Genomic DNA, 44,738 nt, shown 5'->3' with positions numbered 1-44,738 from the left:
TCCTCGCTGCTGGAGCGTCTATATGAGCAGGGCAGGGACGAGGAAGCGAAGCAGGCAGTGCTGGACACTACGGCGCGTGCAAGGCTGTACCAGGAGCTGCGCATCCCGAATTTCAGCACCAACCCTTAACTATGGCTAAGACTCGAACGGCGACTGCAGCCGCATGATGGATGGAAGTACAGGCCATTAAGTGCTCTACGGAGAGGATTTACCTCCTACAAGGAGGCTTGTTATCATTGCGGAGCCACCTGATTTGATGTCTGCCCAGGGCGGCCGCAGGGTGGGGGGAACTCCAGGGCACCATTCCTCACAGCTCTGTAGCGGGGAGGTTTCTTCCAAAAACTTTGCCAGAGACATGGGCTACGTGGCGGATTTCCGGCGCAGGCCGGTCAGGCGATGCTGGCACAGTCCAACCAGGCGAACCAGGGCGTTCTGTCCCTGCTGGGCTAATCTCTGGCTGTCGCTTCCATACAGAAGAGAAAGACATAAGGATAACGAAAGGCATGACGCAGGAGGAATCCTGTGCCATGCCTTTTCCATTGGAGAGGAGAATCTGCCCCTGGAGGGCTCTGAAACGCTGGAACCAGTAAAATGTTGCAGGACAGGAATCATCGAATGGTATTCTAAGAAATGGGTAAAATAAAAAATGCAACATTCTTGGAAAGAATGTTGCATTTTTGCTGCTCACATATATTATCGGTGGGAATCCGAAATACTTTAGGGGTCTTCGGAAGAATTTATCCAATTTTTTCTATGAAGTTTTTTCTATAAACGTATCCTGGAGAACACCTTGTCCTTGTCGTCCTGGTCGATGCACAGATATCTTTTGGTCACCTGATAAGAGGAATGGTTATAGATTGCCATGAGCAGCGCAGGGGGCGTCCCCTGTTTCCAGGCATGATACCCGAAAGTCTTCCGCAGGGAGTGGCAGCTTGGTGTCCACCCCGGCAAAAGCCGCGTCCTTTTTTATGATACGAAATGCCTGGAAACGGCTTAAGTGCTGCTCTGCCTGTATCTGGCTGCTAAACAGCCAGGAAGAAGCTTCCTTTTCTTTCGGATTCAGATACATTTCCAGTATATCCCGGATTTCCCGGTTGATATAGATTTGATTGGTCTTTCCGGTTTTCTGCTCCCTTACGGTCAGATGGGTTTTCCAGGCACCTTTTTCATAGCGATAGATATCCCCATAGGTCAGCCCCAGGATATCTGAGATACGGAGAGCCGAATTCAGGCCAATGACAATCAGCATGTGATTTCTGGGATTCGGTTTTTGCAGCAGATAGTATTCTTTGAAGCGTTTTAACTGGGCTGTGTCTTTAATATTTTTCTGCAACATTCTTTCCAAGAAAGTTGCATTTTGCAGAAGCTGATTCAGGCATATCGGCGGCACAAATGTAAAGAGACGGGAGGCGGAGGGATGCTGAGACTGACGGTCAGTCCGGAAGAGTATCTGATGATCAACGACAATATAAAGATAATCTTTCTGGGCGGTTCGAAGAACAACATGCGGATTATGGTAGATGCCCCCAGGGACGTGCATATCGTCCGCAGCGCCGCATTGGAGAACAGCATTCCCAGTCCGGAGGAGAGGGCGAAGCTGCCGAAGTACCATGCGGTGCCGGACGCGCCGGAGAAGTACCGGAGCCGGAAGGCGAAGCGGTAACCGTAGCAGAAAATGGAGGGCGATGACCGAAGCCGGAAAGCGAGGGGATAATCGCGGCCGGAAGGCGAAGCGATAACCATAGCAGAAAATGCAGGGCAATGGCTGGAACCGGAAAGCGAAGCGATAACCCCGGCAGACAATCGAGGTAATAACCGAAACGGAAGCAAAGGCTCAGGGCCCGGGCCGGAGGCTGCCGATTCGGTTACTATAAAAAATCATTGCGATGCCGCAAGGCGGGCGGTGGTTCTATGCTCCTCAGGAAGCGAAGCGGAATGGGGAGGGATGCCCCTTAAAATGGAGCCGGGACGGCGGACATGGGGCAGGCGGACAAAAACATGCAACTGACGCAAAAGGATTTGCGCGGTAATACAAGGAGGTAAATTATGGTAGTACAACACAACTTAACAGCAATGAATTCCAACAGAATGCTGGGCATCACCACAGGCGCCCAGGCGAAAGCCACAGAGAAGCTGTCTTCCGGCTACAAGATCAACCGTGCGGCAGACGATGCGGCAGGGCTTGCCATCTCCGAGAAGATGAGGAAGCAGATCCGCGGCCTGACCCAGGCTTCCGCCAACGCCCAGGACGGCATCAGCGCAGTGCAGACTGCAGAGGGCGCTTTGACCGAAGTGCATGACATGCTGCAGAGAATGAACGAGCTGGCAGTAAAGGCCGCTAACGGCACCATGTCCGAGAGCGACAGGGACGCTATCCAGAGCGAGGTTGACCAGTTGGTAACGGAAATTGACCGTGTGTCCATCACCACGAAATTCAACGAGACCTATCTGCTGAAAGGAACATCCAGCAGCGGACAGACCGGAAGTCTGACATTTACAGTCGCGAGCACAGCGGTAGGCGGTCTGAGTGGTGTAAACAACTTTAATTCTACCACAGGAACGGCTTCCGCTAATGTTACGGCAGCAACTGCCGGGACGCCTGCCGGTCTGGCTACAGGCAAACAGGTTCGGGTAGGTAATACGACATATTATTTGGTGGAGACAGCATCCGCCGGCAAGAGTCCTGCGGAAGTGGCCGAGGAGAACAAGAGCGGCACCACGAAAGCCTTTACCAGCATGGACTCTCTGATGGCGGCAATCAAGCGCGACAACAGTGAGAATATCAAGTCGGTATCCTCTGTGAACAATGGCGGTACAATCAGCCTTAAGATTGAGACTTTCGCAAACATGAACAGCGCCATCGACTTCAGTCTCCATGTAGGTGCTGACTCCTCCGATGACAACAAAATCAACCTGAATATCTCCCAGATGAGCGCAAGGGGATTGGGTGTCAACGGTCTGACCATCACTGGCGACAATGACGACAACGCAACTGCGGCCATTGATGTTGTAGCAGACGCTCTGTCTAAGGTATCCGCACAGCGTGCAACCCTTGGTGCAGTCCAGAACCGTCTGGAGCATACCATCGCCAACCTGGACAACGTAGTGGAGAACACCACCGCTGCAGAGTCCGCTGTCCGCGATACGGATATGGCTACTCAGATGGTGACCTACTCCAACAACCAGATTCTGGCACAGGCCGGCCAGGCAATGTTGGCACAGTCCAACCAGGCGAACCAGGGCGTTCTGTCTCTGCTTGGCTAATAGCCTGATTAAACACAGGTGGAGTAAGTACAAATCAAGACTTTCTAAAAGGTCAAAAGGCACAGGATGTCCTCCTGTGCCTTTTCAATATTTGCTAATTTATGTGGCTGAATTTTGTCATAAAAATAGAAAAAATGCAACATTCTGTGAAAGAATGTTGCATTTTTGCCGTTCACATATAATATCGGAGGGAATCCGAAATACTTTAGGGTTCCCGCAAGAATTTCTTTTATCTTTTTTCTATAATCTTATTTTGGAGAACACCTCGTCCTTATCGTCCTGGTCAATGCACAGATATCTCTTGGTCACCTGATAGGAAGAATGGTTGTAGATGCTCATGAGGAGCGCGGGGGGAGTCCCCTGCTTCCAGGCATGGTATCCGAAAGTCTTCCTTAGGGAGTGACAGCTGATATGGGTGTCCGTTCCCGCGAAAGCCGCAGCCTTTTTTATGATGCGGAAAGCCTGGAAACGGCTTAAAGGCTTTTCCCCCTGTATCTGGCTGCCGAACAGCCAGGAGGAAGCATCTTTTTCTTCTGGGTTCAGGTACATTTCCAGGGTCTCCCGAATCTCCCGGTTGATATAAATCTGGTTGGTTTTTTTGGTTTTCTGCTCCACTACAGTCAGATGGGTCTTCCAGGCACCTTTTTCGTAGCAGTAGACATCCCCATAGGCCAGTCCCAGGATATCTGAGATACGGAGAGCCGAGTTCAGGCCAATGACAATCAGCATATGGTTTCTGGGATTCGGTTTTTGCAGCAGGTAGTACTCTTTGAAGCGTTTTAGTTGGACAGTGTCTTTGATGGGTTGTGTTGTGCTCATGGTTATTCTCCTCATTTGTATTTTGCAACATTCTTTCACAAAGAGTTGCACTTTAGGAATACCATAGTTCATGCTAATCAGGAAAGCTGCAAATGCGGGCAGACAGGAGGTAGCTATATGCTGAGGCTTACAGTGAGCCCGGAAGAGTATCTGATGATTAACGACAATATAAAGATTATCTTCCTGGGCGGCTCCAAGAACAACATGCGGATTATGGTGGATGCCCCCAAGGACGTGCACATCGTCCGCAGCGCCGCTTTGGAGAACAGCGTCCCCAGCCCGGAGGAGAGGGCGAAGATGCCGAAGTATTACGCAGTGCCGGAAGCTCCGGAGAGATACCGCAGTCGGAAAGCAAAGTAATAACTGTGGTGGGAAAGCAAGGCAATGGCTGTAGCAGATAATCAAGGCGATGACTGAGACAGGAAAGCAAGGAGATAACCGCAGCAGACAGTCAAGGGAATGGCTAGAGCAGGAAAGCAAGGCAATAGCTGCAGCAGACAATCAAGGTAATAACCGAAGCGGAAGCAAAGGCTCAGGGCCCGGGTGCGGCGCTCCCGATTCGGTTACTATAAAGGATCATTGCGATGTCGTAAGGCTGGCAGTGGTTCCATGCTCCTCAGGAAGCAAAGCGGAATGGGGAGAAGCGCCCCAAAGGAATAGCCCAAAAGGTGGATATGGGGCAGGAGAAAGAAAAGAAATGAGCAACTGACGCAAAAGGATTTGCGCGGTAATACAAGGAGGTAAATTATGGTAGTACAACACAACTTAACAGCAATGAATTCCAACAGAATGCTTGGCATCACCACAGGAGCACAGGCTAAGGCAACAGAGAAGCTGTCTTCCGGCTACAAGATCAACCGTGCGGCAGACGACGCGGCAGGGCTTGCCATTTCCGAGAAGATGAGGAAGCAGATCCGCGGCCTGACCCAGGCTTCCGCCAACGCCCAGGACGGCATCAGCGCAGTGCAGACTGCAGAAGGTGCTTTGACCGAAGTGCATGACATGCTGCAGAGAATGAATGAGCTGGCAGTAAAGGCCGCCAACGGCACCATGTCCGAGAGCGACAGGGATGCTATCCAGAGCGAGGTTGACCAGCTGGTAACCGAGATTGACCGTGTCGCTACGACCACTAAGTTCAACGAGACCTATTTGCTGAAAGGTTCTAATGGCGGAGTGGCTGGTACATTGAAGTATACTACTGCAAATAATGCAAGTATCGCCAATGTATCTTTTAATGCTACTACAGGAACGGCAAATATCACTGTAACAAAGGTGACAACGGCAACAGCAGTAGGTGACGGTAATACAAGTTATACCGGAAAGTCTGTTAGTGCGGGTGGTACAACTTATATTTTGGTTGAAACGACATCAAAAAGTAGTACTGCTGATAAACTGAGTGTAAAGGAAGCAGCAGAAAAGCTTACACAAGGTACTACTAAAGGTTTCACTAGCATGGATGCATTAATGTCTGCTATTAAGCGTGATAATAGCGAGCATATCAAGACTGTTACGTCATACATTGATAGCAACAAAAATGTAGCCTTGAAAGCAGAAGCTTTCGCCGACCTGAACGATGCCATCGATTTCAGTCTCCACGTAGGAGCTGATTCCACCGATGACAACAAGATTAACCTCAACATCTCCTCCATGGGAGCCAGGGGACTTGGCGTCAACGGCCTGACCATCACCGGCGACAATGCTGACAATGCCACCGCTGCCATTGATGTAGTAGCCGACGCATTGGAGAGGGTATCCGCACAGCGCGCTACCCTGGGTGCCGTCCAGAACCGTCTGGAGCACACCATCGCCAACCTGGACAACGTAGTGGAGAACACAACCGCCGCAGAGTCCGCTGTCCGCGATACGGATATGGCCACTCAGATGGTGACCTACTCCAACAACCAGATTCTGGCACAGGCTGGCCAGGCAATGCTGGCACAGTCCAACCAGGCGAACCAGGGCGTTCTGTCTCTGTTAGGCTAATTTCAGGCTGTAGGTTAAGTGAAAAACGAAATTCCGTACGGAATAGATTTTACGGTGCAAAACCGAAATTCCCTATGGAAAAACTACACGGTGCAGGATATTCCTGCACCGTGTTTTTATTCCTTGTGTTTTTCCCATATTGCCATTATAATGGATATGATGGGGTGAAGTAACGGTTCGGCGACATGTCTGAACTGTTACAGGAGAAAGGGGCCAGCGCAAGTGGGAAACTATCTGAATGCCAGAACAGCATATGACGCCTACCGCAGGGAATGCGGCAGTCCCTATTTTGTGGACAAATCCCTTCTGCTGGACGAGCTGATCCAGAGGATGGAGACCACCGCCAATTATATCTGCATCACCAGGCCCCGGCGGTTCGGCAAGTCTGTGGCGGCGAATATGATCGCCTGTTTTTTCTCAAGAGAATGCAGGGCAGAGGATATCTTCGACAGACTGCGCATCGCCCAGACGGATTCTTACCGGAGCAATGTGGGAAAGCATGACGTTATCTTCATCTCTTTCAATGAGCTGCCAAGAAAATGCAGAAACTATGAGGAATACATTGACAGGATTTCAGACAGGCTGCTTGAGGATTTGCGGAATGCATATCCGAAAGCGGGCATCCATGAAAAAGATGCGGTGTGGGACGCGCTTCTTTCCGTGTACCAGGCATATGATTCCAAGCGCTTTATCTTTGTCCTGGACGAGTGGGATTTTATCTTCCACAGGAATTTCGTCACAGACAGGGACAAGGCGGACTACATTGATTTCCTGAGCAACCTGCTGAAAGGGAAAGCCTATGTCTCCCTGGCCTATATGACCGGGATTCTGCCCATTGCGAAGTATTCCAGCGGCTCGGAGCTGAACATGTTCCTGGAGTATTCCATGACGGCCAGGGAAAAGTTCGGTGAATATTTCGGGTTCACGGAGGAGGAGACGGATGACCTGTATCAGAGGTACCTTGTGCTTGAAGCCAGCCCAAAGGTGAGCCGGGAGGGGCTGCGGTTCTGGTATGACGGTTATCAGACCGCGTCCGGTAAAAGGCTGTACAATCCGCGCTCAGTGGTAGGGGCATTGAGCGATAACCAATTGGGAAGCTATTGGACCAGCAGCGGGCCCTATGACGAGATTTTTTATTATATTGGGGCAAACGTGGATGCTGTGAGGGACAGCCTGGCATTTATGGTATCCGGCACTCCGGTACCGGCAAAGGTGCAGGAATATGCGGCCACGTCCATGAGGCTGTCCACAAGGGACGAGATTTTTTCCGCCATGGTGGTTTATGGCTTCCTTAGTTATGAAAATGGCTGCGTACGGATTCCCAATAAGGAGCTGATGGAAAAATTTGACGATATGCTGCTGAAAGAGCCGTCTTTGGGGTATGTGAATCGGCTGGCTGAGATATCCTCTCAGATGCTGCGGGCGACGCTGGGGGCCGACACCGATAAAATGTCGGAGATTCTGGAATTTGCCCATAATACGGAGACTCCGCTTCTGGCATATAATCATGAAGCGGAATTGACGGCAATCGTGAACCTGGTATATCTTGCGGCAAGGGATTCCTACCGGATAGAGCGGGAGGACAAGGCCGGAACGGGATATGTGGACTTCATCTTTTATCCGGAGACGGACAGTAGGGCGGACGGCATTGTTTTGGAGCTGAAAGCAGGGCATACCCCGGAAGAGGCGCTGCGGCAGATTCGGGACAGGAAATATGCGCTGAAATTCGAGGGGAAAATAGGGGAAAAGCGTCAATATGCCGGCCGCATCCTGGGGGTGGGCATTGCCTATGACAGGGATACAAAGGTGCATTCCTGTAAGGTGGATGTATTGCGGGACGCGTTGAAGACGGATAGGTAGCTTATATAATTAGGAAGATTATATAACATAGAAAGGAATGGAAAAACATGGGCAAGCAGATTCTTTTGACCATATCGATTTTGGTCTCCAACCGTCCGGACACGGTGAGGAAGTGTCTGGATTCCATAAAGCCTTTATTGGAGGAAGTCCCCTCGGAGCTGATTCTGGTGGATACGGGCTGCGGGGAGCAGGTCAGGGGCATCATTGAGGAGTACACAGACAATATCATTGATTTCGAGTGGTGCAGGGACTTTGCCAAGGCGCGGAACGCCGGGCTGAAGAAGGCGAAGGGGAAGTGGTTCCTGTTCCTGGACGACGACGAGTGGTTTGAGGATACGGGAGAGATCATCGAGTTCTTCCGCTCGGGGGAATACAGAAACTATGGGTTCGCGGTCTACACCCAGCGCAATTACCTGGATCTGGAGGGAAGCGTATTCAGCGACCTGCTGGTGGGGCGCATGACGAAGCTGGAGCCGGATGTGAAGTTCATCTACAGCATCCACGAGTGTTTCAACAGGGTCAAGGGCAAGACGAAGAAATTCCAGGCCTATGTGCATCATTACGGCTACGCCTATCGGACGCCCAAGGATGCCCGCGCCCATTCCCTGCGGAATATCAGCCTGCTTCTGGAGGAGCACAAGGCGGATCCGGGCAACATGAAGCATACCCTGCAGCTGGCCCAGGAGTACAATGCCATTGAGGAGTACAGCAAGTCCCTGGAGATGTCCCTGGATGGCATCGGGCTGTTCCGGCAGGGGAAGATAGATAATGAGTATTTTCTCGCTTCCCTTTTTGCCAATGAGATTAATTGCTATATGGAGCTGTACCGCTATGATGAGGCCATCGAGAAAGGGGAGCGGTACCTGCGGGAAGAGAAAGCGGACAAGATGGTGAAAGCCATGATTGCCGGAGACCTGGCGGTGGCGTACATGGAGCGGGGCGAGCTGGAGAAAGCTCTGAAGAACGCGGAATATTACTGGAAGATTTACCAGGATTACCTTGTGGATGACGAATCTTTCCTGGGCTTCGAGACCACGATTACCAATAAATGCTTTGAGCAGCGCAACCGCAGCATCGTCCTGGGGAACGGGATGCGGGCGGCCATCGAATCGGGGAAGGCGGAGGTGGCGGACAGGTGGTTCCGGAGCTTTGACTGGAAGGAGCCGCAGCTTTTCGTGAACAATGAGATGCTGAAGTCCCTGATAGAGCGGATGCCGCAGGCAGAGGGGGAAGAGCGGGAGATTTATAGAAAGATGTGCGATGTGCTCCTGGAACGGGAGGAGCTGGAGGGCTTTCTGGTGCAGACCATATCGGACTGCTGCAAGAAGCCGGAGGATTTTACGGAGCGGATCAGGACGCTTTCCGTCTATGGGGATTTGAAGTCGAAGCATTGGTTCTTCAGGCTGGCGGAGATCGTGACGGCGGCTTTCCTGCCGGAGGCGGGAAACGGGAAAGAGCCGGCGGAGGAGGTGCCCGCGGCTCCAAGGCTTTCCGGGGAGGTTGCGGATCTGGCAGCCTGTGTGTGGGAGCGGCCGGAGCAGGGCATCTATGCGGTGAAGACGTACTCCATGCTGGAAGCTGTGGAGCGGCTGGGGGGAGATAACCGTGAGATTTTGGAGGCAGTGCCTTTTTACCGCTGGAAGAAGGGGATGGAGAAGTATTTCGAGAAGTTCTCCTGGGAGGAAGCGGACTGGTGGAATGAACGGTTTACGGCTATCCTGGAGGAGGGGAGCGCGCGTTTGCGGGTGTGGAAGGGGCTCTACAGTCTGGCCGGCGCCGTCAGGGAAGGGGGACGCTGGGAGAAGGAAGGGCTGGGGAGAGCCATGGAGTCCGGGCAGGTTTCTCCGGGAGCCGGGGGTCTGCCGGGAGCGGGGAAAGGGCTTCCCGGGGACGGAGACGGGGCAGAGGAGTCAAAGGCAGGAGAAAAAGCGATCCGTTTTATCATGGAAAAGCTGGGTGAGTATGCCGCCTGTCAGAAGGCGCTGTGCGAGAGCATCTATCAGGGGGAGGTGATTGCCCGGAATCCTGACATGCTGCCGGAAGAATATCAGGGGGCGTATCTGATCTCTGATTTCCTGAGGTTGGCGGAAGCGGGAGAGTACGGCGGGGCAGTGACTGCGATCAGGCAGGTGAGGAAGCTGCTGCCGGGGCTGGACAAGGTGGTAAAGCCCTGTCTGCAGTGGATAGACGGGGAGCTGAAGCGGCAGGAGCAGGAGTCCCGCCAGGCGGCTGGGGAGTTCCAGGTTCTGGCCAGGCAGATCAAGGCCAGGCTCAGGGCATTCATGGACGCCGGGCAGCATGAAGCGGCGCTGGCCGTGGCCAGGCAGATGGAGCCTTTGCTGCCGGGAGATGAGGAGATCCGGCGGATTATCGAGAAGCTGGGCTGAGGCGGATAGCCGGATGGCATGGGAAGACAGGGGCGGCATAAGTGATTGGGAGGAAGACATGATACAGCATAGCGAAAGGCGGTATACATCGGAGGATTACTGGAAGCTGCCGGAGGGGAAGCGGGCGGAATTGATAGACGGGAAATTTTACGATATGGCGCCGCCCGGTTTTGTGCATCAGAAGCTGGTGGCCAAGCTTACCAGGGTAATCGGTAATCATGTGGAGGCAAAGGGCGGCGGCTGTGAGGTCATGCCAGCGCCCTTTGCCGTGAACCTGAACGCGGACGATGAGAAGTGGGTGGAGCCTGATATCAGCGTGATCTGCGATAGAGAGAAGCTTTCGGAGCGGGGCTGCGAAGGGGCGCCGGATTTTGTCATAGAGGTGGTCTCGCCCTCCAGCAGGAAGATGGACTACGCAAAGAAGACCGTCCTGTATTTGGATGCGGGCGTTCGGGAATATTGGATCGTGGATTCTCTAAAGGGGCGGACTACGGTATATCGGTTTGAAGAGGATGTAGCGCCGATTATATTCCCTTTTGGGGAGGATATCACGGTGGGGATATACGGAGATTTGGAAATCAATATGGGGAAGCTGCTGGAGTGAGGGGGCGATTGTCTGCGGTATACGTAAGCCGGGCGGAATGACTGTTGTTCGGCACGACGGCAGGGAAAGAGCAGAAGAAAGAAATAACATAAGAAAGAAATAACATAAGAAAGATATAACAGAAGAAAGAAACAGGAGAGATTGCATGAGACGGGAGCAGAAAAAGCAGATTCAGGATTTTGCGGAATTGCTGGGCCAGGCACATGAGGAGATAAGAAAGGAAATCCAGAACAGGAATCCGGCAGCAGCCATGGATTTACTGGCTCAGTGCCAGGAGGGGGCAATCCAGCTGGGCGGCCTCATCGAAGCTGCGGAAAGGGAAGATGCTCCCACAATTTCGCTGCTGGAATCCTACTGCGAGCTTGCATACGAGATATATGGGGAACTGGGGCGGTGGAGCGGCCTGCCTGGGGACGCAGATGGGGCGGAAGAGCGAGAGTTGGACGGGAAAAAGGCGGGCAGGACTGCCACGGCGGGGGGAACGATGAATGGCGCAAAAGCTTATAAGAAGCTCCGCAATGCCCTGCTGCGGATAGAGGGCAGCATCCGCAATGATATCAAGGTGCGGCTGGAAATTGCCTTTTTCCCTTACAAGGCTTCTATGTGGGATTCTCTGGAGAGCGTCTGGCGGGCGGCAGCGGCGGATCCGGACTGTGACGCCTATGTGGTGCCCATTCCTTATTATGACCGTAATAGGGATGGTAGCCTGGGGACATACCATTATGAGGGGAATGCGTTTCCGCCGGACGTTCCTGTTGTTTATTATGAGAATTATCGCCTGGAAGAGCGGAAGCCGGATATTGTGTACATCCATAATCCTTATGATGAGGGCAATTATGTCACCACGGTGGATCCCAGGTTCTATTCCGGGGAATTAAAAAAATATGCGGATAAATTAGTATATATACCTTATTATACAACAACGGGCGGGATGGCGGAGTCCCAGGCCAGATGTTTTGCATACTATAACGCTGACTATATCGTGATACAAGCGGAAAAATACCGTAAGTTTTTTGCGCCGGAACTGCCGGATGATAAATTCCTGGCCTTTGGATCTCCGAAATTCGACCGGGTAATCCGGATGTGCGCCCAGCCAGGGCCCTTGCCGGAGGCCTGGGGGGATAGGATGGAAGGGCGGACGGTGTACTTTTATAATACGAGCATCAACGGCCTGCTGGCGGATACGCCCAGGTTTTTGAAGAAAATGGCCTATGTATTCCGCTGCTTTCAGGGCAGGGAGGATGCCTGCCTGCTCTGGCGTCCCCATCCGCTGCTGGAATCCACCTTGGACTCTCTGAGGCCGGAGCTGCGGCCGGTCTATGACAAGATGAAGCGTTTTTTCATTGAGAACGGCATCGGAATCTATGACGATACGCCGGATATCACGGAGACGATTTCCCACTGCGATGTTTATCTGGGGGATTCGGCCACATCCGTTACATCCCTCTTCGGCATGGCCGGAAAGCCGCTGTTCGTCTTCAACAACTATATTGACAGCGCGCCGGGGGAGGGCGACTGGCGGGGCGAGATTGTCAGGGGTTTTCAGATTGACGGTCAGGACAGATGGCTCATTACCCAGGGGAATAAGCTGTACCATTCGCCGAGGAATGATTATCAGTACCGGTATTATTGTGATTTGTCGGAGTATTCTTCAGGCAATTATTACAGCAGGGTCTTGGAAGTTGGGGGGAAAGTGTATGTGTGCCCCGCAAACGCCCAGGAGATTCTTGTGGTGGGCGACAGGAGGATTCAGAGACGGATCCGGCTGGAACGCTGTCTGGAGCAGTACGGTGCCTTTTCTATGGCATGGAATATCGGCAGGTATCTGTTCCTGGTTCCCATGCAGTATCCGGCTGTGGTCAGATATGATACGGAGCGGGACAGGGTGGAGTATATCAGAGGGTATAACGATGTCTTTGTTGATTGCGCCAATGGCGTGTGGCGGGTGGGCGGAAGCTGTGTGTGGAAAGACTTTCTGATGCTTGCGTCTCCCACGGATAACCGTATCCTGGCCATAGACAGTAAGACCGGAAAGGCAGGGGTGATGACTACGGGGGTGGAGGATTCGGGGGGATGCGAGGGGCTGTTTCCCGATGGGGAAGACTTGTGGCTGCTTCCTTATTTCGGGCGAAAAGTGACCAGATGGAACCCTCAAAGCGGAGAAGCCAGGGTATATGACAGCTTTCCGGAGGGATTCCGATGCAGGGAGCTTCCCAAAGGCTGCGAGAGCACGGAGCAGCCTTTCAGCGGTATTGCATTTGGAGAAAGGTTCGTCTATCTCTCGCCTTGTTGGGGGAATATGATTGTGCGCCTGGACAGGGAAACCGGGGAGATGCGGGAATGGAAGCCGGGGTTTCCCATGCCGGAGAAAGAGAAGAACGGGTACTTTATTTTTGGGGGACGAGGGGTCTTTTTGCAGAAAGCCGATAAGACTTTCTGTTCTGCGGGGCAGGCTGCTGCGGAAAAGGATTCCATGGATACCGATATGGAAGCAGCGGGGAGATGGACATATCGGTATTTCTCCATGCTAGACCGAAAATTCTATAACGTCAATCCGGACACAGAGGAATATCAAGAGATAGAGGTTGTCTTCGATGAAAAGGAATTGCAGGAGCATACGGCTGGTTTTTCGGAAGAGTCGGACTGGATGCAGTATGCCTGTGACGAGAGCGCGTATAATTCGCTGGAGGATTTGCTGGACGGAAATATCAGCGGAAGTTCGTTCGACAGGGAAAGGCAGCTTTGGGCCTATGAAAAGATTGCGGCGAACAATGACGGCACATGCGGCGAGAAAGTGCACGCATTCGTGTGCAAGAGCCTGGGGCTGTAAAAGGGGAAAACAATTTTTGGCAAAGGAATGGAGTTTTCCGGGAATGGCTGTCCGGATGCCTGCCGGATTGGGGGAATAGACTATGAAATGGGAGCATTATTATGATAAAGGTGATTACGTACGGGACATTTGACCTCTTCCACGAGGGGCACTACCGCCTGCTGCAGAGAGCCAAGGCCCTGGGGGATTATCTGATTGTGGGCGTGACCACGGAAGCCTACGACAAGACCAGGGGAAAGCTGAACGTGATAGATTCCCTGGTGACCCGTATCGAAAATATAAAAAAGACAGGCTTCGCGGATGAAATCATCATCGAGGAGACGGAGGGGCAGAAGTTCAACGATATCAAGAGGCTGGGCATTGACATCTTCACTGTGGGATCCGACTGGACGGGCTGCTTTGACTACCTGAATGATTACTGCAAGGTAGTCTATTTGGAGCGCACCAAGAACATTTCCAGCACCATGCTGCGGGAACAGAACAGCCATATCCAGAGAATCGGCATCATAGGGACGGGCAGGATTGCGGGCAGGTTCATGCCAGAGGCGAAGCTTGTCAGCGGCATCAGCACCCAGGGGGTATATAATCCCCATTGGGACAGCGCGGTGAGATTTGCCGACAGATGGGAAATCGATGCCTATGCGGATATGGAGGAATTCTTCGCGGCTGTGGACGTGGTGTACATTGCTTCGCCCCATGAGACCCACTATGGATATATCAAAGTGGCTCTGGAGCATGGAAAGCATGTGCTCTGCGAGAAGCCCATGGTGCTGGAGCGGGCCCAGGCGGAGGAGCTGTTCCGGTGTGCGAAGGAGCGGGGGCTGATCCTCTTCGAGGGAATCAAGACGGCGTACTGCCCGGGGTTCCAGAAGCTGCTGGGGATCGCCTGCAGCGGCAGCATAGGCAGCATCCGGAATGTGGAGGCATGCTTCACGAAGCTGGAGGCTGCCGATACCAGGGAACTGACGGACAGAAAGTATGGGGGGAGCTTCACGGAGCTGGGGAGCTATTGCATGCTGCCGATCCTGAAGCTGTTCGGGAAGGAGTTCCAGGAGATACGGTTCGACTCCCTCAATGGGGAGAACGGGCTGGATCTGTTCACGAAAGTCTCTTTGAAGTATCCCAATGGAATCGCTACGGCCACCTGCGGCCTGGGGGTCAAGTCGGAGGGGCGGCTGCTGATTGCGGGCACGAAAGGGTACATCGTGGCGGAGGCGCCCTGGTGGAAGACGGCCTATTTCGAAGTGCATCACGAGAATCCGGGGGACATACAGAAGTATTCGGAAATCTTCCTGGGGGACGGGCTGCGGTATGAAATCAGCGATTTCCTGTCCATGATTACCGGCACCGAGAAGAATAATTTTAAGCTGACGAGAGGGGAATCCGTGGCGCTGGCGGGGATGATGGAGAGGTTCCTGGGCCAGGCCGGGCGGTAGAATGGGATAGGGAACATAGAATGAATAGAACATATTAAAGACGCAGAAGAGGAGTCAGTTCATGAAAATATGGGCGCACAGGGGATGCAGCCAGATGTACCCCGAAAATACAATACTGGCATTTGAAAAAGCGGCTGCAATTGAGGGCCTGGCGGGAATCGAACTGGATATCCAGCTTTCCAGAGACGGGCATATGGTGGTATGCCATGACGAAAGGGTAGACCGGACGACGGATGGCATCGGGGAAGTCCGCGGCTTCACGCTGGCGGAGCTGAAAGGCCTGAGGATAGAGGCGGGAGGCGGTAGGACAGAGCGGATTCCCACCATAGAGGAGGTTCTGGATTTGCTGGAGCCGAAGTTCGCCGGAGGCTTCAAGCTGAACATAGAGCTGAAGAACAGCAATTTCCCCTATGAGGGGATGGAAGAGCGCATAGTGGAACTGGTACAGGAAAGAGGGCTGCAGGGAAATGTGATATACTCTTCTTTCAGCGCGTTGTCTCTGGAGAAGCTTCGCAGGATTGACCCCAGGGCCGAAATCGGGATGCTGGATACCAAGGTTTCGGACTGCCTTTTCAAGCTGAAAGGCGGCTGCGGCGCCAATGCGCTCCATCCGTTCTGGCGGGGGATAGACCTGCCTGCGGAGCAGCTGCGGGGCTATGCGGTGAGGGCATGGCTTTCCGGGCATCTGTATCCGGAGAGGCCTACGGGCGGCAGGCTGGATCTGGCGGCGCTGGAGGGGAGGGGGATTACGGATTTGTTCTTGAATGAGCCGGAGGTGTACTGTTAAAGAAAAGGAAGATACCGTCAGGAATACTCTTAAGCGGATTGAGGAAAGGCAATAGCTGGTCGTGGAGTGATTCGTGATTGCAATAAAGAGACGAGCATGTTATAATTTTGAAATAAGAAAGGGGGGATATCCCATGGACAGCGATAAGAAAAATGAGTATACGGAAATGCTTCTGAATGCTTACAATAAAGGATTGCTCAGAATAATTTGGAGCACATCAGGTTTCTCGCTGGGAATTGAAACAGAAAAGAGGGATTTTATCCCTGAATTGAGCGAAAAGGCATTTGTTGATTATGTGTTTTCTGTTATTAAAATTGTGATTGATCTTGCGGAAGGCAGAAATGTAGACGATATATCGGAAGAGGATTTGGAAGTCGCCAGGGCAATTTATGAGCAGGAGGACGACTTGAAAAATCATCTTTATATAAAGAAGCACAGCAAAATTCATTGCTTTAAATTGTTGGAAAGCCAAATTATCAGTTACAGGAATGATGAAAATCCTAAAGAAACAGAGGCTGTTTCAGCCATATTGAAGTTATCCACGGAGAATGGGGATGATGAGTCGTCAAATGCTTTTGAGGTTTCAGGAAGGGACTTGGAATATATCATAAAATATTTAACAGAACTTAAAGAAAAAATGGATTCAATCTGATGGAGGAAAGATGGCAGAGCTATTAATGAAGAATTTTGATACTGTTTTTCCGGAGCTGTACAGGTATACATATAAAATGGAAAAAGAATATACATTCGGTTTAAGCAGTAAATATCAGACATATAATAATACTATGAAGACTGATATTATATATTTGAAAAATGAACCCGGAAATGGCAGGGATATAAAACGGTACTTTGCCGAAATTGCTCAAAAATTTAATGAAATTCAGAGTAGCAGTGCAATTTTAGGGGGTATGCCGACAATAAAAGGAACCAGAATACCTGTCAGTCTGATGGTTGCCTGCTTTAAAGATGAAATGACTGTTCAGGAGATATGCGAGGAATACAATCTGACGCGGGATGAGGTTGAAAAGTCTATGGAGTATACAATGGAAATCTTAGATACTCCATATCAGGAAGGCTTGGAATGAAAGTATTGTTAGACGAAAATATTACTCAAAAGTCAATACCTGTTTTAGAAAAATACGGACATGATGTCATTCATGTATTAGACAGGTATAGTGCTGGGGAAAGCGATGAAACTGTATTTCAGCTTGCACTGAATGAACGGCGTGTATTAATAACATTAAATGGAAAAGACTTCATTATCTTTATTCCGCCTGTTGCTGATTTGCCGTTGCATTATGGTCTGATATGGCTGAGAGGATTTCAGGTAACAAAAAAGAGTTACGAAAAAGTGATGGATATCATAGGCAGCTTTTTGGAAATCGAGGGCGATTCCGTAAAAAATACATATTATGCCATGAAAAAGAACAATGATTCTTATGACATAGTCAAACGATTTCCAGTAACGAAATTCCGTATGGTATCTGATCCGTGCAAATCTTAAAAATCCGCCCTTTCCATGGTAAAGAATCAGGACATACAGGCCGATATAACTTCTAGAGCATTTTCCAACAATATATAAAGTGAATATCGCAGCAGGGAAGCATTAAGAGATTGCATGGAAGCAGGAGAATGACGGAACCTATTGTTGCTTGTGCAATGATGGGTTTTTTTGTAAGTTGATTTTAAGGTATATATATTTTATTATATAATAAACAAATGAGCCGAACCGCTCAATAGAAAGCAAAGGCAGAACGGAGACAGAGACAGTGAACTATGCAATCATACTTGCCGCCGGGGTAGGCCAGCGTATGCGGAACAGCGGACTGCCCAAGCAGTTCCTGAAACTGATGGGCAAGCCCATTATTGTCTATACACTGGAAAAATTTGAAGAGTGCAGGGAAATCGACCGAGTGATCGTGGTCTGCCATGGAAGTTATGTGGAGCATATGAACAGCCTCATTGCGCTGTACCGCATCAGCAAGGCGGATAGAGTAATCGTAGGGGGCAGCGACAGGCAGAACAGCTTGCAGAAAGGCCTTGGCACCGTAGTAGAAGAGGGCGGGAAAGAAGACGATATTGTGGTAATACATGACGGCGTTCGGCCGCTGGTGGATCCGTCCATCCTCCATGAGAACATACGCATCGCCAGGCAGCATGGCTGTGCCGTCACGGTACATCCGGTGACGGAGACCGTGGTGATAACGGATGCGGAGGATGCAGGCATGGATGATTTTAAAAAAAGGGAAGATACCTATTCCATGACGTCGCCCCAGACGTTCCGGCTGGGCAGTATCCTGGACGCATATCGGAAGACAGAGATAGCAAAGAACCAGGCCCTCCCTCTGCTGGATGCGGCCATGGTGTACGCCCGGGCGGGGGGCGAGGTTCATTTGGTGAAAGAACAGGGCGTGAACCTGAAAATCACCACGCCGGAAGATTATTACTTTTTAAAGGCCATGCTGGAGCTGGAGGAAAACAAATTCGTGTTCGGCCTGTGATAGAGACATGCGATATTGCGGGATTCAGCCGGAAAGCAAAATCTGCGGGATGCGACGTGAGGAGTGAGACCATGGTGGAACAGAGGGATATAGATATCATAATGAATAATCCCATAGACTGGGAGAGGTTCAGAAATAAGACGGTTCTGGTCACGGGAGCTACCGGAAGGCTTGGAATGTATCTTGTAGAGGCTGTCAGTAAAGCCGATATTGACTGGAACCTTAATGTCACGATTATCGCGCTGGCAAGAAATGGGAAGAAGCTGGAGAGAGTGTTCGGTGAATCCTTAAAACTGCCTAATGTCCATACACTGGTACAGGACATTACGGGACCGATCAGATGGGACGGAGCTGTGCATTACATTTTCCACACGGCAGGGGCGGCCAGCCCCATGGACTTTACCAATGAGCCGGTGGACACCCTCTGGGGGCATCTACAGGGGACGCGGAACGTGCTGGAGCTTGCCAAAGAGAAGAAAAGTGAGAAGGTTCTTTATGTATCTACCGTCGAAATATACGGTGAGTGGAAGCGGGAAGAAGGGATTCGGGAGGATGACATGGGGGCTCTCCACTGTGACGGAGCCAGAGCCTGTTATCCGGAGGCAAAGCGTATGTGCGAGACTATGTTGGCGTCTTATGAGGCGCAGTACGGCATCCCCTATGTGGGAGTCCGGCTCTGCCATACATTCGGCCCGGGGATATCCCTGGAGGACGGGCGGGCGTTTTCGGAGTTCCTCCGGAATGTGATAAAGGGGGAGGACATCGTGCTGCAGTCGGACGGCAGCGCGGTGCGCACCTACACTTATGTGGCGGATGCCATCGGCGGGATGCTGCTGGCATTTACGAAAGGAAGAGAACATTATTATAATATTGCGAACTTAGATAATCTGATCAGCATCCGGGATTTGGCGGAACTGATTGCCGGGCTGGATGCCAGGGGCAGGGTGAAGGTGCGGTATGCCAGCCAGGAGGGGCAGAAGCTGCAGTATCTGCCTTTCAAGCTTGGCATCATGAACGTGGACAGGATCATGGGTATAGGTTGGCATCCGCAGGTGGGGCTGGAGGACGCGTTCCGGTATACGCTGGAATCCTTTCAGCAGAGGAGCGGGAGCTGAGGACGAGAGAATGTGGGCGGGGCAGGGACATGAATGAATCTGCGGAGATGGAAAAAGGAAAACAGGGCAGGATGTTGCTGAATCTGCCGAAAGAAGAAACAGAGGTAGGGCAGACGGTTGCTAAATCGGCCGAAAGAGAAAGGCGGGAGCAGGAATAAACGAAGAAGCGCGGTATATACAAAAAAGAATATGGAAAGCGAGACTTCAGAGCATCCCGTTCTATCTCTGCAGAATCTTCCCCATCCGCAGGAAGAAAATCGTCTTTTGCTGCATAGAGGGAACTACCGGCTATACCTGCAACCCGAAATACATTGCGGAAGAGCTTATCCGCCGGAACGAGGGCTATGAGCTGGTATGGCTGGTGAATGATACCACGAAGCGATTCCCCGGGGAAATAAAGGTTGTCCATAATACGCTATGGAACAGGGCATACCAGCTGGCGACTGCGCATTTTTGGATTGATAACAGCAGAAAGCAGCTGGAGGCCAGGAAGCGCAGGGGACAGATTTACATCCAGACCTGGCATGCAAAACTGGGTTTCAAGCCCACTTGCCTGGACAGAGGGGCATCCTTTTCCAGGATCGCATACTTGGTCAGCAAGCACGATTCGGACATGATAGATTATGTGCTGTCCAATTCAAAATGGTACGATGACACGCTTCCCACAGGGATGATTTATAACGGGCCGGTACTTCGGACAGGCTCGCCCAGGTGCGATATCCTGGTCAATGACAGGACCGTGGCAAGGAAGAAAGTAAGGGAAGACTATCATCTGGAAAAGGACGCGAAGATACTCATGTATGCGCCCACGTTCCGAGGGGGAAGCCAGGGGACGGACAGGGCAATCGCGGTAAACCAGGGGTTCCCGGATTTCGGGCGGCTGCTGGCGGCATTGGAGAAAAGGTTTGGCGGGACATGGTATCTGTTCTTACGGCTGCACCCGCAGCTGGTGGCCCGGAACATGGACAGGGGAGCGGAAGACGGCGGGACAGAGGAAAGGCATTCCGATGGCAGGAAGAAAAGAATCGTGGATGTGAGCCGTGTGGACGATATGTATGAGATATTGGCCGGATGCGATGCCTTTATGACGGATTATTCCAGCGCGGCCTTCGACGCGGCCGTGATGAAGATACCGGTGTTCCTGTATGCGGATGATTATGGGGAGTATGAGGCGGAGCGGGGGAGGCTGCTGTGGGATTTGAGGAAGATGCCGTTCCCGCTGGCGTTGGATGACGAGGAGGTGGAGGGAAAGATTGTAGGATTTCAGGAGGCAATGTATCTGGATGGGGTGGAAACGTTATTTCGAGAAACCGGGATGGTTGAGGATGGGAATGCCGCGGGGAGGGTGGCGGATGTCGTCTGCCGGAATTGCTGATATACCGTGCATTGAAATTTGAGATTGAAGTGTATAGGGAAATGTGATAAGATGTATGCGGGCTGGGTGACCAGCTTAAGGTGTTGCCTAAATGGTTAGCGGTTCGCCTTTCGCCAAAATGAGTACATTTTGAGAACTTCCTGTATCTGGGAGGTGGTACATAGTGGAAAATAAGACGGAAGGATATATAATTGGTGTTAGATACTGTCTTGAAGATTGTCAGCATTATCTCCGCGGTTGTAAATGTGATTACAAAAGTGGCTGATGTGCGGCAGAAGACAAAAGATAAACATCAAAAAAGCAACCGCGACGCCCAAGTTTAAGTTGCTTTTTTGATACCTAACTAATGATAAAGGCGAACCGTTGATATATGGGTGACACCTTTTACAAGGGTATTGTAGCATTGGTGGTGGAGAGTGTCAAGACGGAAATTTTGTCGGCTGTCTTATGTCTGCTGGTAGGGCAAGTTGAGCCGTTTGTCCGGTTTCTGTGTCATATTTAGTTAGCAGATAGAATGGGGTTTTGGAGATGGTTATGGTATATATATTTTATTAAATAATATGCAGGGCAAGTAAGCAGATGGAAAAAGTCCATGGCTGTTTATAATGAGGGCATGGCAAGCAGGTGTCGGTGTACCTTGAAAACTTCATACTTATATCAGAGGCGGAAATGTTGCTTAGATTGACATCATATGGGTCAATACTATATAATAAAACCATAATATATACTGCTTAACAGTTAAAATTTCCGAGTAACCTGGCTACATAACGCCAGCTATATACGTTTAACCAGTGCAGTACGATAAATTCTGGCGTTATGTAGTATAATTATGGTTTTAGGGTTGTTAAGGGGGCAATGTGATGATATTGCAAGACAGTGTTTTGGCCTTTCGCAGGCTGGAGGCGGCAAGGAGAGAAATCGGGCAGTATTTACCCAAAGATTTCAATCTGGAAAAAGAATTGGAAGAGGCAAGGGCAGAACGATATGAGGTTGGTTCGGGAGTCCCGGCTGTTTTACCGGAATAATTTTTGTAAGAATTGGTTTAGGTACTGGTTCTATTTTAAATAGAAAATGGGTGGAATCCTGATATAAGTATGAAGACAAAAGTCGAAAGCTTATATCAGGATTTTTTGCTATATAAAATCAGCTGCGAAATAGTTGGTGGAAAAATAGAGCGGGAGGGATAAATAAGTGACAAAGCTTAATAACCTGGAAGACAAGTATTGGAAAAAGCTTGATAAGATTGTAATATTCGGCTTTGGGCGCCAGGGAAAGAAAATGTATTCAACCTTAAAAAGGGATTTTGATATAGCTGCGATTGTAGATAATTCTTTGGAGAAGCAAGGAAGGCAGATAGATGAGCATGTCATACTGTCATTTGACCAGGCAGTTTCTTTTTTGCAACAATATAAGATAATTGTCACTACTTCACAATACTATTATCAGGCGATAAGAGGACAGCTTAGTTCGATAGGTTTAAATGAGTATGTTGACTATATTATGTATCAGCAGTTTGTAACAGAATGGTATTACAAGTATAGGAATAAAGTAAATGTCCTTAAGACAGATATTTCTTTGACAACGCTATGTACGCTTAACTGTGAGAATTGTATGCAATTTCTTCCATATTGGAAAGCCGGGAGAAGAAAAGAAAACGCTCTGGAAGAGATAAAGGAGAATATTGATATCTATTTCGGGTGCGTAGACTATTTATTGGATTTGGATGTTGTAGGAGGTGAACCATTCCTATATCGTAATCTGAACGAATTTATCAGATATATTGGGGAGAAATATAGGAATAGGATAGGGTATATTGGGTTTATTACGAACGGCATGATTGTGCCTAAAGAAGAAACACTGGAATTGCTGAACAAGTACTCCATGGATGTATCTATCAGCGATTATTCAGAGGATATAGAATATAAGCATCAAATTGAGGAATTGTGTGAAAAATTAGAGCGATATCATATTTCTTATATGAGGAACAAACACATTGACTGGTTTGACTTTGGTTTTCCGAAGGATTTGTACCATTATGAGGGAGACGATGCAGTACAGCATATGCAATGCTGCAACTCAATAGAGCACATATTGGATGATAAGAAGCTGTTTTATTGCGGATTGGAGTGGTCGGCACAAAAAGGCGGATTGTATCCGATAGAAGAGAAAGCGTATGTGGATTTGGTGGACATAAGAGAAGGAAGAGTGGACAGAAAAGATATTCTGGAAATGATTATGGCCAATATTGAAGGCGGCTGTATGGAATTTTGTAAGGTGTGCGGTGGGTTTGGAATAGACAATAATAACAGGGTTGAGACAGCGAAACAGATGCCGAGGGAACTGAGACAATAGGAGAAAAAGAATGAATTGTGGAAAGCTGATAGAGGATGTAAACAGAATTCAGAAAGAAACAGATAAGCTATACATATATGGGGCAGGCTTTTATGGAAAGGATGTATATCGTGCTTTGCATAATAATGGGATTAAGGTGGATGGCTTTCTGGTTACGAAAGAATATAAAGATAAGACTGTATTCGGATTGCCTGTTGTTATCGCCAGGGAGGTATTGGCGGAAAATATCGGAATTGTCGTAGGGTTAAGCGATACATATGTGGATGAAGTCCTTGAATATCTGAAGAAGAACGGCGTTGATATGTCCCATGTGGTAAATGGAGGCAGATTTATCACGGATACGGGAGGACGGGAGGATTTGAGGGATTCCAAGGTTTTGGAAGTTTCGACAATCATGGGATGCAGTGTGAACTGTAAGTTCTGTCCTCAGGATGTAATGCTGAAAAAGTATTATGAGAATGACAGAACGCGTCAGAGAGTTATGACGGTGGATAATTTCAGAGTGATACTGGAGCATACGCCAAAGAAATGCATTATTGATTTTTCGGGAATGACAGAGCCGTTTAACAATCCTTACTGCCTGGAAATGATTAAGATGGCTTGTGAGGCCGGAAGAAAGGTCTATCTCTTTACCACATTGGCGGAAGTCGATGAGGATACGGTGGATGAACTGTTGAAACTGCCAGTCTATTATGTGACGCTGCATGTAGCGGACAGATGCGGATATGCGTACATTCCCACTACGGAAAGTTACTACCGTAATGTGGAAAAGGTGGTCTCTGCCGTGAAAGCGGACGGCACTCCTTTTATAGACTTTATCAATGCGCAGACGGATCCGGACGAAAGAGTGGCAGAAATCGTAAAAGGGAAATATGAAGTGATGCGGTCAGTTCAGAACCGGGCTGGCAATGTTAAAGAAGAAGGGGCGCAGCATCGAGAGAAAATTATAGGGACGGATGAAAGAATCTCATGCTGCTTTTGTGGAGATGATATATCCAATAATGTAGTGCTTCCGGATGGAACGCTTTTGATTTGCAATATGGATTATGGTATGAAACATGTGTTAGGCAATTTATACGAAGAGGATTATGACTCTATAAGAAGCAGAGGGGAGCTGCAGAGGGTAATCAGGGCAATGAAGTGTGAGGAAGAGATGGATGAGTTGCTTTGTAGGAGTTGTTTGTTGGCACGAGTAGAGGAAAAGTGAGTGATATAGATGAATCCAGGAATTGATAAAGTCAGAGATTTTCAAAGGCAAGGATATAAGATATATATATATGGAACGGGACTTTGGGGAAGAAATGTTTATCAGGAATTAATCGGATGTGATATCGGGATTGAAGGATTTACTGTTACTAAAAAGGAGAATCTTGAATCCCTATTTGGATTACCAATCATTGAATATTCTGATTTACAACATACCAACATTGTGCTTGTTTTAGGTTTGAATCAGCATAATACGAAAGAAGTATATAATTTTCTAAAAGAAACTAATTTTGATGAAGATAGAATAGTTTATTCTAATGATGTTATGGGGCTTACTGACGTGCGTTGTGGATATGATGAAACGCCGTGTTTAGATATTACGACTAAAGTCGGATGCAGTGTGAATTGTAAGTATTGTCCCCAGGATGTACTTTTAAAAGAATACTATAAAAACAATTCTAATAGAGAAAGGTACTTGAGTGTTGATACATTGGTAAAGTGTATGGACAACATGCCAGATGCTGCTGCTTATCAATTTGGGGGAATGTCGGAACCTTTTTTGAACCCAAATTGCTTGGCGTTAATACAAACAATCTGCGATAGAAAGCATACAGTAAATCTTTATACAACGCTTGTTGGATTGGATGAAGAAACATTATATAAGGTCATGGAGTTGCCGATTGAATTTGTGACATTGCATGTGGCAGATGCTAGAGGATATGCGAAAATACCTGCTACAGAGGAATACTATCGTTTGTTGGAAATAGCTGTAAATCATAGGAGAAAAAACGGCACACCGTTTGTCAATATGTGTAATGCACAGGCTGAACCGGATGTGCGTGTGCGTGAAATTTGTAAGGATAAGTTTACAATTTCTAGTACATTATTGGATCGGGCTGGTAATTTGAAAGGGGAAGAGTTAGTAAGCAAGCGGATAGAAACGGGAAGGATTTCGTGTGGGGTTTGTGGTAAGGCATTAAATAAGAATGAATTATTGCCAGATGGGACGTTGTTGTTGTGCTGTATGGACTATGGAATGAAGCATGTGTTAGGAAATTTGAAGAACCAATCATATAGGGAAATAATGGTAGGGAGAGAAATTCAAAGTATAAAAGATGGGATGGAATTTGATTATGCAAAAGATATTTTATGTAGGATGTGTTCATGCGCAAATTTGGGATAGAACAGTTGAAAATAGACAGAAAGAAAAGTGCGAAAATGATTAAACGTTTATGCGTTTTCAGTTTTTATGATAGAGACGGTATTGTGGATTCTTATGTGGAATATCTATTAGATAGTTTGGCTGAAAATGTAAGTGATTTATTTATTGTTGTGAATGGAAGTATTATTGTAGAAAGTGAGAAGAAGCTAAAAAAATATACAAGTAATATAATCATCAGAGCGAATAAGGGTTTTGATGCAGGGGCATATTTTGATTTATTGGTTACAATAATTGGAAAAGAACAATTAAAAAAATGGGATGAAGTAATTCTTTGTAACGATACCTTTTATGGTCCCTTTTTTCCTTTTAAAGATATATTAAGTGATATGAATGCAAAAGAAAATGACTTTTGGGGATTGAGCTATGTAGAAAATAATATAACAAATCATATCCAATCATATTTCCTTGTATTCCGAAAAAAAATTATTCAGAACGGTGATCTATTTGAATATTTTAATACTTATGTAGATGCTGAAACACAAATTATTTCAGATGTATATGCTTTTTTTGAAGTAGGAATATTAGATTATCTAACACGTTGCGGATATCAGTTTGGTGTATTTACCGATGTACATAATTACAATATATATAGTAGTGCGGATATCTGTATAGAGAGATATGGATTGCCTATATTAAAAAGAAAAGCGTTCGAGCCAGGTGGACTTGAGAGGGAAGGACAGTTAAATATATTGAAATATCTCGTATCTAAGACAGATTATAATGTGAATTATATATTAGAAAATATACAAAGATTATATGGAATTGACATAGTTCTTGATGATATTATGCGCATAGAATATGATGAAGTTAAGAAAGGAAAAAAAAACATAGTATCAGCTATTGGAAATCAGGGCATAATCAATTTTCTTAAAAAGCATGAAGTTATATATATATATGGAATAGGTACCTTTGCAAAAAGAATATGGTTTTTGTATTATAGATATATGAAATATTTTAATGGATTTATAATTTCAGATAATCAGAAAATGACATATAAATATTGGCTTGGATTTCCAATTGAATACTATAATAATATAGAGAGTGGTGCAGCAATAATTGTCGCAATGAATATAGAGAATTCTAAAAAAATAAAGCAAAATTTAAAGGTAGAGGATCAGGCATTGTTTATATGGTAACTTTGAAAATACGAGGGATATTCTAAGTAATATAGATAGTATTGTGAATTCATTTATATGAGTATAATCATGCAATTAGTAATAATATTTGAAACGAAATAAATTTAAGAAAGATAAAGGGACAAAGAAATGGGAGAAAGATGGATAATATGGGGAACAGGACAAGTAGGACAGGCATTATACTCTTTTTTAGAAAAGAATAAAATGATAGAAAATGTTATAGCTGTGGTTGATAAAAATCAAAAAAAGTGGGGAATGATCTGGAATGTTTATACAGTACAAAATCCCAATATTATTGAAAGGGAGGAGTTTGATAAAGTAATAATTGCAGTGGGGGCATGGAGAGGAATATATAAATATCTTCAAAATGAATATGGGGTTCCATATGAAAAAATAGATAATTATAAATTTATACATAGAAAGGCATTGCTGAATTTTTATGATGAACAGAATAATAATTCAGAAAAATTAAGAAAGCAATTGAAATATATCAAGGAGCATCCTTTGGATTTTTTTAATGATGACTTTCCTGATAAATATATTGATATGGAAATAAAAGTTTTTCATGATACAATGCGAGATATGTTATATGTATTTTATTGTGGGAAGAAAATGTATTTTCCAAGAGAATATACAGAGGAACAGGTGATACAGTATTATAGGCAAATCTTAGTGGAGCAAGATTTGTTATCTCCACATAGATATCAAAGTGCTGATTTTTCCGTAGCTGAAGATGAAGTTGTTTTGGATATTGGTGCAGCAGAAGGAAATTTTTCTTTAGAGATAATTGATAAAGTGAAGAAATTATATTTGGTAGAACCAGATGCAGGATGGATAGAAGCACTGAGATGTACTTTTGCACCTTATATAGATAAAGTTTGTATAGTTCAAAAGTATATAACTGACAGGAATGATGAAAAATGTATTACTATTGATGAATTAGCAAAAAAAGAATTGTTTACATCAATAAAAATGGATATAGAAGGAGCAGAAATTGCTGCATTAAAAGGTGGTAAAAAAACTTTATATGATAACAATATAAAGCTTTTTGTATGTACGTATCATAAGGAAGATGCTTTTGATGAAATAGCAAGCTGGCTCAAATGTTGCGGGTATCATGTAAGTGCAACAGAAGGATATATGGTTTTTTTAACATTTGAAAATTTGGAGAAAAATTTATTGCCTAAACTTGTTAAGGGTGTTATTCAAGCAGAAAAATGAAATGTAATGTATGGGGAATACCGAAATAGGATGGTGTAGTCTCGGAAATTTATAAAGTAGGAATAAAAAGGGTGCGGGGATGGAACCTCAGGTCGGCATGGTTCTTGATATAGACTATGCATCCATAGCTTTGGGAAAAACGGATGGATATAGATGAATGGCAGTAGGAAGAACATCAATGAAAATATGAAAGGAAGGAAAAGTGATATTTTGACATATAGGAATATCATCGTATATGGAAAATGAATTTACCTAAAGTAACTATAATTACTGTTTGTTATAATAGAGAGAAAACAATTGAACAGACGATTCGTTCTGTAATAAGTCAAACCTATAATAATATTGAATATATTATTGTTGATGGCGGCTCTAAAGATCATACATTAGATATAGTCAAGAAATATGAGGCAAATATCTATTTAATAAGTGAAGCAGATGATGGTATATATCATGCAATGAATAAAGGGATAATGAAATCATCTGGGGAAATAATTGGTATTATAAATAGTGATGATTGGTATGAGAATAATGCAGTTGAGCTGGCAGTTGAGTATTTAAATAGAGAAGATTGTGATTTAGCATATGGTCGCTGTACGAGCGTGTATGATAATGGAATAATGGCAGAAAATGGTGGTGATAAAATAGAGGATTTGAGATATAAAAGTGTAATTTGGCACCCAACAGTTTTTGTAAAGAAAGCTATATACGAGAAGTATGGTATTTTTAATCAACATTATTCAATTTTAGCAGACCAAGATTTGATGTTACGGTTTTATGAGTGTGGGGTCAAGATGGTTGCTATACCTCAAAATATAGCTTTCTATAGAATGTCAGGAGTTAGCAATATTAAATATAAAGAAGGTATAGAGGAATTGAGGAAGATACTTCTTGCTCACTGGGATGGGGAATCAGAGGACATAAGGGAGAAAATAGAAAAGAGTATAGAAGAAAGTCTTGCTTATGCTGAAATTCAGAAAAATATGAACAAGGTTAATCAGGATTTGGGTAACACTATATCAAAAATGTTCTATAAAGAAAATGACTATGTTATTTTTGGGGTGGGCGATTATGGTGTCAAATGCTTGCAGGTTTTCTCCAATAATGGGTGTTCTATTGAGAGCTTTGTAGATAATGATTCAATAAAATGGTCAAGTATGTGCGGGAATATAGAAATCAAATCTCCTGAGTATTTAAGGATCAATCGCAAAAATGTTATAGTGGCAAATATACATTATAAAGAAGAAATCCTAAAGCAATTGGAAGGCATGGGGTATCAATATGGTGTTGATTGTATTTTTATGGAAGATATTCTGCGAAAGATGTCAGATATGTTGTGATAATAATTTTGTTTATGAAAAGATGGGATGGGAGCTAGGTTTATGGCAAGAATCTTGATATAGGGTACTGGGGTTGGGGCAAAAAGATTTATAAAAAATGGAGTACCAGGAGAAATAATAGGATATATTGAGGCATATAAAAAGCAGGATAGTTTTGAGGATAAAGAAGTATATCAATATACGAACTTGCCCAAGGAGTATGATGCGATTGTTGTCGCAAATAAATATACACACGAAATATATTTATCTGCAAAGGAGCAGCAGATTGATATAAATAAGATGATTTTCATGTTTCCGTGCGCGTATGCTCAGCCGACAGACAATTTAGAGTGGGTCAAACAAATTATCGGAGAAAAGAATTATCAAATATATTTAGGTGTATATGGTCTTTATGATAAATCCTTTTTTATGAAAGATATGCAGCAGTATCAGATTCTGAACAAACGTGAATCATTTAAAATAGATGAAAAGACTTTATGGCCTGTCATAAATGAAAAATTTGAGGATGCAGGAATTATACGGAATTATTTTGGCAGGATTCGTGGACAGCAAAATTGGTTTTTAATAATAGACCAGAAATACATTACAATATAGGTTCAAGACTAGATGGTTTTATTGCTCATATATTGGCTATGGGAATACCAGTAAAAATGATTGATATAAGGCCGTTTCCAACGGAAATTGAAGGATTGGATACCATAGTTGACGATGTGACTTGCTTAAGACAGTTTGAGGATAATAGTATTGAAAGTTTATCTGCCCTGTGTTCGTTGGAACATTTTGGATTAGGGAGATATGGAGATTCCATAGACCTGGAGACATGTTTTAGATGTTTTGAGGCGATTCAGGGCAAGTTAAAGGTGGGGGCAATTATTTCTTTCTGTTTCAATTGGAAAAGAGCGGCTGGAGCACATAGGGTATTCTTTGCAAGCACAATTGTGAATCAGTTTTCATCTTTGAAATTACAGGAATATTCATGTGTGTTTCAGGAAGGAATGGCGAATCATGTGGTTATACATAAGTATGATGAAGATAGCCATAATGGGGAATGGAGATATGGATTGTTTCATTTTGTAAAATGATGGAGGAAAATAGTTATGAATAAGGACGTAGCTCAAAGAGAAAAAGAGAAAGCTATCATATATGGATTAGGAAATTGCTGGGAACAGTATGCGGAAAGATTGCATGATGATTACGAAATAATATATTGTTCGGATCGAGATTGTAAAAAATCTGCAAATTGTCCGGGAATAGAATTCGTTATGCCGTCGGATATTTCATCGAAAGAGTATGATGTATTGATTTTATGCAATTTTGCTTTTGGCATGAGAGAAGATTTAATGCTACAATATGGTCTAAAACCTGATAAGATGATTTATTGTTTGGAACTATATGGAAAAGTAAAGACTATTCCTGAGGAAAAGCTTGCAAAAAACGTAAATAAGTTGACTGTTATTATACCTACATATAATAGAAGGTTGCGTTTAGAAAGAACCTTAAGTTTGTTGAAGCTTCAAACCAACCCCAATTTTAATGTGATTATTCTGGATGATAATTCAAACTATAGCGTGGATGAGATAGTAGATAAACAGGGGGCAGAATTTGCAGCAAGGATTAAGGTGGAAAGAAATATTGGTAATCTTGGACTGGCGGGAAATACTGCAACAGCTTTCGCTAAAGTGGAGGAGGGATGGGTTTGGACATTAGCAGATGACGATGTACCATCCATTTATGCGGTCGAACTTATTCACCAGGAGATTGAGGAGTCCGATGAGGTAGGAATTATTTTGTTTTCGATATTGGGAATAGGAAAGTACATGACAGAATCCCATGTTGAGTTTAAGGATTTAAATGAAATGCTTCTTTTTTACCAAAATATTATGGAGAATGAAAAGAGTAGTCTTGTAGGCGGAGACTTTATATTTTTTTCTAACAAAATCTTTAATATGAAATATGTAAAAAAGTATTTGAAAGAAATATTTATGTATTTGTATACAACGGTTCCACAAAATATGCCCATTCTGTTTGGCTTGGATAACAGAGATTTTAAGGTTCGGATAAGTAATAAGAAAGTAGTATCATATTCTCCGCCGGATGGAGATCATTGGAGTTGGCTTGATAATGGGTTAGGGATGACTGTTTTGGCAGACTTGCCCTTGCGTATCACACAAAACATTAAAAATATTCTCTTTAGATTATGTATGTTCGATTATCATGATGTAATTAATGCGGCGTTTAATGAAGATACATCAGCATATGAAAAATTGGAGAAAATGTATTTTCGTTTATATAGATACTTTCTTTCCGAAGAGGAAAAACAGGAATACTTAATTGAACTGCAAAAACTAAAAACAGAATAAGGCGAGGTGGAGTAAGAAATTGTGGAAACTAATTTAAAGCATTATCTTAATACAGTGGGACTACATAGACATTTTTTTATTTGGGGAACCGGAAAATGCTCAATAAAAGGCGAAGCATTACTGGAGAGATTCAATATAACAGAATGGGATTATATTGATAGTGCAGAGACGAAGCAAAAAGAAGGTCATAAAGGTAGAAGAGTATATTCCATTGAAGAAGCTCTTCTGGTAAAAAATTGCTTTATTTGTATCGCAATACTTTACTCTGATTTACTGGTGGAAGAGTTAAAAGGAAAAGGGTTAAGAGAGTTTGATGATTTTATCTCCGTATTAAAATGGGAATTGTACGATTCTTTTCTTAGAAATATCGGGGGGGTATCTTTTACGGATTTTATAGATAAGCTTGATATCAGATATTTCGGAGAAACTGGGTACGGATTTCCTGTATGTTGTAAGGAATATGAGGCGATAGACTCCATTGTAGTATATTCTTTTGGAACAGGAGAGAATATAAGTTTTGATCAGGAATTATTTGACAAATATAGTCAGGCAGAAATATATGCTTTTGATCCAACCCCTAAGGCAGTAGAGTTTATGAATGAACTTGATAAGAATAAATTTCCCTGTTTAAGATTTTATGCATTTGGGTTGTCAGACACGGATGGAATACAGAAATTTTATTTACCTAAAAATATGGATTATGTATCAGGATCGACACTGTATAATTACTCGGTAGATAAGAATGATTATATAGAAGTTCAGATGTATACCTTAAAAAAGATAATGGAACTGTTAGGACATTTTCATATTGATTTGTTGAAACTGGATATAGAAGGGTCTGAATTTACGGTACTTCCACAGTTATTGAACGATAAGATTCCTGTTGAGCAAATATGTGTAGAATTACATGACAGATTGATGGATTATGGAGAGATGGAGCGGAAGAGGCTTTTGGAACTGTTATGTGCAAGTGGCTATATTTTGATTAATATATCTCAAACAGGAGAAGAAGTGACGCTTATGAAAAGGGAAAAGGTGTTCTCTTTCTTATAATGAAGGTTAAATATGAAAAAAAGAATTCTTATAGTGTTCGGAACGCGCCCTGAAGCAATTAAAATGTGTCCTATAGCCAAGGAATTGAAGAAAAGAAAAGGCATGGACGTTAGACTTTGTGTAACAGGTCAACATGAGGAGATGCTGAAGCAGGTATTGGACGTATTTGATGAGATACCGGATTATAATTTAAAGATTATGCAACAAAGGCAAGGCCTTAGTGATATTACAATCTTGCTGTTAAGGGAAATGAGCAATTTACTGTCAGAAATAAAACCTGATACCGTACTAGTACATGGAGACACTTTGTCGGCTTTTGTAACAGCTTTGGCTTGCTATTATGAGAAAATACCGGTTGCGCATGTGGAGGCAGGACTCAGAACATATGATATTATGTCTCCATATCCAGAAGAATTTAATAGACAGGCAGTTGATGCCATATCTTGGCTTATGTTTGCGCCAACAAGCCTTGCTGCTGAAAATCTGGTGAGAGAGGGAAAGAATAGAAAAAATATATTTATAACAGGAAATACGGTAATAGATGCGTTGGCAACAACAATTTCTGAACAATACAAAAGCGAGCTTTTAGATTGGGTAGGAAACAGCAGGTTAGTTTTATTGACAGCACATAGACGAGAAAATATCGGTTCGGCGATGGAAAATATTTTCAAGGCGGTACAATCTGTTGTTAGAGAAGTGGAAAATATAAAAGTCGTGTATCCTGTTCATCTCAATCCTGCTGTACGAGATATTGCAGACAGAGTTTTAGAAAGGGATGAGAGAATCAGACTTATTGAACCATTAGATGTAATAGACTTCCACAATTTAATGAAAAGAGCATATGTTATAGTGACAGATAGCGGCGGAATTCAAGAAGAAGCACCGGCATTGGGAAAGCCAGTATTGGTAGTCAGAGATACAACGGAACGGCCGGAAGGGGTGGAAGCTGGTACGTTAAAGCTCGTTGGTACTGAAAGGCAGCATATAGAGAGGGAATTGAAAAAGATTTTGATTGATGAACAGGAATATTTAAAGATGGCAAAGGCAGTAAATCCATATGGAGATGGACATGCTTCAGAAAAAATAGCTGATGTGTTGGAAATGGTGTTGGAGGTTGGAGATGCTGGTTAATGTGGTAGGCTTAGGATATATTGGATTACCGACTGCACTTATGATGGCTGACAGTGGGATACAGGTTGTAGGTACGGATAAGGACGCGGAAAGAGTGAAGATGCTGCAGAACAGTCAGTTGGTGTTCGAAGAAGAGGGGATTTCAGAACTTTTTTTCAATGCAGCTGAAAAAGGGATAATATTTAGCACTGATTATGTGGCGGCGGATATATACATTCTAGCAGTTCCGACGCCATTTAATAAGAGGAGCAAGAAAGTTGTAGCAGATTATTTGGTCAATGCGGTAGAAGCCGTAGTGAAGGTATGTGGAGATAATTCGGTTATCGTGATAGAATCGACGATTTCTCCGGGAACTATAGACAAATTTGTGCGTCCGATTGTTGACTGCATAAATCGCCAAAAAGGATATCAAATTGAACTGGCACATGCACCTGAACGTATTATTCCGGGTAGGATGATTGAAGAACTTCGGAATAATAATAGAACGATAGGTGCTGACAGCGTAGAAGTTGCTGAGAGAATAAAGAGTATTTATGCAGGATTTTGTCATGGACAGATAGTGCTGACAGACATAAAGACTGCGGAGATGTCAAAGGTAGTGGAGAATGCATACAGGGATGTGAATATAGCGTATGCCAACGAACTGGTAAAGATATGTAAGGAAGCGTGCATTGATGTTTATGAAATAATAAAAATAGCGAATATGCATCCCAGGGTAAATATTTTAAAACCAGGCCCTGGAGTTGGAGGGCACTGTATTTCTGTGGATCCGTGGTTTTTGGTTGGTGATTATCCGGGATTATCCAATATTATTTTGGCGGCAAGGAAGATTAATGATTCCATGCCGGAGTATGTGCTGGATAGAATCAGCGTCATTATGGAAGAAAATGGAATTACAGAGCTGGGCCGAGTAGGTATATATGGTTTAACCTATAAAGAAAACGTTGATGATGTAAGAGAAAGTCCTACGTTGCAGCTGTTAAACTGCATGAGAAAGCACTTGGCTTGGGGAATAAAAGTTTATGATCCGTATGTCAAAAATATAATTGTTAAAAATCAATATATGGATTTTGAAAGTTTTCTTTCGGAGATAGACTTGTTAGTAGTGATGGTAGGCCACAAGCATCTTGTCAATAATGAAAGCATGCTTAAAGATAAATTAGTTTTTGATACGAAAAATGTGTTGACAGAGTTAGATACATATAAGCTATAGGAGAAAGATATGATAGGATTGGCATTCTTTGTATATAAAAGACCCGAATGTACACAAAGGGTTATAGAAAGCATTAAGAAAAATAACTTTGAGAAATTATATATCTTTCAGGATGGATTGAAAGATGAAAAAGACAGAGAGCAGTGGGAAGAAGTATCCGCAATGGTAAGAGCCATTGAATTTGCTGATACGGAAATACATATTTCTGACAGAAATAAGGGTTTGGCCAATTCCATAATCGAAGGTATGGACTATGTATTTGAAAGACATGACACAGCCATTGCTTTAGAGGATGATGCTTTGTTGAGTGAAGACTACAAAGATTTTATGTCGGCATGCTTTTCACGATATGAAAGCGATAGAAAAGTAATGGGAATCAGCGGAGGAAATCATGTGGATGTAGCAGAGGATTATCCGTATGATGTCTGTTACTTATATCGAATGAGTAGCCTGGGCTTTGGAACGTGGAAAGACAGATGGACAGGATTCGATAGGGATCCGCGCATTTTGACCAGAATTTTGAAGGACAAGGAAAAAAACGGAATGCTGGAGCTTGCAGGTGATTTGGTGCATTATGTCACAGATTCTGTTCAGAACAGGAGTGATACATGGGCTACATACTGGGCATTATACCAAATTGATTCCGGCTGCTACCATATAGCGCCTAAGAGAAATCTGGCAACAGACATAGGGAGGAGGGGAAATGGGACTAATTCTACGACAGCAACACATAGATATGAGGTACCGTTGTATACGAAAAAAGGAGAATGGAAATTTCCCCAGGATATTTATTTGGATGAAAGGATTACAGAGGATGTAAGGCGGTTGTATTCATCTGGTTCTGCTGAAAAAAGGTACAAGAACTACAATGATATTTTAAGCAAGTGGTTGGGCTTAAAAATAAATGGCTACTCACTTGCAACTTACTTTATAGAAAAGAAGATAAACGAAATATATATATATGGAACAGCAGATATTGCAGGGCACTTGTATGATGATGTCCATGAAGAAATTACAATAAAAGCTTTTATTGTGGAATCGAAAACGATGAAAACGTTTAGAGGATTAGAAGTATATGATATGGGCGATGATGTGGAGCTGGACGGTATACCAATTATCATTACTCCGTCTCATGCAAGTGGCGTTATACAATATGTTTTCGAACGAAATAGAGTTACAAATCCCATTATTCCTATCAACGATATTGTGGATTATGTAAGTGAAAAATACGAAAGGTAATGCTATGAACATTGTTGAACTAAGAGAAATGTTAAAGGGAGACAATTATATATGCTTCACGGCTGACCTGGATTGGGCGGCAGAGTTTGCGATAGAAGATTTGTTGAGAACCTTTGAGATAAACGGAATTAAGCCAACGGTGTTTGTGACGCATCCCAGCAAAGTGATAGATAGATATAAAGATAAAATAGATATAGGGATACACCCCAATTTTATACAGCCAAGTAGTCAGGGGCAGACACAAAATGAAATAGTGGATTATTGCAGAAAGCTTGCGCCGGAAACAAAGGCATTTAGAAGCCATAAATGGTATGGAGATAATGATATATATGAGAAGCTATGGAATAGCGGTTTCAGGTATGAGTCGAATCTTTGTACGAATATGGATAATACCGAACCTTTTATACATCGGTCAGGAATGGTAAGTTTTCCGGTTTTTATGGAAGATGGTGCATATATAATCAAAAACAGAAAACTAGACTTTGAAGATGTAAGGGATAAGTTTAAAAGGAACGGATTGAAGATTGTTAACATTCATCCAATGCATTACGCTTTAAATACACCATATTTTTTCTATACTAGAGAGATAAAAGACAGACTGTCGAGAGAAGAATGGAATAATCTGCAGGCAGATGATTTGAGAACCCTGTCTTATAAAGGAACAGGCATAAGAAATTTTATAGAGGATTTGATTCGCTTTAGTAAGAACAGTGCCGCAAAGCTTATCACGTTAAAGCAGATGTATGAAATGTTATCTTTGTAGAAATATAGGGAGAGAAAATGAAAGAAGAATTTCTTGAATATATTCGTCGCGCTTCTCGGAATCGCAAAATTTGTATTTGGGGTACCGGCAAAAAGGCAGATGAAGCTTTTGAAATAGCAGATAATGCAGGGATAGAAATCAGTGCTTTTGTAGATAATGATGAAAACAAATGGCATAAAGTATTTCATGACCATGCTGTATTGCCTCCGGCAGAGGTTTCCGGAGACTGGTATATATTAATCGGAGTAGGCTATTCCCCACATATCATATCCCAGCTTAAGGATATGGGATTTGAGGAGGGGAAAGATTTTATAGCCATCTTGGAGCAAGATTTTTATGAAGCAGTGAACAGATATAAAGAAGCTCCTGGAGTTCCGGATATTAATGCAGAGGTGTTAGAGAATATTACAAACGAGATAATTCAGCGTTATCCATATAAATATGTAACATGGTTTGATGAAGAAAAGTTTAATGAATTCGAAGATAAATTTGATGCAGGTATTTTGTATAACAAAAAGCATAGCAGACGGTATAGAAGAAAGCTGATGGAACACTTTTGTGCATATCAACTGTTAAAGAGGATGAAATGGGACGAGCACAGTATATTCATTGATATGGCAGGGGGAAGCAGTCCGTTTGCGAAATTTTTGCGCGAGCATGAGGATATTAGGGCATATTCTATTGATATTAGCGCAAGCCGATATAATTACTTGAATTACTATATACAGGGAGACGCTTCCAGTACAGATTTTGAGGATAGTTCGGTAACAGCTGTTTCGATACAATCGTCTTTCGAGACTTTTCCAGGTGATTTAGACATCAGGATTGTTAAGGAAATTTCGCGGATATTAAAAGTAGGAGGAAAGGCTTTTATATGCCCTCTATATTTACATGAAAAACAATTATCTATGGTGTCTCCCAGTAATTATATGACAGGTTTGGCGGATTCAAATAGTCTTGAGGTCATTCGGACGGACTGCAGGGATGCATTGCCTATGAGCAGATACTATAGTGTTGCAGGCTTAGAGGAACGGCTGTTAGGGAGGGCAGAACAGTGGGGACTGTCTTTCAAAATACATATTTTACCTGATGAAATTGTTGAAAAGGATGGTTTTGTATATTTTAAATATATACTCGAATTACTAAAATCTTAAAGCTTCTGTTAAGCGTGGAGGTAATTGATGAAAAGAGTTTTTAGTAGTGTGTTTGTAGGTATTGTTGCTTTTACATTAGGAAAAATTTTAGGAAAAATATGTTTGGCTAATAAGTTATCGTTGTTAGACGAAAAGTATACTAAGAATCAGTGTATAATAAATACTTTTGACTTGTGGCTGCAGCAAAAACAAGACAATCACCAGATTCAGGACTTTTTTTTAAGAAACGGCTTTAGGGAAATAGCCATATACGGCATGCATTATTTGGGTGAACATTTACTGCGGGATTTGCGGGAGACGGAGATAACAGTTAAGTATGCAATTGATAAGAATGCCGATAAGATTGCCTGCGGAGTTAAGGTAATTCCACCAGACGCGGAGTTGGAAAAGGTTGATGCGATTATTGTGACTGCGATATATTATTTTGATGATATTGAAAAGCAATTAGCGTCGAAAATTGATTGCCCAATCATATCATTGGATGATGTTTTGGGAAATTTGTAAGGTTGTCAAGTTCAACATTAAGGCGAGGGATTGGCAGATGCACGAGGATTATATAATTTATGACCCCTTTTTGGGATTGAATGCATATATAGAAAACATGAAAAAATGTTGGGGGAAGCTATATAAGGTGATATCCCCTGCTATGGCGGAAGATAATATTCTTGTACTGTTAAATACGAAAGCAGTTGTTCTGAACTGGATAGAATACAACTTGGATAATGAAAAAATAAAACAGTTATTGTGGTATAAACTGCTGGGTATAAAAATTATATGGGTATTTCATAACCGCATGCCGCATGATTCGGGCGGGACAGCGCAGGAACTTAAGGAAATAAGGAAAAAAATGAGGTTTATTGCCAGGGTCAGTGATGTTATTATTCTACACTCTTATAGTAGTGCTAAGTATTTGAAAGAATATTTATCTAAAACGGATAAAAAGTTTTATGTTCCCCATGTGGATTATATGAGACAGATTAAGTGGGCAAAAGGAAACCAGTATGAAGAAGAGGGGGCTTTCAAGTTTGTATTTCAGGGTACTGTCTCTCCGTATAAAAATATTGAACTGCTTATTAAGGTGTTCCGAGATTTGGATTTGCCTAATTGTCAATTGCATATTATTGGAAAGCCATGTAGCGCAGAATATGCGAAAAAAATAAATGAGATAAGTTTGGGGGCAGAAATAAGGTTGAGATGGGAATGTCTTTCTGACTATGCGGTATGCCAGGAAATCCAAAAAGGAGATGTTATGGTATTGCCATATGATTTGAAGAGCAGTATGAATTCGGGAGCGATGATAGCTGCATTTTCAAATAAAAGAACCGTTATTGTCTCTGCAAATGCCATGGCACAGGATTTTAAAGGACAGGATTTTTTGTATATATATGATTATTCAGGCAGGGAGGATCATTATCATAGACTAAAAACTGTAATGAAAGCGGCATATGAGAATGGAGTGGCAGTCAATCGGGAGAAAGGCGAAAAGGCATTTGAATTTATCCGCAGGCATAATAGTGAAGAAGTAGTTGTCAAAAGATTGAGGAAAATGGTAAAAGAGAGGTTATAGAGCAGGATTTTAAGAAAGCAATTTGAGGTATTATATGATGAAACGAAAGCATAGTTGCATATTGATGTGGCAGACTATATTGGCCGTTGGTCTGGCATGTGTACTGCTAAAGACAAAAAGACAGCTATATTCTGAGAAAAAGAATGTAAATAAATATTCGGATTTATATAAGCTGATGGCCCAATGGATAGAGGCGGCGCAGAATGGTCAGTTTATTGCTGAATGGCTGAAAAAGAATAAGTATATGTCTGTTGCGATATATGGAATGTCTTTAATCGGTGAGCGCTTATACGTAGAGCTGACAGATAGAGAGATTCAGGTGGCTTATGGAATCGATAGGCTTTCGCGAGAGTATTTGGATGGTATAAAAATGTATAAACCATCTGATGTGTTACCTATGGCAGATGCAGTAATTGTGACGGCAATTCATGATTTTGAAGAAATCAAGGAACAGTTGAGGGGGAAAGTAAATTGCCCGATTATTTCTTTTAGGGATATTGTAAATGAGTTATTGATACAATAAGTCGAAACATTGGGAGATAAAGTGAACAGTATAAAATATTCGGAAAAAGTTACAGTGATACTTGTTAACTATAATGGCAGAAAATTTTTGGATAATTGTATAGGGAGTCTTAAAAAACAAACATATTCTAATATGTCTGTTTTGATAGTTGACAATTGCTCAGAAGATGATTCTGTGAAGTTCCTAAAAGAGAATTATCCGGAGATTGAAGTGATTGCATGTAATAAAAACTATGGGTTTGCAAAGGCAAATAATATCGGGATAAAGTATGCTATTGGACAGGGGACAGATTATGTGATGCTTTTGAACGTGGATACAGCGATAGATTCAAGTTTAATTGAGAAATTGATAAGGGAAGCTGACAGTAATGTGGTAACAGTGCCCAAAATATATTCTGATAAAAGATATATGAAAATATGGTATGCGGGTGGAGGAATAGATTATGTGAACGGAGATTCCTACCATACCATGAAAGGGGGGGATGGTATCGTACAGGAAGTAAGCTTTGCGTGTGGTTGCTGTATGTTGATACATAAGAACATCATTCAAAAATGCGGAATGCTGGACGAAAACTATTATCTGTATTATGAGGATACTGATTGGAGTGTAAGGTTTGGGAAAGAGAACATAAAAATCAAATATGTTCCGGAAGCGAAAATGTGGCATAAGATAGGCGGAAGTGGCGGAAAAATGGGTGGCCTGTATAAAACCTATTATTTGACAAGAAATCAATTATATTTTATAAAGAAGCATCAGGATTGTATTCATAGCAATACTTTCATGAAAACATGGCAGATATTCAAAGATAATTTTTTCCATGAGCCTGACAGAGAAAAAAGAAAATACATATGGTTTGGGATCCGGGATTTTTATAAAGGAAAGACAGGAAGATTGTAAGTTGATGGCTGAATGGTGGGGCAAAAATGCGGATTGTTATTTGGGGAGCAGGTAAAAGCCTGGAAAAAAATATTCATAGAATCTGTTTGGAGGACATTTGCTGTTTGATTGATAGTGATACAGAAAAGCAGGAATGTAGGATATTTGGGAAGAAGGTATATGGCCCCGAGAAATTGTCAGAAATAAAATACGATTATGTGGTTATTTCATCAGAACTGTATTTTGATGAAATTGCATACCAACTGTTGTTCTGGTATGGGGTTGAGTATGGGAAGATACTGGGGTGGAAAGGGTTTCTTCAAGAAGAAAGAAGTACGGACAATGCGTTGCGGAATAGTGCGAAAGAAATATGTATAAACTACGGAATTCGCAATGTTTTGGATGTGGGAGGAATTCTTGAAATAAACAGTTATTGGAATATAGCTGACAAGAAATTTACTTTAGATATTCTGTATACGAATACACAAATTTATGATTTCGTGGAACACAGATATCGAAAGGCATATGCGGATATGGATAGCTTGTCAGAGGAATATGACTTTTTAATTACTGAAAAGGATGCTGTTGCAAAGGGATGGACACAGATATTGCAGAGAAGCCATCATGCAATTGCAGCATCAGAAAAGTCACATAACAATCTTCCCAAAGAAGCCTGGGTCGATAGGATACAGGTTTTTAATATTCAGGGATTGCATTTGTTGGGAGCAAGCAGAAAGAAAAAAGATGTATGCATATATCAGGTGACACATAAAAAATTCAGCCCTGTTAATGGAAAGCCTTACAAACCGATTCATGCGGGGAGGCTGGGTAAAGTAGATTTGGGTTATCAGGGAGATGAGGAAGGGGATAATATATCGGCGCTCAATGATAAAATCAATGAATGTACGGCGCTGTATTGGATATGGAAGAATGATGCATCGGAATATGTGGGACTGAACCATTATAGAAGATTATTCCGCTCTGCTGTTAATAAGGAATGGATGCTCCAGGATTTTGAGGTTCAGGTTTTGTTGGAACATTATGATATCATAGTTGCTGAAGCATATGATACTGGCAGATTATCTGTTTTGGAAGTCATGCGGTATCAGGTATGCGGAGAAGCGTTGGACAATACATACGAGACGCTATGTGATATTATTCAAGAAAACAAAGAAGATTATCGGGCGTTCCAATATGTTATGAACGGTCATATGCTGTATCCTTGCAATATGTTTATCGCTTCAAAGGAAATTATGGACGCATATTGTGAATGGCTTTTCCCGATTTTGCTGGAAGCGGTTGAAAAAGTTGAGATAAAGGAATCATGGGATGATTACAGCAAAAGGATTTTGGGATTTTTTGCGGAACGTCTCCTGACAGTTTGGATTGTGCAGCATGACTATAGGATTAAAGAATTGCCAATCCTATTCCTTAATCAACCAGATAAATAGGGTGAAAATGGAATGAAAAATAAAAGTATAAAAGTTTCGGTAATCGTTACGGTACATAATGCAGAAAAGTATTTAAGAGAGTGTATGGAGAGTGTAATAACACAGTCTTTGGTGGACATAGAGATTCTATGTATGGATGGTGGAAGTTCGGATGCTTCTCCCCAAATCTTGCAGGAATATGCCGAAAAAGATACCAGAATACGGATAATTGAAGATTCGAATACCAGCTATGGGCATAAGGTGAATCGTGGAATCAAAGAGGCAAGAGGGAAATATATTTCTGTGTTGGAATCAGACGACATGTATGAGGTTTATATGTTGGAAAAGTTGTATAACATAGCTGTACGATATTCTCCTGATTTTGTGAATGCAGATTATACTTGTTTTTTTGATGTGAATGGGAAACGGTTTCGGAGCGTTACAAAAATGTACCCAGATAAAGACTATAATCATTTGATGGAGAATAGGCGGCATCCGGAGGAATTTGGAGTCATACCGAGGTACTGGACTGGGATTTTTAAAAAAGACTTTTTAGAACGTGAAAAGATACAGATGAATGAATCGCCAGGAGCATCCTATCAGGATATGTCTTTTCGGTTTTTGACCAGTGTTTTGGCCGAAACTTCATTTCATTTAGATTTACCAGTATATTTGTATAGAACGGATAATCCGGAATCTTCCATGCACGATTGTAAAAAGACGATTGTGATAGCTGAAGAGCACAACTTTCTGTATCATGAACTTCAAAAACGTAATATAAGGAATAGATATATATGGCATAATGCATATCAGTGGAAATATCTGGACTTTCTCGGCAATATGCGTTATCTGCAAGAACCTTATCGGCAGGAATTGTTTCAGCGGTATCAGGAAGAACTAATAAAGGACAGGAATATTTTGGATTCTTTTGCGGATATGGAGTGGTTAAATGATGTTTCCGAGATGATAACACAATCTCCGGAAAAAATCGCGAAAAAGATTGAACAGGAGGCCATGGCAATAAGAGAGCATAATAATTATTTAAGCCGATTTTTGAATCAGATTACCAATCTGCCAGTAGGACAGCAGGTAGTCTTGTTTGGGTGTGGACAAAGAGGGGAGTCGGCATTGAAGTACCTACAGTCCGCAGAGTGCAGAATTGTGTGTTTGACAGATAATGCGGAAGACTTGTGGAATACGGAAAAATGGGGGTACCGGGTATTAGATCCAAAAGTTGCAGTACAAACTTATGGAGATGCTTTTTATGTGGTAGCAAATAAGTTGAATTCAAAGGATATTGCAGAACAATTGTTTGAAATGGGAATAGCTGGAGAGATGATATGTAAATATTGATTGAAACAAATTATAGGAGAACAAACAAGCTGATACAGCTTCTTCTCACAGAGGGTAGACAGGAGAACCTGCTCCGCTCAGCCACAGATGCACAGTTCCAACAGAAACTGTTCCGCGAGTATCATATCTGATACAATGGTTTTGCATTTATACAACACAATCTGTCCACGTTATGGAACCTCCGATAGGAAAAAACGAATGGACGCATAGCCCGAATGTGCCAAGCTATCATCAAACAAATCCTTTTCATCCCAGGAGGGCACAGCATGGCGCATGTAGTGGGCATTGGCCGTTTGGAAGATACTACGATGTTATGCTGGAGCCAAAAAGCGGCGGAACAGGCAAGGTGCCGATGCCCCGCAACAGGCGGAATATCCCTGGCCATTACTGCCAGGACGCAACCGATAAAAAGTAATTGCCCGTTTCCTCATAAAATGCTAGAATTAAACACAACAGATTCCTGCATTTTCCTATTAACAAACCACAGGAGGGCGCAGCATGGCAAGGACAGTCGGCATCGGACATCAGGATTTCTCGCAGTTGATTCAAAACAATCTTTTTTATGTGGATAAAATAAGGTTTATCAAGGAATGGTGGGAAAACGGGGATGCCGTCACCTTGATCACCCGCCCCAGACGCTT

Annotated in this window: 43 protein-coding genes (1 of these 43 only partly in view); 41 read left to right on the top strand and 2 right to left on the bottom strand. The window is 43.6% G+C overall.

Translation table 11 applies throughout. The annotated features are described in order from the left end of the window. The first annotated feature begins 280 nt into the window (after nt 1-280). Nucleotides 281-643 (top strand): hypothetical protein, encoded by a 363-nt coding sequence (locus NFS35_RS19205; protein ID WP_251208710.1) that lies wholly within the window; start codon nt 281-283, stop codon nt 641-643. 207 nt (nt 644-850) lie between these two features. Here the strand turns inward: NFS35_RS19205 and NFS35_RS19200 are convergent, their stop codons facing one another. Further along, nucleotides 851-1,336 carry a tyrosine-type recombinase/integrase gene (locus tag NFS35_RS19200; RefSeq protein WP_251208709.1) on the bottom strand — a complete coding sequence of 162 codons (486 nt, stop codon included), beginning with the start codon at nt 1,334-1,336 and terminating at the stop codon, nt 851-853. A gap of 81 nt (nt 1,337-1,417) precedes the next feature. On the opposite strand from NFS35_RS19200, the gene NFS35_RS19195 reads away from it, so the two are divergent. Together NFS35_RS19195 and NFS35_RS19190 are read left to right on the top strand one after the other, a co-directional pair. Further along, on the top strand, nt 1,418-1,663 hold the full coding sequence (locus tag NFS35_RS19195) for a carbon storage regulator (protein WP_251208708.1): 246 nt from the start codon (nt 1,418-1,420) through the stop codon (nt 1,661-1,663). 383 nt (nt 1,664-2,046) lie between these two features. After that, nucleotides 2,047-3,264 (top strand): flagellin N-terminal helical domain-containing protein, encoded by a 1,218-nt coding sequence (locus NFS35_RS19190; protein ID WP_251208707.1) that lies wholly within the window; start codon nt 2,047-2,049, stop codon nt 3,262-3,264. A 240-nt stretch (nt 3,265-3,504) separates the two neighbouring features. On the opposite strand, the gene NFS35_RS19185 is transcribed toward NFS35_RS19190, so the two are convergent. Then, nucleotides 3,505-4,083: a tyrosine-type recombinase/integrase gene (locus NFS35_RS19185; RefSeq protein WP_251208706.1), complete on the bottom strand. Its 579-nt coding sequence runs from the start codon at nt 4,081-4,083 to the stop codon at nt 3,505-3,507. Nucleotides 4,084-4,200: 117 nt separating this feature from the next. Between NFS35_RS19185 and NFS35_RS19180 the strand changes: the two genes are divergently transcribed. The 38 genes from NFS35_RS19180 to NFS35_RS19000 form a co-directional block, all read left to right on the top strand. Next, the gene (locus NFS35_RS19180; RefSeq protein ID WP_251208705.1) at nt 4,201-4,443 is read left to right on the top strand and encodes a carbon storage regulator; all 243 of its coding nucleotides are present in this window, start codon (nt 4,201-4,203) and stop codon (nt 4,441-4,443) included. A 387-nt stretch (nt 4,444-4,830) separates the two neighbouring features. Then, the gene (locus NFS35_RS19175; RefSeq protein ID WP_251208704.1) at nt 4,831-6,066 is read left to right on the top strand and encodes a flagellin N-terminal helical domain-containing protein; all 1,236 of its coding nucleotides are present in this window, start codon (nt 4,831-4,833) and stop codon (nt 6,064-6,066) included. Nucleotides 6,067-6,288: 222 nt separating this feature from the next. Next, on the top strand, nt 6,289-7,926 hold the full coding sequence (locus NFS35_RS19170) for an AAA family ATPase (RefSeq protein ID WP_251208703.1): 1,638 nt from the start codon (nt 6,289-6,291) through the stop codon (nt 7,924-7,926). A 47-nt stretch (nt 7,927-7,973) separates the two neighbouring features. After that, on the top strand, nt 7,974-10,313 hold the full coding sequence (locus NFS35_RS19165; RefSeq protein WP_251208702.1) for a glycosyltransferase: 2,340 nt from the start codon (nt 7,974-7,976) through the stop codon (nt 10,311-10,313). 58 nt (nt 10,314-10,371) lie between these two features. Then, nucleotides 10,372-10,917, top strand: a complete 546-nt coding sequence (locus tag NFS35_RS19160) for a Uma2 family endonuclease (protein ID WP_408629644.1) — start codon at nt 10,372-10,374, stop codon at nt 10,915-10,917. 145 nt (nt 10,918-11,062) lie between these two features. Beyond that, on the top strand, nt 11,063-13,747 hold the full coding sequence (locus tag NFS35_RS19155) for an NHL repeat-containing protein (protein ID WP_251208700.1): 2,685 nt from the start codon (nt 11,063-11,065) through the stop codon (nt 13,745-13,747). A gap of 101 nt (nt 13,748-13,848) precedes the next feature. Then, the gene (locus NFS35_RS19150; RefSeq protein WP_251208699.1) at nt 13,849-15,183 is read left to right on the top strand and encodes a Gfo/Idh/MocA family oxidoreductase; all 1,335 of its coding nucleotides are present in this window, start codon (nt 13,849-13,851) and stop codon (nt 15,181-15,183) included. 61 nt (nt 15,184-15,244) lie between these two features. After that, entirely contained in the window at nt 15,245-15,970 is a 726-nt protein-coding gene (locus tag NFS35_RS19145) for a glycerophosphodiester phosphodiesterase family protein (protein ID WP_251208698.1), read from the top strand. A 133-nt stretch (nt 15,971-16,103) separates the two neighbouring features. Next, entirely contained in the window at nt 16,104-16,622 is a 519-nt protein-coding gene (locus NFS35_RS19140; RefSeq protein ID WP_251208697.1) for a hypothetical protein, read from the top strand. Between the two features lie 10 nt (nt 16,623-16,632). Next, nucleotides 16,633-17,055, top strand: coding sequence for a DUF433 domain-containing protein (locus NFS35_RS19135; protein WP_251208696.1), 423 nt, complete (start codon nt 16,633-16,635; stop codon nt 17,053-17,055). Then, on the top strand, nt 17,052-17,474 hold the full coding sequence (locus NFS35_RS19130) for a DUF5615 family PIN-like protein (protein WP_251208695.1): 423 nt from the start codon (nt 17,052-17,054) through the stop codon (nt 17,472-17,474). Before NFS35_RS19135 ends, NFS35_RS19130 begins: the two co-directional genes overlap by 4 nt. Before the next feature lie 265 nt (nt 17,475-17,739). Beyond that, nucleotides 17,740-18,471 carry an IspD/TarI family cytidylyltransferase gene (locus NFS35_RS19125; RefSeq protein WP_251208694.1) on the top strand — a complete coding sequence of 244 codons (732 nt, stop codon included), beginning with the start codon at nt 17,740-17,742 and terminating at the stop codon, nt 18,469-18,471. 71 nt (nt 18,472-18,542) lie between these two features. After that, on the top strand, nt 18,543-19,586 hold the full coding sequence (locus NFS35_RS19120) for an NAD-dependent epimerase/dehydratase family protein (RefSeq protein WP_251208693.1): 1,044 nt from the start codon (nt 18,543-18,545) through the stop codon (nt 19,584-19,586). A gap of 29 nt (nt 19,587-19,615) precedes the next feature. Continuing rightward, nucleotides 19,616-19,744, top strand: coding sequence for a hypothetical protein (locus tag NFS35_RS29070; RefSeq protein ID WP_275564709.1), 129 nt, complete (start codon nt 19,616-19,618; stop codon nt 19,742-19,744). Then, nucleotides 19,711-20,961, top strand: a complete 1,251-nt coding sequence (locus NFS35_RS19115; protein WP_330640366.1) for a CDP-glycerol glycerophosphotransferase family protein — start codon at nt 19,711-19,713, stop codon at nt 20,959-20,961. Before NFS35_RS29070 ends, NFS35_RS19115 begins: the two co-directional genes overlap by 34 nt. An 860-nt stretch (nt 20,962-21,821) precedes the next feature. Then, nucleotides 21,822-21,986 (top strand): hypothetical protein, encoded by a 165-nt coding sequence (locus NFS35_RS19110; RefSeq protein ID WP_251208692.1) that lies wholly within the window; start codon nt 21,822-21,824, stop codon nt 21,984-21,986. A gap of 166 nt (nt 21,987-22,152) precedes the next feature. Then, nucleotides 22,153-23,313, top strand: coding sequence for a radical SAM protein (locus tag NFS35_RS19105; RefSeq protein ID WP_251208691.1), 1,161 nt, complete (start codon nt 22,153-22,155; stop codon nt 23,311-23,313). Nucleotides 23,314-23,323: 10 nt separating this feature from the next. Continuing rightward, complete coding sequence (locus NFS35_RS19100; protein WP_251208690.1) at nt 23,324-24,520, top strand: radical SAM protein; 1,197 nt, start codon at nt 23,324-23,326, stop codon at nt 24,518-24,520. Between the two features lie 9 nt (nt 24,521-24,529). Next, nucleotides 24,530-25,702 (top strand): SPASM domain-containing protein, encoded by a 1,173-nt coding sequence (locus NFS35_RS19095; RefSeq protein WP_251208689.1) that lies wholly within the window; start codon nt 24,530-24,532, stop codon nt 25,700-25,702. After that, nucleotides 25,684-26,877 (top strand): rhamnan synthesis F family protein, encoded by a 1,194-nt coding sequence (locus NFS35_RS19090; RefSeq protein ID WP_251208688.1) that lies wholly within the window; start codon nt 25,684-25,686, stop codon nt 26,875-26,877. The genes NFS35_RS19095 and NFS35_RS19090 overlap by 19 nt, the downstream gene beginning before the upstream one ends. A gap of 129 nt (nt 26,878-27,006) precedes the next feature. After that, nucleotides 27,007-28,098 (top strand): FkbM family methyltransferase, encoded by a 1,092-nt coding sequence (locus NFS35_RS19085; RefSeq protein WP_251208687.1) that lies wholly within the window; start codon nt 27,007-27,009, stop codon nt 28,096-28,098. A gap of 242 nt (nt 28,099-28,340) precedes the next feature. Further along, nucleotides 28,341-29,435, top strand: coding sequence for a glycosyltransferase family 2 protein (locus NFS35_RS19080; protein ID WP_251208686.1), 1,095 nt, complete (start codon nt 28,341-28,343; stop codon nt 29,433-29,435). Nucleotides 29,436-29,621: 186 nt separating this feature from the next. Further along, complete coding sequence (locus NFS35_RS19075; RefSeq protein ID WP_251208685.1) at nt 29,622-30,029, top strand: hypothetical protein; 408 nt, start codon at nt 29,622-29,624, stop codon at nt 30,027-30,029. Beyond that, on the top strand, nt 29,990-30,517 hold the full coding sequence (locus tag NFS35_RS19070) for a hypothetical protein (RefSeq protein WP_251208684.1): 528 nt from the start codon (nt 29,990-29,992) through the stop codon (nt 30,515-30,517). Before NFS35_RS19075 ends, NFS35_RS19070 begins: the two co-directional genes overlap by 40 nt. Before the next feature lie 15 nt (nt 30,518-30,532). After that, nucleotides 30,533-31,795 carry a glycosyltransferase family 2 protein gene (locus NFS35_RS19065; protein ID WP_251208683.1) on the top strand — a complete coding sequence of 421 codons (1,263 nt, stop codon included), beginning with the start codon at nt 30,533-30,535 and terminating at the stop codon, nt 31,793-31,795. Between the two features lie 21 nt (nt 31,796-31,816). Next, nucleotides 31,817-32,848, top strand: coding sequence for an FkbM family methyltransferase (locus NFS35_RS19060; protein ID WP_251208682.1), 1,032 nt, complete (start codon nt 31,817-31,819; stop codon nt 32,846-32,848). Nucleotides 32,849-32,860: 12 nt separating this feature from the next. Next, a complete protein-coding gene (wecB, locus tag NFS35_RS19055; protein WP_251208681.1) occupies nt 32,861-33,979 on the top strand; it encodes a non-hydrolyzing UDP-N-acetylglucosamine 2-epimerase in 1,119 nt (372 codons plus the stop codon). After that, nucleotides 33,969-35,192, top strand: a complete 1,224-nt coding sequence (locus NFS35_RS19050) for a nucleotide sugar dehydrogenase (protein ID WP_330640361.1) — start codon at nt 33,969-33,971, stop codon at nt 35,190-35,192. Before wecB ends, NFS35_RS19050 begins: the two co-directional genes overlap by 11 nt. A 9-nt stretch (nt 35,193-35,201) precedes the next feature. Then, nucleotides 35,202-36,431: a phospholipase C/P1 nuclease family protein gene (locus tag NFS35_RS19045; RefSeq protein ID WP_251208680.1), complete on the top strand. Its 1,230-nt coding sequence runs from the start codon at nt 35,202-35,204 to the stop codon at nt 36,429-36,431. Nucleotides 36,432-36,435: 4 nt separating this feature from the next. Next, the gene (locus NFS35_RS19040) at nt 36,436-37,194 is read left to right on the top strand and encodes a polysaccharide deacetylase WbmS family protein (protein ID WP_251208679.1); all 759 of its coding nucleotides are present in this window, start codon (nt 36,436-36,438) and stop codon (nt 37,192-37,194) included. Between the two features lie 17 nt (nt 37,195-37,211). Next, the gene (locus NFS35_RS19035; RefSeq protein ID WP_251208678.1) at nt 37,212-38,348 is read left to right on the top strand and encodes a class I SAM-dependent methyltransferase; all 1,137 of its coding nucleotides are present in this window, start codon (nt 37,212-37,214) and stop codon (nt 38,346-38,348) included. Between the two features lie 27 nt (nt 38,349-38,375). Then, nucleotides 38,376-38,852: a hypothetical protein gene (locus NFS35_RS19030; RefSeq protein WP_251208677.1), complete on the top strand. Its 477-nt coding sequence runs from the start codon at nt 38,376-38,378 to the stop codon at nt 38,850-38,852. Continuing rightward, on the top strand, nt 38,830-39,915 hold the full coding sequence (locus NFS35_RS19025; RefSeq protein ID WP_251208676.1) for a glycosyltransferase: 1,086 nt from the start codon (nt 38,830-38,832) through the stop codon (nt 39,913-39,915). Before NFS35_RS19030 ends, NFS35_RS19025 begins: the two co-directional genes overlap by 23 nt. A gap of 34 nt (nt 39,916-39,949) precedes the next feature. Next, nucleotides 39,950-40,438 (top strand): hypothetical protein, encoded by a 489-nt coding sequence (locus NFS35_RS19020; RefSeq protein ID WP_251208675.1) that lies wholly within the window; start codon nt 39,950-39,952, stop codon nt 40,436-40,438. A gap of 21 nt (nt 40,439-40,459) precedes the next feature. Next, complete coding sequence (locus NFS35_RS19015; protein ID WP_251208674.1) at nt 40,460-41,335, top strand: glycosyltransferase family 2 protein; 876 nt, start codon at nt 40,460-40,462, stop codon at nt 41,333-41,335. Nucleotides 41,336-41,361: 26 nt separating this feature from the next. Continuing rightward, entirely contained in the window at nt 41,362-42,765 is a 1,404-nt protein-coding gene (locus NFS35_RS19010; protein ID WP_251208673.1) for a DUF4422 domain-containing protein, read from the top strand. 12 nt (nt 42,766-42,777) lie between these two features. Further along, the gene (locus tag NFS35_RS19005; RefSeq protein ID WP_251208672.1) at nt 42,778-44,097 is read left to right on the top strand and encodes a glycosyltransferase family 2 protein; all 1,320 of its coding nucleotides are present in this window, start codon (nt 42,778-42,780) and stop codon (nt 44,095-44,097) included. A gap of 498 nt (nt 44,098-44,595) precedes the next feature. Next, a protein-coding gene (locus NFS35_RS19000; RefSeq protein WP_251208671.1) for an AAA family ATPase crosses the window boundary here: on the top strand, nt 44,596-44,738 show its start. It continues 1,666 nt past the right edge of the window; only the first 143 of its 1,809 coding nucleotides appear in the window; the start codon lies at nt 44,596-44,598; its stop codon lies off the right edge, out of view.

Origin of the sequence: Acetatifactor aquisgranensis (assembly GCF_943193215.1) — a bacterium.
GTDB classification, from domain to species: Bacteria; Bacillota; Clostridia; order Lachnospirales; family Lachnospiraceae; genus Acetatifactor; species Acetatifactor aquisgranensis.
The sequence above is the reverse complement of the archived record's forward strand: the minus strand, read 5'-3'. Positions and strand labels throughout refer to the sequence as shown.

Bases quoted from the DNA above. Each gene is read 5' to 3' on its own strand.
- NFS35_RS19200 (WP_251208709.1), bottom strand. From the start codon at position 1,336: ATGTTGCAGAAAAATATTAAAGACACAGCCCAGTTAAAACGCTTCAAA.
- NFS35_RS19195 (WP_251208708.1), top strand. From the start codon at position 1,418: ATGCTGAGACTGACGGTCAGTCCGGAAGAGTATCTGATGATCAACGAC.
- NFS35_RS19190 (WP_251208707.1), top strand. From the start codon at position 2,047: ATGGTAGTACAACACAACTTAACAGCAATGAATTCCAACAGAATGCTG.
- NFS35_RS19185 (WP_251208706.1), bottom strand. From the start codon at position 4,083: ATGAGCACAACACAACCCATCAAAGACACTGTCCAACTAAAACGCTTC.
- NFS35_RS19180 (WP_251208705.1), top strand. From the start codon at position 4,201: ATGCTGAGGCTTACAGTGAGCCCGGAAGAGTATCTGATGATTAACGAC.
- NFS35_RS19175 (WP_251208704.1), top strand. From the start codon at position 4,831: ATGGTAGTACAACACAACTTAACAGCAATGAATTCCAACAGAATGCTT.
- NFS35_RS19165 (WP_251208702.1), top strand. From the start codon at position 7,974: ATGGGCAAGCAGATTCTTTTGACCATATCGATTTTGGTCTCCAACCGT.
- NFS35_RS19160 (WP_408629644.1), top strand. From the start codon at position 10,372: ATGATACAGCATAGCGAAAGGCGGTATACATCGGAGGATTACTGGAAG.
- NFS35_RS19155 (WP_251208700.1), top strand. From the start codon at position 11,063: ATGAGACGGGAGCAGAAAAAGCAGATTCAGGATTTTGCGGAATTGCTG.
- NFS35_RS19150 (WP_251208699.1), top strand. From the start codon at position 13,849: ATGATAAAGGTGATTACGTACGGGACATTTGACCTCTTCCACGAGGGG.
- NFS35_RS19145 (WP_251208698.1), top strand. From the start codon at position 15,245: ATGAAAATATGGGCGCACAGGGGATGCAGCCAGATGTACCCCGAAAAT.
- NFS35_RS19140 (WP_251208697.1), top strand. From the start codon at position 16,104: ATGGACAGCGATAAGAAAAATGAGTATACGGAAATGCTTCTGAATGCT.
- NFS35_RS19135 (WP_251208696.1), top strand. From the start codon at position 16,633: ATGGCAGAGCTATTAATGAAGAATTTTGATACTGTTTTTCCGGAGCTG.
- NFS35_RS19130 (WP_251208695.1), top strand. From the start codon at position 17,052: ATGAAAGTATTGTTAGACGAAAATATTACTCAAAAGTCAATACCTGTT.
- NFS35_RS19120 (WP_251208693.1), top strand. From the start codon at position 18,543: ATGGTGGAACAGAGGGATATAGATATCATAATGAATAATCCCATAGAC.
- NFS35_RS29070 (WP_275564709.1), top strand. From the start codon at position 19,616: ATGAATGAATCTGCGGAGATGGAAAAAGGAAAACAGGGCAGGATGTTG.
- NFS35_RS19110 (WP_251208692.1), top strand. From the start codon at position 21,822: ATGATATTGCAAGACAGTGTTTTGGCCTTTCGCAGGCTGGAGGCGGCA.
- NFS35_RS19100 (WP_251208690.1), top strand. From the start codon at position 23,324: ATGAATTGTGGAAAGCTGATAGAGGATGTAAACAGAATTCAGAAAGAA.
- NFS35_RS19095 (WP_251208689.1), top strand. From the start codon at position 24,530: ATGAATCCAGGAATTGATAAAGTCAGAGATTTTCAAAGGCAAGGATAT.
- NFS35_RS19090 (WP_251208688.1), top strand. From the start codon at position 25,684: ATGCGCAAATTTGGGATAGAACAGTTGAAAATAGACAGAAAGAAAAGT.
- NFS35_RS19085 (WP_251208687.1), top strand. From the start codon at position 27,007: ATGGGAGAAAGATGGATAATATGGGGAACAGGACAAGTAGGACAGGCA.
- NFS35_RS19080 (WP_251208686.1), top strand. From the start codon at position 28,341: ATGAATTTACCTAAAGTAACTATAATTACTGTTTGTTATAATAGAGAG.
- NFS35_RS19065 (WP_251208683.1), top strand. From the start codon at position 30,533: ATGAATAAGGACGTAGCTCAAAGAGAAAAAGAGAAAGCTATCATATAT.
- wecB (WP_251208681.1), top strand. From the start codon at position 32,861: ATGAAAAAAAGAATTCTTATAGTGTTCGGAACGCGCCCTGAAGCAATT.
- NFS35_RS19050 (WP_330640361.1), top strand. From the start codon at position 33,969: ATGCTGGTTAATGTGGTAGGCTTAGGATATATTGGATTACCGACTGCA.
- NFS35_RS19045 (WP_251208680.1), top strand. From the start codon at position 35,202: ATGATAGGATTGGCATTCTTTGTATATAAAAGACCCGAATGTACACAA.
- NFS35_RS19040 (WP_251208679.1), top strand. From the start codon at position 36,436: ATGAACATTGTTGAACTAAGAGAAATGTTAAAGGGAGACAATTATATA.
- NFS35_RS19035 (WP_251208678.1), top strand. From the start codon at position 37,212: ATGAAAGAAGAATTTCTTGAATATATTCGTCGCGCTTCTCGGAATCGC.
- NFS35_RS19030 (WP_251208677.1), top strand. From the start codon at position 38,376: ATGAAAAGAGTTTTTAGTAGTGTGTTTGTAGGTATTGTTGCTTTTACA.
- NFS35_RS19025 (WP_251208676.1), top strand. From the start codon at position 38,830: ATGATGTTTTGGGAAATTTGTAAGGTTGTCAAGTTCAACATTAAGGCG.
- NFS35_RS19020 (WP_251208675.1), top strand. From the start codon at position 39,950: ATGATGAAACGAAAGCATAGTTGCATATTGATGTGGCAGACTATATTG.
- NFS35_RS19010 (WP_251208673.1), top strand. From the start codon at position 41,362: ATGCGGATTGTTATTTGGGGAGCAGGTAAAAGCCTGGAAAAAAATATT.
- NFS35_RS19005 (WP_251208672.1), top strand. From the start codon at position 42,778: ATGAAAAATAAAAGTATAAAAGTTTCGGTAATCGTTACGGTACATAAT.